The sequence below is a fragment of the Bordetella sputigena genome, from assembly GCF_965137885.1.
Classification (GTDB): Bacteria; Pseudomonadota; Gammaproteobacteria; order Burkholderiales; family Burkholderiaceae_B; genus Bordetella_C; species Bordetella_C sputigena.
Map to the genome: position 1 here is coordinate 57,672 of NZ_CBCSCA010000011.1, position 57,671 is coordinate 115,342.

The 57,671-nt window shown below is 66.3% G+C and carries 41 protein-coding genes and 1 pseudogene (2 of these 42 cut by a window edge); 18 read left to right on the forward strand and 24 right to left on the reverse strand.

Annotated features, from left to right (window positions below; all coding sequences use genetic code 11):
• From ACNA0R_RS20115 to ACNA0R_RS20150, 8 genes are all read right to left on the reverse strand, one after another.
• Positions 1–943, reverse strand: partial view of an NEL-type E3 ubiquitin ligase domain-containing protein gene (locus ACNA0R_RS20115; RefSeq protein WP_415827829.1) — the 5' portion only. 6,437 nt of this gene lie to the left of the window's left edge; only the first 943 of its 7,380 coding nucleotides appear in the window; its start codon is at positions 941–943; its stop codon lies beyond the left edge, outside the window.
• 205 nt (positions 944–1,148) lie between these two features.
• Positions 1,149–2,333: an MFS transporter gene (locus ACNA0R_RS20120; RefSeq protein ID WP_415827830.1), complete on the reverse strand. Its 1,185-nt coding sequence runs from the start codon at positions 2,331–2,333 to the stop codon at positions 1,149–1,151.
• 120 nt (positions 2,334–2,453) lie between these two features.
• Positions 2,454–3,791 carry an NAD(P)H-dependent oxidoreductase gene (locus tag ACNA0R_RS20125; RefSeq protein WP_415827831.1) on the reverse strand — a complete coding sequence of 446 codons (1,338 nt, stop codon included), beginning with the start codon at positions 3,789–3,791 and terminating at the stop codon, positions 2,454–2,456.
• Between the two features lie 111 nt (positions 3,792–3,902).
• Positions 3,903–4,463 carry a 5'-3'-deoxyribonucleotidase gene (locus ACNA0R_RS20130; protein WP_415827832.1) on the reverse strand — a complete coding sequence of 187 codons (561 nt, stop codon included), beginning with the start codon at positions 4,461–4,463 and terminating at the stop codon, positions 3,903–3,905.
• 68 nt (positions 4,464–4,531) lie between these two features.
• The gene (gene thpR / locus ACNA0R_RS20135; protein ID WP_415827833.1) at positions 4,532–5,203 is read right to left on the reverse strand and encodes an RNA 2',3'-cyclic phosphodiesterase; all 672 of its coding nucleotides are present in this window, start codon (positions 5,201–5,203) and stop codon (positions 4,532–4,534) included.
• A 42-nt stretch (positions 5,204–5,245) separates the two neighbouring features.
• On the reverse strand, positions 5,246–6,805 hold the full coding sequence (locus tag ACNA0R_RS20140) for an efflux transporter outer membrane subunit (RefSeq protein ID WP_415827834.1): 1,560 nt from the start codon (positions 6,803–6,805) through the stop codon (positions 5,246–5,248).
• A gap of 19 nt (positions 6,806–6,824) precedes the next feature.
• Positions 6,825–10,046 (reverse strand): efflux RND transporter permease subunit, encoded by a 3,222-nt coding sequence (locus ACNA0R_RS20145; RefSeq protein ID WP_415827835.1) that lies wholly within the window; start codon positions 10,044–10,046, stop codon positions 6,825–6,827.
• 23 nt (positions 10,047–10,069) lie between these two features.
• A complete protein-coding gene (locus ACNA0R_RS20150; protein WP_415827836.1) occupies positions 10,070–11,275 on the reverse strand; it encodes an efflux RND transporter periplasmic adaptor subunit in 1,206 nt (401 codons plus the stop codon).
• 402 nt (positions 11,276–11,677) lie between these two features.
• Between ACNA0R_RS20150 and ACNA0R_RS20155 the strand changes: the two genes are divergently transcribed.
• The 5 genes from ACNA0R_RS20155 (at position 11,678) to ACNA0R_RS20175 (ending at position 16,562) form a co-directional block, all read left to right on the forward strand.
• The gene (locus ACNA0R_RS20155) at positions 11,678–12,733 is read left to right on the forward strand and encodes a LysR family transcriptional regulator (RefSeq protein WP_415827837.1); all 1,056 of its coding nucleotides are present in this window, start codon (positions 11,678–11,680) and stop codon (positions 12,731–12,733) included.
• A gap of 16 nt (positions 12,734–12,749) precedes the next feature.
• Positions 12,750–13,664 (forward strand): LysR substrate-binding domain-containing protein, encoded by a 915-nt coding sequence (locus ACNA0R_RS20160; RefSeq protein WP_415827838.1) that lies wholly within the window; start codon positions 12,750–12,752, stop codon positions 13,662–13,664.
• A 134-nt stretch (positions 13,665–13,798) separates the two neighbouring features.
• A complete protein-coding gene (locus ACNA0R_RS20165) occupies positions 13,799–14,770 on the forward strand; it encodes a Bug family tripartite tricarboxylate transporter substrate binding protein (RefSeq protein WP_415827839.1) in 972 nt (323 codons plus the stop codon).
• Positions 14,771–14,782: 12 nt separating this feature from the next.
• A complete protein-coding gene (locus ACNA0R_RS20170) occupies positions 14,783–16,060 on the forward strand; it encodes a M28 family peptidase (RefSeq protein ID WP_415827840.1) in 1,278 nt (425 codons plus the stop codon).
• Positions 16,061–16,319: 259 nt separating this feature from the next.
• On the forward strand, positions 16,320–16,562 hold the full coding sequence (locus ACNA0R_RS20175; protein ID WP_415827841.1) for a hypothetical protein: 243 nt from the start codon (positions 16,320–16,322) through the stop codon (positions 16,560–16,562).
• A 75-nt stretch (positions 16,563–16,637) separates the two neighbouring features.
• Here the strand turns inward: ACNA0R_RS20175 and ACNA0R_RS20180 are convergent, their stop codons facing one another.
• Both ACNA0R_RS20180 and ACNA0R_RS20185 read right to left on the reverse strand, forming a co-directional pair.
• The gene (locus ACNA0R_RS20180) at positions 16,638–17,213 is read right to left on the reverse strand and encodes a BPSL1445 family SYLF domain-containing lipoprotein (RefSeq protein WP_415827842.1); all 576 of its coding nucleotides are present in this window, start codon (positions 17,211–17,213) and stop codon (positions 16,638–16,640) included.
• A 144-nt stretch (positions 17,214–17,357) separates the two neighbouring features.
• Positions 17,358–19,868 (reverse strand): glycogen/starch/alpha-glucan phosphorylase, encoded by a 2,511-nt coding sequence (locus ACNA0R_RS20185; protein WP_415827967.1) that lies wholly within the window; start codon positions 19,866–19,868, stop codon positions 17,358–17,360.
• A gap of 256 nt (positions 19,869–20,124) precedes the next feature.
• Between ACNA0R_RS20185 and ACNA0R_RS20190 the strand changes: the two genes are divergently transcribed.
• The 7 genes from ACNA0R_RS20190 (at position 20,125) to ACNA0R_RS20220 (ending at position 32,281) form a co-directional block, all read left to right on the forward strand.
• Entirely contained in the window at positions 20,125–23,043 is a 2,919-nt protein-coding gene (locus ACNA0R_RS20190) for a hypothetical protein (protein ID WP_415827843.1), read from the forward strand.
• Between the two features lie 38 nt (positions 23,044–23,081).
• Complete coding sequence (locus tag ACNA0R_RS20195; protein WP_415827844.1) at positions 23,082–24,356, forward strand: hypothetical protein; 1,275 nt, start codon at positions 23,082–23,084, stop codon at positions 24,354–24,356.
• A gap of 75 nt (positions 24,357–24,431) precedes the next feature.
• Positions 24,432–25,670, forward strand: a complete 1,239-nt coding sequence (locus tag ACNA0R_RS20200; protein ID WP_415827845.1) for a metallophosphoesterase family protein — start codon at positions 24,432–24,434, stop codon at positions 25,668–25,670.
• Positions 25,667–28,315 carry an AAA family ATPase gene (locus tag ACNA0R_RS20205; RefSeq protein WP_415827846.1) on the forward strand — a complete coding sequence of 883 codons (2,649 nt, stop codon included), beginning with the start codon at positions 25,667–25,669 and terminating at the stop codon, positions 28,313–28,315. Before ACNA0R_RS20200 ends, ACNA0R_RS20205 begins: the two co-directional genes overlap by 4 nt.
• Positions 28,316–28,640: 325 nt before the next feature.
• Positions 28,641–29,618 (forward strand): glycosyltransferase family 9 protein, encoded by a 978-nt coding sequence (locus tag ACNA0R_RS20210; protein WP_415827847.1) that lies wholly within the window; start codon positions 28,641–28,643, stop codon positions 29,616–29,618.
• A 124-nt stretch (positions 29,619–29,742) separates the two neighbouring features.
• Positions 29,743–31,032, forward strand: a complete 1,290-nt coding sequence (locus ACNA0R_RS20215; protein ID WP_415827848.1) for an O-antigen ligase family protein — start codon at positions 29,743–29,745, stop codon at positions 31,030–31,032.
• A 202-nt stretch (positions 31,033–31,234) separates the two neighbouring features.
• Positions 31,235–32,281: a hypothetical protein gene (locus ACNA0R_RS20220; protein WP_415827849.1), complete on the forward strand. Its 1,047-nt coding sequence runs from the start codon at positions 31,235–31,237 to the stop codon at positions 32,279–32,281.
• A 21-nt stretch (positions 32,282–32,302) separates the two neighbouring features.
• Here ACNA0R_RS20220 and ACNA0R_RS20225 read toward each other — a convergent pair whose 3' ends face one another.
• Positions 32,303–33,235, reverse strand: a complete 933-nt coding sequence (locus ACNA0R_RS20225) for a LysR family transcriptional regulator (protein ID WP_415827850.1) — start codon at positions 33,233–33,235, stop codon at positions 32,303–32,305.
• Between the two features lie 239 nt (positions 33,236–33,474).
• Here ACNA0R_RS20225 and ACNA0R_RS20230 point away from each other — a divergent pair, with 239 nt between their 5' ends.
• The 3 genes from ACNA0R_RS20230 (at position 33,475) to ACNA0R_RS20240 (ending at position 36,454) form a co-directional block, all read left to right on the forward strand.
• On the forward strand, positions 33,475–34,614 hold the full coding sequence (locus ACNA0R_RS20230; RefSeq protein WP_415827851.1) for an alpha-hydroxy acid oxidase: 1,140 nt from the start codon (positions 33,475–33,477) through the stop codon (positions 34,612–34,614).
• Between the two features lie 88 nt (positions 34,615–34,702).
• Positions 34,703–35,266, forward strand: coding sequence for a TetR/AcrR family transcriptional regulator (locus tag ACNA0R_RS20235; protein ID WP_415827853.1), 564 nt, complete (start codon positions 34,703–34,705; stop codon positions 35,264–35,266).
• Positions 35,267–35,422: 156 nt separating this feature from the next.
• The gene (locus ACNA0R_RS20240; protein ID WP_415827854.1) at positions 35,423–36,454 is read left to right on the forward strand and encodes an alpha/beta hydrolase; all 1,032 of its coding nucleotides are present in this window, start codon (positions 35,423–35,425) and stop codon (positions 36,452–36,454) included.
• Positions 36,455–36,484: 30 nt separating this feature from the next.
• Here the strand turns inward: ACNA0R_RS20240 and ACNA0R_RS20245 are convergent, their stop codons facing one another.
• Complete coding sequence (locus ACNA0R_RS20245; protein WP_415827855.1) at positions 36,485–37,441, reverse strand: AraC family transcriptional regulator; 957 nt, start codon at positions 37,439–37,441, stop codon at positions 36,485–36,487.
• Between the two features lie 243 nt (positions 37,442–37,684).
• Between ACNA0R_RS20245 and ACNA0R_RS20250 the strand changes: the two genes are divergently transcribed.
• Positions 37,685–39,064 carry an NAD-dependent succinate-semialdehyde dehydrogenase gene (locus tag ACNA0R_RS20250; RefSeq protein ID WP_415827856.1) on the forward strand — a complete coding sequence of 460 codons (1,380 nt, stop codon included), beginning with the start codon at positions 37,685–37,687 and terminating at the stop codon, positions 39,062–39,064.
• A gap of 53 nt (positions 39,065–39,117) precedes the next feature.
• On the opposite strand, the gene ACNA0R_RS20255 is transcribed toward ACNA0R_RS20250, so the two are convergent.
• The 10 genes from ACNA0R_RS20255 to ACNA0R_RS20300 are packed head-to-tail and all read right to left on the reverse strand — an operon-like array spanning position 39,118 to position 48,397.
• Positions 39,118–39,876, reverse strand: a complete 759-nt coding sequence (locus ACNA0R_RS20255) for an ABC transporter permease (RefSeq protein WP_415827857.1) — start codon at positions 39,874–39,876, stop codon at positions 39,118–39,120.
• Positions 39,873–40,649 carry an ABC transporter permease gene (locus ACNA0R_RS20260; RefSeq protein ID WP_415827858.1) on the reverse strand — a complete coding sequence of 259 codons (777 nt, stop codon included), beginning with the start codon at positions 40,647–40,649 and terminating at the stop codon, positions 39,873–39,875. The genes ACNA0R_RS20255 and ACNA0R_RS20260 overlap by 4 nt, the downstream gene beginning before the upstream one ends.
• Entirely contained in the window at positions 40,646–41,662 is a 1,017-nt protein-coding gene (locus tag ACNA0R_RS20265) for an ABC transporter substrate-binding protein (protein ID WP_415827859.1), read from the reverse strand. The genes ACNA0R_RS20260 and ACNA0R_RS20265 overlap by 4 nt, the downstream gene beginning before the upstream one ends.
• A gap of 18 nt (positions 41,663–41,680) precedes the next feature.
• Positions 41,681–42,523: a TauD/TfdA dioxygenase family protein gene (locus ACNA0R_RS20270; RefSeq protein ID WP_415827860.1), complete on the reverse strand. Its 843-nt coding sequence runs from the start codon at positions 42,521–42,523 to the stop codon at positions 41,681–41,683.
• A 50-nt stretch (positions 42,524–42,573) separates the two neighbouring features.
• Positions 42,574–43,398 carry a class II aldolase/adducin family protein gene (locus ACNA0R_RS20275; RefSeq protein ID WP_415827861.1) on the reverse strand — a complete coding sequence of 275 codons (825 nt, stop codon included), beginning with the start codon at positions 43,396–43,398 and terminating at the stop codon, positions 42,574–42,576.
• Positions 43,395–44,315: an ABC transporter ATP-binding protein gene (locus tag ACNA0R_RS20280; RefSeq protein ID WP_415827862.1), complete on the reverse strand. Its 921-nt coding sequence runs from the start codon at positions 44,313–44,315 to the stop codon at positions 43,395–43,397. The genes ACNA0R_RS20275 and ACNA0R_RS20280 overlap by 4 nt, the downstream gene beginning before the upstream one ends.
• Complete coding sequence (locus tag ACNA0R_RS20285) at positions 44,312–45,562, reverse strand: hydantoinase/carbamoylase family amidase (protein ID WP_415827863.1); 1,251 nt, start codon at positions 45,560–45,562, stop codon at positions 44,312–44,314. Before ACNA0R_RS20285 ends, ACNA0R_RS20280 begins: the two co-directional genes overlap by 4 nt.
• 13 nt (positions 45,563–45,575) lie before the next feature.
• Positions 45,576–46,457 (reverse strand): alpha/beta fold hydrolase, encoded by an 882-nt coding sequence (locus ACNA0R_RS20290; protein WP_415827864.1) that lies wholly within the window; start codon positions 46,455–46,457, stop codon positions 45,576–45,578.
• Positions 46,458–46,466: 9 nt separating this feature from the next.
• Positions 46,467–47,600: a pyridoxal phosphate-dependent aminotransferase gene (locus tag ACNA0R_RS20295; protein WP_415827865.1), complete on the reverse strand. Its 1,134-nt coding sequence runs from the start codon at positions 47,598–47,600 to the stop codon at positions 46,467–46,469.
• 11 nt (positions 47,601–47,611) lie between these two features.
• Positions 47,612–48,397: a short-chain dehydrogenase/reductase gene (locus tag ACNA0R_RS20300; protein WP_415827866.1), complete on the reverse strand. Its 786-nt coding sequence runs from the start codon at positions 48,395–48,397 to the stop codon at positions 47,612–47,614.
• A gap of 306 nt (positions 48,398–48,703) precedes the next feature.
• Between ACNA0R_RS20300 and ACNA0R_RS20305 the strand changes: the two genes are divergently transcribed.
• Complete coding sequence (locus ACNA0R_RS20305) at positions 48,704–49,417, forward strand: GntR family transcriptional regulator (protein WP_415827867.1); 714 nt, start codon at positions 48,704–48,706, stop codon at positions 49,415–49,417.
• A gap of 399 nt (positions 49,418–49,816) precedes the next feature.
• Positions 49,817–51,846: pseudogene (locus ACNA0R_RS20310) on the forward strand (hypothetical protein); the annotation flags it as partial.
• 4,369 nt (positions 51,847–56,215) lie between these two features.
• Here the strand turns inward: ACNA0R_RS20310 and ACNA0R_RS20315 are convergent.
• Both ACNA0R_RS20315 and ACNA0R_RS20320 read right to left on the reverse strand, forming a co-directional pair.
• A complete protein-coding gene (locus tag ACNA0R_RS20315) occupies positions 56,216–57,208 on the reverse strand; it encodes a tripartite tricarboxylate transporter substrate binding protein (RefSeq protein WP_415827868.1) in 993 nt (330 codons plus the stop codon).
• Between the two features lie 52 nt (positions 57,209–57,260).
• Positions 57,261–57,671, reverse strand: partial view of an alpha-hydroxy acid oxidase gene (locus tag ACNA0R_RS20320; protein WP_415827869.1) — the final stretch only. It continues 804 nt past the right edge of the window; the window shows 411 of its 1,215 coding nt (coding positions 805–1,215); its start codon lies beyond the right edge, outside the window; it ends in the stop codon at positions 57,261–57,263.

Genomic DNA, 57,671 nt, shown 5'->3' on the forward strand with positions numbered 1-57,671 from the left:
TGGCTTCGGACAGCGCGATTTCCGACTTGAATACTTCCTTGGCAAAGGCCTGGATCTGCTTGGTGGCCTCGGCATCGTGTTCGGGTTTCAGGTGCGCCAGGTCCACCTTGCCGGCGGCGTGCGCCATGAACATCAGCCCGGCGTGGGAGACCGGCAAGAGTGCGTGCGGCGCGTCCTGTGCCTGTCCTTGATCGTCGGCCTGCGCGGCCTGCATACCGACGGCATGGCCCATGGCCATGACTTCTTCGAAGGATAGGGCGTCCGCGTCCATGCCGGCGGCGCCGCAGGCTTCGATGCCGGTCCACAGCTGGATCCATTCGCGGCTGCCATAACGCATGGACGGCGGCACGGAATGGAAGGACAGCGTCGGGTCGCTGATCAGCGCGGTCCTGAGTTGCGATACCAGCGGCGCGTAGTCTTCCGGGATGTGGACGGCCTCCAGGACGTGGCGTATGCGGTCGTCCAGCGCGGAAACGGCGGCGCCGATGGACAGGGTGGTGGCGTTGCGCAGGGTGATGCCGTCGTGGAAGACGCCGCCGTCGGATCGGGGGACTTTCAGCTCGGCGCGCCAGTCTATGGATCGGGTCAGCGCAAGCACCAGTGCGTTGGCCAGCAGCCGGCGATGGCCGGGTTGCAGCGTGGCGGCCGTCAGTTCGCCGGAGAACAGGCCGGAAGCCGGCGCCAGGCGCAGCATCAGCGCGGTGTCATTTTCCAGCCACCGCACGCCCGGAAGGGCGCTTCTGTGCGCGGCAAGATAGTTGCCGAGCGCGTTTGCGCGATCCGTGCGATCTCCCTGGACCATCCGGTCCCGCGCATGGCTGACAAAGCTGGCGATCAGTCGTTGCGCGGTTGCTTCGCGTTCTTCGGGGGTACGGGTATCGGGGTCGGCTTGCGTGCCGGTCGTCGTGTCGCGCGCGGCGTTTCCGGTGCCGCGTGCCAGCATGAACTGCCGGGCCGCGCTTACGGCGTTCCCGTCGTACGGCGGAGGCTGGTTTTCGGTGGAAGGGTGAGAGAGAACAAGGGGCGCGACGGGTACTGCGTTTACTGCCTGCACGAAAAACAACTCCAAGATACCGATCCGCGAGGGACGCTGATGCGGTATCTAGGGCACAGGCGGACGTACGCCGGTTCCTGGCGTACGTCTTAAATCAAGCACATTCCGATGCCGGCTTGCCGTCGGGCACTTGATCGACGCGGCGATCCAGCCGCCAGCTGAACAGCGCCACCAGCAGGCCCGCTGCGGTCATCAGACTGGCGACCCAGGGCAGCGCGGAAAGCCCCGGTCCGTGGTCTATCGTCACGCCGCCCACCCAGGCGCCCGCGGCATTGCCCAGGTTGAACGCTGCGATATTGAAGGCCGACGCCAGGTTGGGGGCGGCGGCGGCTTTCTCCAGTACCCGCATCTGCAAGGGCGGCACCGTCGCGAAGCCCGCGGCGCCCAGCAGTCCCACCGTGATCGCCGCCGCCACCTGCGCATGGGCGGTGAAAGTGAAGATCGCTTGCAGTACTGCGAGGATCAGCAGCGTGCCGATCAGCGTGGGCATGAGCCGCCGGTCGGCGAACTTGCCGCCCAGGGTATTGCCGATGACCAGCCCGACGCCGAACAGCAGCAGGATCGGCGACACTGCCTTGTCGGAAAAGCCCGCGAGCTGCGTCAGGATGGGCGCGATATAGGTGAAGGCCGCGAAGACCCCACCAAAGCCCAGTACCGTCATGAGAAAGCCGAGCAGTACCTGCGGCTGTACCAGCGTGCGCAGTTCCTGCCCGAAATGCGCCTGCTGGTCGTCACGGCTGCGCGGCACCAGCAGGGCAATGGCGGCCATGGCGACGATGCCCACGGCGGTCACCGCCCAGAACGTGCTGCGCCAGCCGAAGTGCTGCCCCAGCCAGGTGCCCAACGGCACGCCCATGACGTTGGCCAGCGTCAGGCCGGTGAACATCAAGGCGATGGCCGACGCTTTTTTATCCGCCGTCACGAGCCCGGTGGCCACCACCGAGCCGATGCCGAAGAAGGCGCCGTGCGCGAACGAGGTCAATACCCGCGCCGCCATCAGCATGCCGTAGTTCGGCGCCAGGGCACAGGCCAGGTTGCCCACGGTGAAGAGCAGCATCAGGCCCAGTAGCACGGTCTTGCGCTGCAACCGGGACATGAGCGGCGTAACGATGGGCGCGCCGATGAAGACACCCAGCGCGTAGCCGGTAACCAGCAGCCCGGCCGTCGACAGGCCGACGTGCAGGTCGGCCGACAGTTCGGGCAGCAATCCCATGATGACGAATTCGGTGGTCCCGATGCCGAAGGCACCGGCGGCCAGGGCCCATAGAGCGATAGGCATGACAATTTCCGCAGATTGGATGGCAAGCGCGTATTGTGCGCGGCCAGCCCGCCGGAATACAGCCCGTCACGGACAAAGGACTTGTACGCGATAAGCAAAAATCCCCAGCCGCGCGAGCGCTCAGAGATAGCCCTGTTCCATTTCCCGCCGGAAGCGCAACGCATCGTGCGCGTCGCCATAATCGACGTCCGACCATTTGAGCGCCTGCGTGGCGCGCACGGCGTGCTTCAGCTTCACATCGTGCGCCAGGCCCAGGGGCAGGTAGCCGCCGTCCACCGAATCGCGCGCCGGCATCAGGCGGCCGTAGACGGTATAGCCGCCTTCCCCGTCCAGCATCTGGCCGGGCTGCATATCCCGTTTGGCCGTGGCGACCACGTCGCCGTGCCAGCCGGTGGGCGCCCCGGTGGGTTCGCGCCGCAGCGCGACGCTGGCCACGCTGATGCCCAGCTCCATGCCCATCAGGTGATAGGGCTTGTACATCGCGGAATAGTTGCCGGTCGGGTCCGTTACCACGCCGTATTCCTTGAAGCAGCGCCGCACGTAATCGCTGTCGGCGGCGATCACCACATAGACGCCCCAGCGCAGGTCCCGGTACACCGGCCGCCCATCGCGTTCCAGCGAAGAAACGACTTCGACCTGCCCCCGGTGGTGCAAGGTGCCGCCGTCATCGCGCGGACGCAGCACACGTGCCAGGTCGTCGACGCCGCAGGGCGGGAAATGCAGGCCGGAGGGCGCCGGCGACAGTCCCGTCGAGTTCGACACCGCGGCCATCTCGATGGCGCTTTTGGTGCCGTCCAGGAAGCTGTTGAACATCTGCGCATTGAAATCGCCGGCCGCCACCATTTCCGGCGTGAAGCCGTAGTAGGGCCACACGGTGTCCGGCGTCGAGGTATGGAAGGCCGGCAGGTACTTGGTGCCCTTGCCGGCGGCGATCACCTCGAAGCCGCTGGCCCGCGCCCAATCGACCATTTCGCAGATCAGCGCCGGCTGGTCGCCATAGGCCAGCGAATAGACGATGCCGGCCTCGCGCGCGCGGCGCGCCAGCAAGGGGCCGGCCAGCGCGTCCGCTTCCACGTTGACCATGATGATGTGCTTGCCGTTCTCGCAGCAGGCCAGGGCATGGCGTATGCCGGCCGCCGCGTTGCCGCAGGCATCGATCACGACATCGATGTCGGGATGCGCGATGATGGCCAGCGCATCCTCGGCGCAATACACGCTGCCGCCGCGGCAGGCCTCGCCGATGGATGCGGCCTGCAAGGCGGCGGCGGGCCAGCCTACCTTGGTCAGCGCCGCGCGGGCGGATGCCGGCTTCAGGTCGGCCACCGCGACCAGCCGCATGCCAGGGGTGCGACGCGCCTGGCTCAGGAACATCGATCCAAACTTGCCCGCGCCGATCAAGGCGATGCGTATGGGCTTGCCGTCGGCTTCCCGTTGCTTGAGCATGCGGTACAGGTTCATCGCGGTCTCCTATCGCCTGTGTTGGCGATCCGCTCAGCTTACCGCAGCCTGCCTGCTTCGTTGCGGCCGGAATCGCCGCCGGCAGTGGGCGCCGCTCGCACCTGCGTCGCGCTATCCGTCGGCCCGATACAGCTCCCCGCCCAGCACGTTGCGCCAGTTGGCCCAGGTCAGGCGGGGCTTGTCGGTGACGTGGCGGTTATGGGGGGCGTCGTACAGGACATGCCGCCAGCGTGGCCGCGCGGCGCCTTCGATGACGGCGCGGTCGTCTATCAGGATGTCGCCTTGCACCAGGGTCTTGTCGCGCGTCAGGATCAGCCGTTCGGTCCATGCGCGGCCCAGGTGGCGTTCGATCCAGTGATACTTTTCGGCGACGCAATTTTCATATTGGCGCAGCGGCGAACTGCATATGCGCACGTCCAGGCCCAGCTCGCTCAATTCGCGGACGGCGTCCAGCGCGCCGGGAACGGGCGGCAGGTCGCGGATGAAGCCCGGCGCGGTGTACAGCGCCTCGGCCAGGGGCCGTAGTTCGGGCGGATAGTCTTCCAGGATATGGAAGGAGCGGCGGTCTTCGACTTCCACCGGCGGGATGTCGGGATGGGCCTGGCGCCAGGCCGCCACGAAGGCCTTCTCGAAATCGGCCAGAACGCCGTCTTGGTCAATCAGGATGAGCATGGATGGGGCGGGCGCGGCGTTGGCCCCCGTAGTGGCTGGAGGCGGATATTGTGCCCTACAGTCGCCGGCTAGACCTGCGTGGAGGCAATGACCTGGTATCTGGCGGCGCCGTCAAGAACGGAGGCCACCAGCACATACCGGTCGTAGCGCCATTCGATGGGCGGCGGCGGTTCGGCCGGCAGCACGCTGGTATCGGCGTTGCGGAGCAGGGTGACGTGCGGACGGAAGCGCGGTTCCGGCCGGGCCGGATGCAAGGGCCGCACCCAATCCCACAGTTGCCGATGTTCATCCGCCAGCCGCCGCGCGCCGTCGTCGTCGGCGGCTCCGTCCTCGCCGTTCCCCGGTCCGGCCCAGACGATGCGTGGCCGTGGAAAGGCCCCGTACCGGTTAAGCACGACCACACCGGGTTCGATGCGGCGCGCGGCGGTTTCCCGCGCCAGCACCTGTAGCGCGTCGGGCGCGGTTTCACCCAGAAAGCCCAGCGTCAGATGCAATGTGTCCGGCCGCATGATGCGCCCACCGCAGATCGCGTGGGCGCGTGCCGCCCAGTCGTTCAACGTCCGGACCGTCGCCGCATCGGGCCACAGCGCGAAAAACAGGCGTGTCGGCCTGGCTTGCGGGCGCGGGTCTGCGGCCGGCCCGTCTTCCGACGCACGGTGCCGCGGGGGCCGGCCCGGTGGCTGGTCGGTCTGGGCCGGTTGCGCCGATATTGCTTGGGATGAAGGTAGCGTGGACGACATGGCAAACGAAGGGCATGGGAATGCCCCAGTTTGCCATTCGGGTCAGCGCTGCGCCACGGGTTGTCCGGCCGGCGTGGCCGGGACCGCGGGCTTCGTGTCCGCCGCGGCGGCGGCCGGGGCCGTGGTTCCCTGCTGTGCCAGCTGGCTGTCCAGCCCCCAGCCACCGCCCAGGGCGCGGATCAGGTTGACGGTGGAACGCGCCCGTTCGCCATCCAATTGCACCGACACGCGCTGCTGCGTCAGCACCGTACGGTCGGAATCGATCACGTCCAGATAGCTGATCGACCCTTCCTTGTACTGGGTGTGCGACAGCTGCGCGGCGCGTGCCGAGGACTGCACCGCCCGATCCTGCGCCTGGGTCTGCTCGCCCAGAATGCGCAGATTGGCCAGGTTGTCTTCCACTTCGCGGAAGGCGCCCAGCACCGTCTGCCGGTAATTGGCCACGTCTTCCTCATAGACCGCACGAGCGCGGTCCAGGCCGGCTTGCCGGCGTCCGGCGTCGAAAATCGGCAGGCTCAGCATCGCGCCCGTCAACGGTCCCAGCAGGAAGGTGCGGCTGGACCATTCGAACAGATTGCCCAGTTCCGACGATTCGTAGCCCGCATAGCCGGTGATGTTCAGCTGCGGGAAGAAGGCCGCGCGCGCGGCGCCGATGCGGTCGTTGGCGGCGGCCATCGCGCGTTCGGCGGCGGCGATGTCGGGACGGCGCTCCAGCAGCGACGACGGCAGGCCCGCCGGCACGTTGATGGCGATGCGCGACAGCGGATTGGCCGGCAGCGAGAATTCCGCCGGCGCCTTGCCCAGCAGCACGGCAAGCGCATGTTCGGACTGCGCGCGGCGGCGGTCGATGCCCAGCGCCTCCGATTGCGCGGACGCCAGTTCCGATCGAGCGCGCGCCACGTCCAGTTCGCTGATGTCGCCTTCCTTGTAGCGCCGTTCCACCAGGTCCAGCGTCTGCTTGCGCAGCTCCAGCGTGCGGTCGTAAATCTGCCGCTCCGCATCCAGCTCGCGGACGATGAAATAGTTTTCCGCGACGTCGGCCTGCAGGGCCAGTTGCACCGAGCGCAGCAGCGCTTCGCTTTGCTGCGCGTCGGCCGTGGCGGCATCGACGGTGGACGATACGCGGCCCCACAGATCGGCTTCATACGACACGCCCAACTGGCCGCGCCACAGCGTGGCGCTGGTGGCGGGGCCGTCGTCCGGGAAGCCCTGCGAAGCGGGCGATGCGCGCTGGCGCGTCGGGCCGAAGTTGGCCGTGACTTCCGGGAACAGGCCGGAGCGCGTCTGCCGTTGCAGCGCGCGGGCCTGGGCCAGCCGCGCGGCGGCGGCCTTCAGGTTCTGGTTGGCGTCGGCGGCCTGGCTTTCCAGGGCGTTCAGCGTGTCGTCGCCGAACACCTTCCACCATTCGCCGCGCAGCACTTCCTCGGACGGCTGCGCGGTCTTCCATTGTCCGGCCTGGTCGGCCGGCAGGGCTTCCTTGAACGCCGCCGTCACGGGCGCCGCGGGACGCTGGTAGTCCGGCGTCAGCGAGCAGCCCGCCAGTATCGTCGCCGTCAATATCGACAGGGCGAAGCGGTTCAGGGTTTTTGTGCGGGACTTCATGTCTGTCATCCAGTTCGATTTATTCGGCGCCGGGCACGGGTTGGTGACCGTGGGCCGGGGCGGATCCATGCGGCGCGGTGGACGGCGCTTCATGCTTGCCCGCCGAGTGCAGCGGGGCCGGGAACAGCTTGCGCAGCGTCACGTAGAAGACCGGCGTCAGGAACAGGCCGAACAGCGTCACGCCCAGCATGCCGAAGAACACCGCGATACCCATGGCGTGGCGCATTTCGGAGCCGGCGCCCGTCGAGAACACCAGCGGCACCACGCCCATGATGAAGGCGATGGATGTCATCAGGATGGGACGCAGACGCAGGCGGCAAGCTTCCACCGCGGCATCGAAGGCGTTGCGGCCTTGCATTTCCAGCTCGCGGGCGAACTCCACGATAAGGATGGCGTTCTTGCATGCCAGCCCCACCAGCACCATCAGGCCGATCTGCGTGAAGATGTTGTTGTCGCCGCGCGTCAGCCACACGCCCGCCAGCGCCGCCAGAATGCTCATGGGCACGATCAGGATGACCGCCAGCGGCAGCGTCAGGCTTTCATACATGGCGGCCAGCACCAGGAACACCAGCAGCACGCTGATCGGGAACACCCAGATGCCCGCATTGCCCGCCAGGATCTGCTGATAGGTCAGGTCGGTCCATTCGAACTTGATGCCGCGCGGCAGCGTTTCCGCCGCGATGCGTTCGGCGGCTTCCTTGGCCTGGTCGGACGAATAGCCCGGCGCGGGTCCGCCGTTGATGTCGGCGGCCGTATAGCCGTTGTAGCGGACGACCATCTCGGGCCCGTAGGTCTGAGACACGCGTACCAGCGACGATAGCGGCACCATATCCCCCGCGGCATTGCGGGTCTTCAGCAAGCCGATGTCCTCGGCGCGGGCCCGGAAGGGCGCATCCGCCTGCGCACGCACCTGGAACACGCGGCCGAACCGGTTGAAGTCGTTCACATACAGCGAGCCCAGATAGATCTGCATGGTGTCGAAGACATCGGTCACCCGTACGCCCAGCTGCTTGGCCTTGACACGGTCCAGGTCGACGTCCAGCTGCGGCACGTTGATCTGGTAGTTCGAGAACGACGGTCCCAGTTCGGGCGCCTTGGCGGCCGCGGCGACGAAGGCCTGCGTGGCGCGGTCCAGCGCCTCGTAGCCCAGGGCGGCACGGTCTTCGATCTGCAGCTTGAAGCCGCCCAGCGTGCCCAGGCCCATCACCGGCGGGGGCGGGAACACCGCGATGAAAGCGTCCTTCACCGAGCCGAACTTCTGGTTCAGCGACGCGGCGATCTTGTCCGCCGGGAGGCCGGCGGCGACGCGTTCCTCGAAGGGCTTCAAGGTGACGAATACGATCCCGGCGCTGGAGCTGTTGGTGAAGCCGTTGATCGACAGGCCGGGGAAGGACACGGCGTGGTCGACGCCCGGTTCCTTCATGGCGATGTCGCCCATGCGGCGGATCACGTCTTCCGTGCGATCCAGCGACGCGCCGTTGGGCAGCTGCGCGAAGCCCACCAGATACTGCTTGTCCTGCGCGGGCACGAAGCCGCCGGGCACGATGTAGGAAATCCCCACCGTTCCGGCCAGCAACACCGCGTACACCGCCAGGCTGACGGACTTGCGCTTCATCACGCCGCCGACATTGCCGGAATAGCTTTCGGACGCGCGGTTGAACACCCGGTTGAACCAGCCGAAGAAGGGGCCCAGCACTTTGTTCATCGCGCGCGTCAGCCAGTCGGGTTGCGCGTCATGTCCCTTCAGCAGCAGGGCGGCCAGCGCCGGCGACAGCGTCAGCGAGTTGAAGGCCGAGATCACGGTGGAAATCGTGATCGTCATGGCGAACTGCTTGTAGAACTGCCCCGTCAGGCCGGTCATGAAGGCCAGCGGCACGAACACGGCGGCCAGCGTCGCCGCGATGGCGATGATGGGCCCGCTGACTTCGCGCATCGCCCGATAAGTGGCGTCGCGTGGAGACAGGCCGGCGGAAATATTCCGCTCGACGTTTTCCACCACCACGATGGCGTCGTCCACCACGATACCGATGGCCAGCACCATGCCGAACAGCGACAGCGCATTGATCGAATAGCCGAAGGCCAGCAGCAGCGAGAACGTACCGATGATCGACACCGGCACCGCCAGCAGCGGGATCAGCGATGCGCGCCAGGTCTGCAGGAACACGATCACCACGATCACGACCAGCGCGATGGCTTCCAGCAGCGTATGCACCACGGCTTCGATACTGGCGCGCACGAACTGCGTGGGGTCGTACACGACGTCGTACTTCACCGACGGCGGGAAGTCCGCCGACAGCTCCTTCATGGCGGCGCGCACCTGGCTGGACACGTCCAGCGCGTTGGCGCCCGGCGCCTGCATGATGCCCAGCGCCACGGCCGGCTTGTTGTCCAGCAGCGAGCGCAAGCCGTATTCGGCGGCGTCCAATTCGACGCGCGCCACGTCCGACAGGCGCACCACGCCGCCATCCGGCGAGGTCTTCAGGATGATGCTCTTGAATTCCTCTTCGCTGGCCAGCCGGCCCTGCGTATTGACGTTCAGCTGCAGCGGCACGTTGGACATCGTCGGCGACTGGCCGATTACGCCGGCGGCCACCTGCACGTTCTGCTCGCGGATCGCGTTGACGACATCGGTGGCCGTCATGCCCAGCTGTGCCACCTTCTGCGGGTCCAGCCAGATACGCATGGAGTAGTCGCCGGAGCCCCACAGCTGTACGTCGCCCACGCCGCTGATGCGCGACAGCCGGTCCTTGACGTTCAGCACCGCGTAGTTGCGCAGGTACGTCATGTCATAGCGGTTGTCCGGCGAGATCAAGTGCACGACCAGCGTCAGCGTGGGCGAGCTCTTGGCGGTGGTCACGCCCAGGCGCTGCACGTCGTCGGGCAGGCGCGGCAGGGCTTGCGACACACGGTTCTGCACCAGTTGCTGCGCCTTGTCCGGGTCCACGCCCAGCTTGAAGTAGACCGTCAGCGTCATATTGCCGTCGCTGTTGGCCTGCGCCTGCATGTACAGCATGTTTTCGACGCCGTTGATCTGTTCTTCCAGCGGCGCGGCCACGGTTTCGGCGATCACCTTGGGGTTGGCGCCGGGGTACTGCGCGTGCACCACCACGGAAGGCGGCACGACCTCGGGATACTCGGATATCGGCAGCTGGAACATGGCCAGTATCCCGGCCAGTAGTATCAGCACCGACAACACGCCCGCGAAGATCGGGCGGTCGATGAAGAATTTGGATATGTTCATGACGCTCTCGGAGGCGAATCAGGTCAGGCGGGGTCGGCGGGCGTCTTGGCCCGGCTGGTGCGCATCGCGGACTCCAGCCCCGCCATCGGCACGACGTTGGGCGCCACGGCGTCGCCGGGGCGCACGCGCTGCAGCCCGTTGACGACGATGCGTTCGCCCGGCTTCAGGCCGGCGGTGATGACGCGCAGGCCGTCCTGGGAGGCGCCCAGCTGCACTTCGCGGTATTGCACGTGGTTCTGGCCGTCCACCACCATCACGAAACGCTTGCTCTGGTCGGTGCCCAGGGCGCGCTCGTCGATCAGGATGGCGTTGTGCGGATTGCCGCCGCCCAGGCGGATGCGGGCGTACAGGCCGGGGACCAGCGTGCCGTCGCCGTTCTCGAACGTGGCGCGCACGCGGATCGTGCCGGAGCCGGTATCCAGCCGGTTGTCGACGTACTGGACGTTGCCGCGGCGGGAATAGCCGTCTTCGTTGGCCAGGCCCATGAACACCGGCACCTGCGCGCCCTTGCCGGTGCGCGCGGGATTGACGTACTTCAGGAAGCTCTGTTCATCGACGTCGAAAGAGGCGTACATAGGATCCACGGATACCAGCGTGGTCAGCGGCGTGGACGCGGCGCCCGCGGCGACCAGGTTGCCTACCGTCACTTCGGCCCGCGAGACGCGGCCCGAGACCGGCGCCACGATGTGCGTGTAGCCCAGGTTCAACCGGGCGATTTCCAGGGCCGCCTGGGCGGCCTTCAGGTTGGCGGCCGCTTCGCGCGCGTCGTTCTGCTTCTGTTCGAAGTCGCGGCGGGCGATGGCGTTGTCGTTGATCAGGCGCTGCGCGCGGGCCAGCTCGGAAGCGGTATATGCCACGCGGGCCTTGGCGCCGGCCAGGTTGGCCTCCGCGCGGTCGACCTCGGCCTGATAGGGCAGGGGATCGATGGTGAACAGTTCATCGCCCTTGCGGACCAGGCTGCCGTCCTTGAAGTGCACCGCCACCAGGGTGCCGGACACGCGCGGGCGGATTTCCACGCGGTCGACGGCTTCCAGGCGCCCGGAATAGCTTTGCCAGTCCGTGATGGAGCGTTCCACCACCTCGGCCACGTCCACGGGCGCGGCGGGCGGGGCGGCGGCGGCCGTGGCGGTGCTGGCCCCTTGGCCCCGTACCAGGACGATACCGCCGGCGATGGCGATGACGACGGCGAAGGTGGCCGCCAATGCGTAGCGACTGCGCAACACAGACATGTGGATCCTCTTTCTTAGGGATACGGCGGTCATGGTGAACAATCCCCGGTGCGCGACGGAGGCGCGGGTCACGGAAACCGGGCGGCGATGCCCGGTTGGCGGCTCGTGCCGCCCTGGCGCTGGTTTTTATCGTTGTCCACGCCTGAGCGTGGCTTGCCGGCCGGCCGGTCCTTGGCGAAAACCGGCCTGGCGCGGCGCGCGTCCGTGACGGAGGGCTGGGGAAGCGGGCCGCCGGGGATCCGACGGCCGGTCTGACCATTTCCACCGAATTAATCGGAATGGCCGCATTCTGGCTGTTTTGTCTGGCCGAATAAATATCTATACTTGAACAACTCTATTCGGCGTGTTCGAACAATTATTTGTTCATAATGCCGTCACACCAGATTCCCTCGAGGCCACCCCATGGATCGATTTCAGGCCATGCAGGTATTCGTCAGGGTCGTCGACGCGAACAGCTTCACCCGCGCCGCGGATCACTTGGCGCTGCCGCGCACCACTGTCACCACCATCATCCAGAATCTCGAAAAGCTGCTGAACGTGCGGTTGTTGAACCGCACCACCCGGCGGCTCAGCCTGACGCCCGACGGCGCCGCCTATTATGAACGCTGCGTCCGCATCCTGGCCGACGTGGAGGAAGCCGAAGCGGCGTTCATGGACGCCTCCCGGCGTCCGCGCGGCAAGCTGCGCATCGACACGCCCGCTGCGATCGGCCGGCTGATCCTGATCCCATCGCTGTGCGAATTCCATGAGCGCTATCCCGACATCGAGCTGGTCATCGGCATGGGCGACCGGCCGGTCGACCTGGTGCAGGAGGCCGTCGATTGCGTCATCCGCGTGGGCGAGCTCAAGGATTCCAGCATGGTCGCGCGTCGCATCGGCATGTTCGAAGGCATTACCTGCGGCGCCCCGGACTACATCGAGTCCCACGGCGAGCCGCAAACGCTGGAAGACCTGGCCGACCACGTCGCCGTGCATTATTTCTCCAGCCGCACCGGTCGTGTGATCGACTGGGATTTCATGGTCGAGGGCGAGGCCGTGGAAGTCAAAATGCGCGGCGTGGTCTCGGTGAACGACGCCGACGCCTACATGGCCTGCGGGCTGCAGGGCTTCGGTCTGATCCAGCCGCCGCGGTATATGGCCTTGCCTTATCTGCAGAGCGGCGCCCTCAAGGAAGTCCTGCCGGCCTGGAAACCCAAGCCCATGCCGATTTCCGTGGTTTATCCGCATAACCGCCATCTGTCGCCCAAGGTACGCGCCTTCACGGATTGGGCGGCTGAAATCTTCGGCCGCTGTCCCCTGCTCAGCGGCCGTGGCGACGCCGTGGATAGCGAATGCACCTGGGCCGGACAGAACCTGTCGCACGCGGCCGCCGCTGCGATGCTGCCCGAGCGTGTCACGCACCCGCCGCAGGTATCGCGCCTCCCGGCCAAGTCGCCGGCCTCCGTCCCGGCGGCATAGCGGGCGGGGCGCGCGGGTGAAAGGATCGCGCCTGTCCCTGGCGTCGCTGCGGATATTCCTGGCCGCGGCGCGCCATCTGAACTTCAGCCGCGCCGCCGAACAATTGCACCTGACGCAAAGCGCGGTCAGCAAGCACATCCAGGCGCTGGAAACCCGCCTGGGCACCAGTCTGTTCAAGCGCACCGCCACGGGGTTGCGACTGACCCACGCCGGCGCCCTGTACCTGGAGCGCGTCAGCGCGGCCGTGCGCCTGCTGGACGAAGCCGATGCCGTGGTGGCCCGCCCGGACGCCAGGGTCGCGCTGAACATCGCGGTGTCGCCGTCCTTCGCGCAGTTCTGCCTGATCCCGGGTCTGCGCGAATTCTTCGACGCCCATCCCGAAGTGCGCATCAATCTGCGGCCGCGCCTGCTGTACGGGCGCGACAAGGCGGAACGCTTCGATGCCGAAATCCAGTTGCATACCGGCCACATGGCCGGCATGACGACGGAATACCTGTGCGGGCGTGAGATGGCGCTGGTCGGCGCGCCCTCGCTGTTCGCGCGCAGTCCGGTGCGCAATCTGGACGACCTGGCCAACGTGCCGCTGCTCAAGCGGGCGCAACGCGGCTACGGCTGGGACGAGTGGAAGGCCGATATGGCGCCGGGCTGGCCCGGCCCGGCGGCGACGGCCCCGGAATACGAAGGCTTTTCGGTCCTGATGCCCGCCGTGCTCAATGGCCTGGGGGTGGCCATCGCACCGCTGTGCATGGTGGCCGATGCGCTGCGCGCCGGCCAATTGCAGCGGCCGTTCGGCGAGTCGGTGGAAGGCCGCTATGCGTATTACCTGATGCGGCCACGGCCTGATGTGGGCGGCCCCTATCTGGATGCCTGGTGCGAGTGGATCGCCCGCCGCGCCGCGGCGCTGAACGAGACGCTGGCCGGGCTGCGATAAGCCGCCGCGCGCCGCTGCCGCCGTGGGGTTATTCCATTTTGGAATGCCTCATGCTCATACTTCCATTGCCCGATGCCGCCCCGTCTCCCAGAATGTTGGAAAAGTAACGTTTCTTTGCCGCGGGGGGCATCAATATGAAATCCTGGAAATCCACCTGTGCCGCCGCCGTCCTAGCCACGGCGTTCATGGCGCCAGCCGGCGCCGCCTATCCCGACCAGCCTATCAAGGTCATCGTCCCTTACACGGCCGGCGGCAGCTCCGACGTCATCGCCCGCGCGATCAGCGACGAACTGAGCGCCGAACTGGGCCAGTCGGTGATCGTCGAAAACCGCGCCGGCGCCGGTTCGATGATAGGCACCGCCTACGTCGCCAACGAAAAGCCCGACGGCTACACGCTGCTGCTGGCGGACGTGCCCTTCACCATCGTGCCCGCCCTGTACGGCGACCGCATCAAGTACAACGCCCAGGCCGACTTCGTACCGGTATCGCTGCTGGGCCTGTCGCCCATGTACCTGTTCGTCAACCCGTCCTTCCCCGTCAAAACGGTAAAGGACTTGGTTGATGCGGCGCGCGCCAAGCCGGGCACGATCTCGATCGGATCGGGCGGCAACGGCTCGCTGACCCATCTGATGGCCGCGCTGTTCATGCTGAATACCGACACCAAGCTGGTGCACATTCCCTACAAGGGCGCGTCGGCGTCGGTGAACGATCTGGCGGGCGGGCAGATCGATGCCAGCTTCACCACCATGCCCACGGCCACCGCGCTATTCCAGGCCGGCAAGATCCGTCCCATCGCGGTCTCGGCGCCGCAACGGCAGAAGGAAACCCCCGACGTACCGACCTTCGACGAAGCGGGCGTCCCCAACATGACCGTGCAGAGCTGGTGGGGCCTGGTCGCGCCGTCGCGCACGCCGGCTCCGGTCCTGGAGAAGCTGGGCGCGGCCATGACCAAGGTCATGCGGTCGCCCAAGGTGCAATCGCGCCTGAACAGCGTGGGCGTCAACCTGCCGCCCGATACCAGCGCCACGGCCTTGAAAGGCTTGCTGACCGCCGATTTCGCGCGCTGGCAGGACGTCGTCAAGCGCGCCAACATCACCTTCGAATAAGGATCGGTCCGTATGAAATCCTGGTTGGACGAAGTCGCGGCCGACGCCGCGCTGATGGACGATTTCCACGCGATTTGCGCCTTCGGGGGACGCCTGTCGGGCACGGGGGAGGATACGGCGGCTATCGGCTGGGCGCTGAGCCGCATGCGCCAGATCGGCGGTACCGCGCAGCGCGTCCAGGTCCCGTACGACGGCTGGCGCGCCGGCCGTGTCGGCCTGGCGCTGGACGGCCATGACGGTCCGCTGGCCTGCCGTGCGCTGCTGCGCTCGGTATCCACGCCGCCGGGCGGTCTGGAAGGCGAGCTGATCGACCTCGGCCAAGGTCGCACGGAAGATTTCGACCGCGCCGGCGATGCGGTGCGCGGCAAGATCGCGCTGGTGCGGCATGAATATCCCTTTACCACGGACCACATGCACCGCCGCCGCAAGTACGACCTGGCGGTGGCGCGCGGCGCACTGGCCTTTCTGATCGCCAACCCCTTGCCGGGCGGCGGCGTGTTGTCGGGCTCCTCCGGGCGTCCCCGCGGCGCGGCCGGTATTCCCGCGGCCTACGTGGACAATGCCACCTGCCAGGTCCTCGCGCGGGCGGCGGCGGACTCCGGGCCCGCGCGGGTACGCCTGCACATCGAAGGCCAGGAAGACGAGGGTGCGATGGCGGATCTCGCCATCCTGGACATCCCGGGCGGCACCGGCAGCTATATCGTCATCAGCGCGCATATGGACGGCCATGACCTGGCGACCAGCGCCCTGGATAACGCGTCCGGCGTGGCAGTGGCGCTGGCCGCCGCGCGCGCGCTGGCGCCCTGCGTTTCGGCGCACAGCCATGGCCTGCGCGTCTGCCTGTTCACCGCGGAGGAATGGGCGCTGGCGGGCTCGAAACAGTATCTGGCGGCCATGGACCCCGCCGAGCGGCAATCGCTCAAGCTCAATATCAATCTGGATACCGTCGGCGGCGATGCGCATCTCACCGCCTTGATCAGCGAGTTTCCCGCCCTGGCCCCGTTCGTCGCCGACGCCGGCGCCGACGCGGGCGTGCCGGTGTCGACCTATCTGCCCTTCATGTCGAACTCGGATCATGCCAACTTCGCTGCCCATGGCATACCAGCCTTGCGTCTGGTGGCCGGATTCGATCGTCCCGACTCCGCGGTCAACAACATCCTGTCGCCAGGTGATACGCCGGCGGTAGTGCAGGAAAGCGAGCTGCGCGCCGCGCTGCGCGCGACCTGCGCGATGGCCAGCCGTGGCTTGACGATGACGCAGGAGGCGCTGGACGCACTGGCGCGCTGCTGAGGCGTTGAGTCGTTGAGCCGCTGAGCGGCTCAACCTGTGCCGTCACGCCGCCGCCGCCGCCATTCGGCCATGCGGCCATGCGGCCATGCGACCGTGGGATCTGCGGCCGGCGGCCTGTCCGGCGGCGACCGCAGCCTACAAGCGTCCCGGCGTACTGCCGGTTAATACGTCTGATAATCGGCGCACCCGACCCGCCCGCCGGGAACCCTACCTAGGCTTTCGCCCTTTCGCCATTCCGATGGCAAAAGGAGAACGTCCAATGACGACCATCGCGGCCGCCCGATTCGTGGATTCCTATACGACGTATTCAATCGGCGATCACGCCGCGCATGCCCAGGCGCCGCCCTGCGCCGCCAGCGAAATGGCGTCGGCTTTCGAGAGCGCCCCCGGTCCACGCCGCAAGCGCGGCGCTTCGGACGAAAGCGCCATCCATTTCGATTGCGTGGATCCCGCCGACACCTGGAACGAACCGGCGACCGTGGTGCAACGCATCCCGGTTTGAACCGGGTCGTGCTGCCCGACGGCCGCCGCTTTCCTGCTTCGCTTTCCTGTCCCGCTTGCTGCTATCGCTCGCGCATTACAGGTCCAGCTTCGTCACCTTCGTGCCCTGGATGGACAGATCCGCCATCAGGCCCGCGTTCGTCAGGAAGAACGCCACCACGGCCTGCTTGGCCGTATTGGTGTCCACCGCGCCGTTCGCGCCGATCTTGGCAACCGCCACGGATGCATCCGCGCCCGCGCTCCAGCCGTTGCTATCGCGGAACTTGTTCAGTTCTTCCTGGGTCATGAACATGATCACGACCGCGCGCGATTGCGCGCCAGCCTGCCAGCCGATCGAACCGGACGTCATGCTGTAGTAGCCATTGGTCGCGTTGCCCACGCGCAGCGCGCCTTCGCCATACTGGGCGCCCACGACGAAGCCGGCTTGCAGCACGCTCGGGAAGACCAGGATGCCCTTGGCGTTGTTGGCCATTTCGCGCGAACCCTTCACGGTGCTGTAAAGCCGGCTCAGGGTGGCATCGACGCCGCTATTGATTTCCTGGCGTTTGCTGGTCGGCGAAGCCGAGGATTTGGGGCCGGTGGCGCTGCAGGCGGCCAGCGCCGAGGCCAGCATCAGGGCGGCCGGCAGAGTGACGAATTTTCGACGGTTCATTGCTTTTTCTCCCAGCGTTGTATGAAGAGCGCGGGCCCGGCCCGCTTTGGATTTGGAGCGGCGCGGCTGCTCTGCCGCCCACAACGAAACCATTATTCGCCACAACAATTCATACAACGGCGACATTCGCCTACCGATTGCAACTCAGCGCGCGTACATCTTTTCCACCGGCACGGCGTGCGCCTTCCAGATGCGCTCGCAGTACTCGCGGATGGCGCGGTCCGAGGAGAACTTGCCGGTGCGGGCGGTATTCAGCACCGACATCCGGGTCCAGCCTTGGGTATCCCGATAGGCGTCGTCCACGCGGGTCTGGCAGGCGGCATAGGAGCTGTAGTCCGCCAGCAGCATATACGGGTCGTGATGGAGGAGGTCGTCCAGCAGGGGCGCGAACAGCTCGCTGTCGCCGCGCGAGAAAAAGCCCGATCGGATCAGGTCCAGCACCGATGCCAGCTCGGGATCCCGCGCCAGGTGCTCCTGCGGCCTATAGCCTTCGCGCCGCAGGGCGTAGACCTCTTCCGCCGTCAGGCCGAACAGAAAGAACTGGTCTTCCCCGACTTCCTCGCGGATTTCGATATTGGCCCCGTCCATGGTGCCGATGGTCAGCGCGCCGTTCATGGCGAACTTCATGTTGCCGGTGCCGGAGGCCTCCTTGCCGGCCAGGGAGATCTGTTCCGACAATTCCGCGGCCGGATACACCCACTGGCCCAGCGTCACGCTGTAGTTCGGCAGGAAGACCACTTTCAGGCGGTCGCGCACGTCGGGGTCGTTGTTGATCACGTCGCCGATCGCCGTGATCAGCTTGATCATCAGTTTGGCGCGCGCGTAGCCGGGCGCCGCCTTGCCGCCGAAAATGAAGGTGCGCGGCACGATGTCCAGATTGCGCTGCGACTTCAGCCGATGGTAAAGCGCCGCGATATGCAGCGCCGAAAGGTGCTGCCTTTTATATTCGTGTATCCGCTTGACCTGCACGTCGAACATCGAGTCCGGATCGACGCGTATGCCGGTCTTGCGCAGGATCACCGCCGCCAGGTCGACCTTGTTGGCGCGCTTGATGGCCCGCCACTCGCCGCCGAAGGACGGATCATCGGCATAGGGTTCGATATTCGAAATCAGCGACCAGTCCTTGATCCATTCGTCGCCGATGCAGCGCGTGACCAGCTTGGTCAGGCGCGGATTGCTCAACGCGACCCAACGCCGCGGCGTGACGCCGTTGGTCATGCTCTGGAATTTCTCCGGCCACATGGCGTAGAAGTCTTTCAGCAGATCCCGTTTCAGCAACTCGGAATGCAGATTGGCCACGCCGTTGATGGCATGGCTGCCTACGCAGGCCAGGTGCGCCATGCGCACGTAGCGCTCGCCGGACTCGTCGATCAATGACAGGCGCGCGATGCGCGTCTCGTCGCCGAAGAAATGGATGCGCGCTTCGTTCAGAAAGCGGGCATTGATCTCATAGATGATTTCGAGATGGCGGGGCAGCACCCGGCGGAACAGCTCCAGCGGCCACCGCTCCAAGGCTTCCGGCAGCAAAGTGTGGTTGGTATAGGCGAAGGTCTGGCGGGTAATGTCCCAGGCGCGCTCCCAGGGCACCAGATGCTCGTCCACCAGCAGGCGCATCAGTTCGGCCACGCCGATGGCGGGGTGCGTGTCGTTCAACTGGATGGCAAACGACTTGTGGAAGGACGTGATTGCCTGGCCGCGCTGTTGCTGCAACCGCAGCATGTCCTGCAGCGAGCACGAGACGAAGAAATACTGCTGCTCCAGCCGCAATTCCTTGCCTTGCCGGCTTTCGTCGTTGGGGTAGAGGACTTTGCTGAGGTTTTCCGACGTGACCTTCTTGCTGACCGCGCCCAGATAATCGCCGCGGTTGAAGACATGGAAGTCGAAGGATTCCGTGGCTTCGGCGCGCCACAGTCGCAAGGTATTCGTCGTGCCGACGCGATAGCCCGGGATGGGTGTATCGAAGGGCACGCCGGCGACGGTCTTCTCGGGGACCCAGCGCACGCGGAAACGTCCGCTGTCGTCCGTGTATTGCTCGGTGTGTCCGCCCAGCTTGACCTGTACCGCCCATTCCGCGTGCTGGATTTCCCACGGATTGCCATAGCGCAGCCAGGCGTCGGTGTTTTCGACCTGCCAGCCGTCCATGATGGTCTGGTAGAAGATGCCGTATTCATAGCGGATGCCATAGCCGATGGCGGGCACCTCCAGCGTGGCCAGCGATTCGATGAAACACGCCGCCAGGCGGCCCAGGCCGCCGTTGCCCAGGCCGGGTTCTTCTTCCTGCCGTAGCAATTCGTCCAGGTCGAGCCCCAGCTCGCTCATCGCCAGCCGGATCTCATGGGAAACGCCCAGGCTGAGCAGATTGTTCCCTAAATAGGGACCCATGAGGAACTCCGCCGACAGATACGCCACTGTACGGGCGTTGCGTTTCTGATAAGTAGCGGCAGTATCGAACCATGACGGCACCAGGCGATCGCGCACGGTATGTGCAAGCGACTGATACAAGTCGTTCTTCGACGCGATATCCAGCGATTTGCCCTGGGTATACAGCAGATGATCCAGGAAAGCCCTTTTCAGGGACTCGCGGGATAACGAAGACCGGTCGTGCTCCGGACGCGGATAAGCGCCGGCGGGGCTTTCGTTTTTGCGGACGGCGATGGTGGCGTTTGCATGATCGTTCAAGATGGCTTCCTTGGGGTCGATCCGGTTCAACAAAAATCCTAATCCAAAAGATTTGCCTTTTGAAGGTTACGGCCTGAACAATCGGCAACAAGTTTCAAGCGGTGTCCTGTGCTTGCCTATGGCCGCCGCATCCCACCCGGACATGCCGGTATACCCCGGCCGCGGCATTGGCCGCTCTCCCCATATTTCCTATCGCCCACTGTGGCGTTGATCACATACAGGTAGACAAGCGATGGCTGCCATCCACGGATCCCTCGTTGCAGTAACGATCCCTAGCGAACTTACCCAGGACCGTCCACGCAGTGCGGACTTCACGGCGCGCCCCAACCAGAAGCGCGCCGGCACCCGCAAGCGCCTCGGCATGGTCATGCAGGCGGCCCTGGACAGCATGATCCTGTCTTACCGCGGCGTGCCGGACCAGAGCGCACCGCGCAAGGCGGGTTCCGACACGCACCATAAAGCCCACAAGATGAGCAGGGTGATCCGCACCCTGCTGGACATGCTGGCGGCGGGGGCCGATAAGAACCTGCCGCTGCCCAAGGACGCCTTGCATCTTCTCATGGGCATCGTGGTGACCCAGAAGCTGGGCGCTTCGCTGGAGCGTATCGCCCAGCCCTTCGTCGACGCGTACGTCAACAGGGCCCCGCGCGAAGACGTGCTGGTGATCTTCAATCGCTTGAACGAGCTGGCGGGGGCCGCTTCGCTGTTCGCCGCGATGAACGAAACCAATCGCCAGGACGGCCAGGGCATCATCGAAGTCCTGAAACGCGCCTGCCTGAAGGCGCTGGCGCGCGACAACGTCGGGGCGTCGCTCGGCATGCTGGCAGGCTCGCTGAGCCAGCCGCAGCCGGACCCGCGCATGATCGCCAAGGCGTGGTTTTCGCTGGACCATGGCGTGCGGGAGGCCGCAAGTAACGAACGCCTGCCGCCCATCGAGCACATGCAGGCCGGCCTGGAATCCTTGTCCCATGCTTCGACGCGCGTGCTGTCCACTGTGCTGGCGCCCAACGTACCGCCGCATGCGCGCATGGCGCGGTACCTGCTGGAAATGGCGATCCATGACACGCTGCGCGATGTGCCGGCCGAGGATCACCTGGACCATCTGGATACCGGCCTGGTACAGGAAGCCGTGCGCACGCACGTCGTGGCCACCATAGAACGCAAGATCGCCGAAACCATCCATCGGCTGGAAAATGCCGCGCGGCCAGGCGTGCGCACGGCCGAGGTCGCGAACCGGGAATGGCACGATATCCGCGACCTGCTGGCCTCGCTGGGCTGGGTCTACCTGGACCCGGACTATCGCGACACGGTGGACGAGCAGGCGCAGCTCGCGATAGCCACGGAACGGCATTTCGCGCGCGCCGTCATGATGATGCCGCCAGGCACCGCCGCGGCCTTTCTGCAGCGCCTGGATACGGACCGGCTGCTGGCCATGCACGCGCATCTCGATCTATGGACCGGTGACGAACACGCGCATCTGGCCAGGCTGCTGCAACAGGCCTGCACGGCCCGGCTGCACGAGTTGCGCGACGCCGTCGAGCTCGCCAGGTCGGCGCTGGAAACGTCCATCCAGCAGGACAGGCGGATTGCCACGTCCCACGCGCTGCTGACGCTGAGCGACGCGCTGGCGGGTTGCGAGCGGTTCGCCCTGCGTACCGCCGCCGCGCCGGATTGGCGGCAGGATGCCGGTGTGGATGCCACCATACTGCGGGCCGCGCGCAGCCTGCGCATGCCCGGCGAGCCCGGCGCCGCGATGGGCCTGTCCACCCTGCGCGCGCTCGACGCCGCCACCTTCGCCAACCTGAAACGCAGCGAAGACCCGCAGGTTGCCGCCGGTCTGTCGCTGGACCCCGATGCGATGGCAATGGAAACCCGGCGTCGCCTGGCGCTGGCCGATGAGGCCATCGGCGTCCGTTTGGGACAGCTGTCGGACTTGCTGCGCGGCCCTATGCTGGCGCCGCGCTCGTTCGCGAGCGCCATCGCATCGGTCGCGCTGGCCGACATGGCGCGCCGTGACATGAAGGCGGCCCTTAACGACGGCCCGGCGGACTTTTCCGCATATGCGTCGTGGTCCTTGAACCCCGAAATCGGGATGATGCTGTACCGCGATGATGGCGCCACCCCGGTGCAATGGATGGAAACCCGTCGCCATGTCGGCGGCTTGCTCGGGGCACTGCAACATGTCCGCCAGGCCGCGCCCCAGCCAGCAGCGGGGCGGCAGGATGCGGGGTCCTTCGCTGCGACGAGCGTCGATACGGCGATATCGGTCCTGCGCAGCCTGGGCCACCATTTCGGCATACGCGCGGACGATCCTGGCGCCGGGTTTTCGGCTGCCGGCGGCGACCCGTACTGGAACCCGCGGTGCCTGGCCGAAATCGCGCCGTTCTTCGGGCTTCGATATGAGCCGGCGTTGGGCATGGCCATGCCATTGTGCGGTTCGATCCATCGCGCGCGTCTGCTGGCGGCGCTGGGGATGCGCATGGCCTTGCCGGCGCGGTCGGGGCTGCACACCGCGACAGCGCGACTCCAAGGAGGCTCCCGCCCGATCGAGGTGGACAAGCATTTTCATGAGGCGGCGTATCGCCGTGGCGAAATCTCCGTCGGAACAGGCGGTGGCGCACTGGCCGCGGTGGCCGACGCGCGCACGGTGGCGGTCGGCAGTGAATTGCACCGGCAACCCGCACCATCCCTGGACGGCGCGTTGGCGACATTGGCCGGTTTCGGCAGCGGGGCGGACGTCGCCTTGACGCGCCTGATGTCGGCGCTGTCGCAAGGCATCGCGGATTTCGTGCAAAGCGCCCAGGACATGCCGGAAACCTGGCGCTGGTCGCGGATACCTGAACCGGAAGGGGTGCGGCATATCCATTTCGATGTGAGCGAAATGGCGCAGGGCGGCTATCGGCTGGATGTCGTCGCCTGCCTGGAAACTGTGCGTCCCGATATGGAAGTCCACCTGACTTTTGCCGCCCGGGTCAACGAAACCGGCGGTCGGGTGACGAGCCTGATAGTGCCGCCCGCGGCCCGTGTGCTGCCGGCGAGCGTTCAGGTGTCGGGCGATTTGTCTACCGCTCCCCTTGCCGCGGCGGCCGCCGCGCGGCGCGACAAGGCAGTGCCCGCCGGTAGCGCGCCGATGGCCGCCGCGGGCGCCTGATAAACCGACCTTCCCTACAGTTACACAGCGGGGCAACCATGACGCACGCAAGCAATATAAGCAGCAACGCCAATCAAGGCCTACTCGGCGTTTATTCCACGATCGCCCAACCTGCCGCGCCCTATTCATCCCAACCAGGGCAGCGAAAAGCGTCGCGGCGGCGCTTCGCGCCGGTCCAGCGCGGCGGCGAAGGCCGCAAGCTGGTGGACGGGAAGCACCAGCATAGTCGCGCCGACGCGCGCCGGACGCCCCCGGCCCAGCCCCTGGCGGCGGCCGGCGCGGCCGTATTGGCGAACCGGGCGCGTAGCGTGGCGTCGCGGCCGCACTCGGCGCCGGCCGACCTGTTCTCCATGGCCGACTACAGGCAAGCCGGGGGCGCGCTGCCGGAACGCGCCGTAGTGCGAGACGCCCCCGCCACGGCGCCGGCGTCCACCGGCGCGGTCCCGATCCGACGCATGCTGGCACGCCTGCTCGATGCGCTGGGTATCGCTTGCGATACGGTATACGCCGGCGTGAACCAGACGGGACGTGGGCTGAAGCGTGGGTATCACGTCGTTCATAACGCCTTTGCCGCGCTGGGTCGTAGCAATGCCGCGGATGCCGGCGGTACGCCGACCGCCGTGGGCAGGAAACCCTACGTGCCGCCGCCCGCTGATGATCGGACGAACGTTGCGGTCATGGCCGGCGTGGAAGCGGAGATCGTCCACCGTGCGCTGAAACGCTCAACCACCGCGGTCGACTTCACGGGTGACAAGCTCACCTATCGCAACCTGTTCTATCTGATCAGATCCAGGGCCTATCGGGAGCAGCAGGATGAGGCCGGCCTGGGCCTGCGCTCGCCGGCCAGCACCGACAGGGATTGCCTTATGCGGCATGTGGCTACCGCAATGAACAACTCGCGCGACCCGTTCGGCATGTTGTCCAACGGCATCGAGGGCGGGGCCAATGCCAGCATCTTCAAGCCGCTTACCGACACGGGCGAATCCAGGTTCGCGGCGGCGCGCGCGCAGTATCTGGCCTATCGCGATGAGCACTACCCGGATTTCGACAATCGATACCGGCGGCTCATCCAGTTTGGCGACCGGGTGACCACCAGCATCGTCGAACGCACCATCGAGGCGCATCGCGTGGCTTGCGAGGCCCAGGGAATACCGTTCGACGAAGACGCTGTCATCGACGGCGAAATGGTGCTGAACCCCGGCGACCTGTATCCCGTGACGGCCAGGCAGTTCAGCGAGGACCTGCTGCGCATGCGCAAATGCGCGGCGGAACTGGCCACGTCGCTGGAGCGGCGGACGTCCTTCCAGGCCTGATTCACGGGCTGCCGGCGGCGCGTACCCGCCGGGGGGCGGCTGCTACACTCCCGGCAGTTTCCCCGCGAGCGCGCCTTGGTTCGATTACTTCACACCTCAGATTGGCAGATCGGCAAGCTGTTCGGCCAGTTCGATGCGGATGATGCCGCCATACTCGCGGACGCCCGCTTCCAGGTGGTCGAACGCCTTGCGGACGCGGCCCATGCGCATGATGTCGATGTGGTGCTGGTGGCCGGCGATGTGTTCGATGCGCAAACCGTCACCGACCGTACGCTGCATCGGCTTTTCAATGCCTTGAGCGGGTTTGACGGCCCGTGGGTGCTTATCCCCGGCAATCACGACGCCGCGCTCAGCGAATCCGTCTGGACGCGCGCTGAACGGTTGAACGCCATTCCGCCCCACGTACATGTCTGCCTGGTGCCGCGGCCGCTGGTGCTCAAGGATCAAGGCGTGGTGATCCTGCCGGCGCCGCTGACCCAGCGCAATACCTACAACGACTTGACCGAATGGTTCGACGGCGCGGACACCGAGCCCGGCCTGGTGCGCGTCGGCATGGCGCATGGCAGCGTGCAGGGCATCCTCGCCGACGAGATCGATTCACCCAACCCGATAGGCGCCGGCCGGGCCGCGCGCGGGCGCCTGGATTATCTGGCGCTGGGCGACTGGCATGGCTGTCGCCAGATCGACGATAGAACCTGGTACAGCGGCACGCCGGAAACCGATCGATTCCGCGCCAATAGTTCGGGACAGGCCCTGGTGGTCGAAGTGGACGGCCCGGGCGCCGTTCCCGCGGTCACCGTCTTGCCCACCGGGACTTTTCGCTGGCGGATGGAAGCCTTGCAAATGCGGGTGGCCAGCGATGTGGAGGCCGCCATCCGCCAATTGCAATCCCTGGGGCCCAAGGACGTGGCGCAGCTATCCTGCGCGGGCCAGGTGGACCTGGACGGCTACCGTCGCCTGCAGGCGGGTATCGCGCAGGCGCGCGGCGCCACGCGGGCGCTGCTGGCCGATCTGTCTGCGCTTACGCTGCTGCCTACCGAGCAGGATATCGAAGGCCTGCGGGCCGATGGCTACCTGGGCGAGGTCATCGCCGACTTGCGCGCCCAGCAGGATGGGCCTGACAGCCAGGTCGCCCGCGACGCCCTGGCGCTGTTGGCGGGGATTCTGGACCGTCGCGCGGGCCGTGCCGATATGGCGCCGTCCTCGGCCAGGGGCCGCACGGACGAGGCGCAGGCCGATACGGCCGCGGGCAATACGGCCGCGGCCGACACCACCGACATCGCCTCGCCGCCGCTGGCCAAGGGTACGCCTTGAAGCTGACCCACATCCGCATCGAGCAGTTCAGGCAGTTTCGCGAGGCGATCGAAATCGACGGCCTGCAGGACGGCATCAATCTGTTCTCCGGTCCGAACGAGGCCGGCAAAAGCACCGTCGTCGCGGCGATCCGGGCCGCATTCTTCGAACGCTTCCGCTCCAGCGCGGCGGAAGATTTCCGCCCCTGGGACGATCCGTCGGCGTCTCCCGCCGTCACCGTCGTCTTCGAGCATGACGGCCAGGAGTACCGGCTGATGAAGCGCTTCCTGGGCCGCAAGCGCTGCGAGCTGCGGATCGGTGCGCGCGTACTCGACGGCGCGGAAGCGGAAGAGGCCCTGGCGGGGCTGATGGGATTCCAGCACGCGGGCAAGGGCGCGAGCAAGGCGGAACACTGGGGCATTCCCGGACTGCTGTGGATACAGCAGGGCAGCGGCCAGGACATACGCGAGTCCGTCGCGCACGCGACGGGCCATCTGCGAACGGCGCTCGATGCGTCCGTCGGCGAAGTCGCCAGCACGCAGGGCGACGAGATCATTGCCGAAGTCCAGAGCGCGCGGGACGCTTTGCTGACGCCTTCCACGGGCAAGCCCAAGGGGGCCTATGCCGCGGCGCTGGAAAGAGCCGACGAGCTCGAAGCCCAATTGGCCGAGTTGCAGCGCGAGGCCGCCGAATATCGCCACAAGGTCGATCGGCTGGCGGCCTTGCGCCGCGAGCACCAGGACGATGCGGCGAGCCAGCCGTGGGCGGCATTTCGGCAACAGGAAAAGGCCGCCGTCGATGCGCTGGCGGAAATCCAGACCCTGCAGGACGCGCTCGCACTGGAACAAACCCAGGCCGGACGGTGGGAAAGCCGGGCCGAATTGGCGGGCAATCGCCTGGACGCCTATGCGGCGCGGCAGCGCGCCTTGGCCGCAAGGCGGGAAGCGCTGGCTCGGGCCACCGACGCTCACGCGCAGGCCGCCGCGTCGGTGGCCCCGTGGCGCGGCGAACTGGAAAAGGCGGAGGCCGCGCTGGCCCAGGCCCGCCAGCAGCTGCAGCGCGCGCGCCTGCTGGACGCGCGGCGGCAGCACGAGCGCGAACGCGCCGCCATGCAGGCCCGATGCGATGCGGCTTCCGGCGCGCTGGCGCAGGCGGAGGCGGAGCAGGCCCGCCTGATCGAACACCAGCGCCAGGCGGCCGCGCTGCGCATCGATGAAACCATCGTCCAGCGTCTGCGCGAGGCGCAGATCGCCTTGCGCGAATTGGAACTGCGCCGCGCCGGCGTGGCGACCAGGCTGCGCTATCGCCTGGAAGGGCAGGCCGGCATCGAGGCCGGTGGTGAAATGCTGCGCGGCGACGGCGAACGGCAATTGATTGCGCCAACGACGCTGCGGGTACCGGGCGTAGGCGAGCTGGAGATCATCCCCGGCGGCGCGGACCTGGCCGTATTGCGCCGCGAGCAGCAGGAAGGGCTGTCGCGGCGCCAGGATCTGCTGGATAGCGCCGGGGTGGCCAGCCTGGAAGAGGCCGAGTCGCGCCTGCGGGCGCGGGCGGCGCACCTGGCCGAAACGCGTAACGCCGAGTCCACGCTGAAGGGGCTGGCGCCGCGCGGCATCGAAGCGCTGCGCGCGGAAGCCGCGGACGCGCGGGCGCGTGTCGCCGAGATCGACGCGGCCCAAGCCCAGGCCCCGTCCCCGGAAAATACCGCCGGCGAAATCCCCGTGGCGGACGCGGAAGCGGCCGCCGCCGCCGCGGAAGCCGCCGTTCGCCAGGCGACGGAGGGCTGGCATGCGGCCCAACTGGCCGAGGGGAACGCCCGCGCTCGTGTCGAGGCCGCACAACGCGAATGCGATGCCGCCAGCGCCGAATTGGACGCCCAGGACCGCGACGACAGGCTGGCCGAGGCGGAACGCGAACTGGCCCTGGCAAGCACCCAGGCGCGAGCGGCGCTGGACCGGGCGCAGGTCCTGGAGCGCCAGATCGCCCAGTCGCGGCCCGACATCCTGCGCCAGGACATCGAACGATTTCGTCGCAGCGCCGAGCAGCACGAAAAGCGCCACGCCGAGCGTCGCGATACGCTATTCCGGCTCGAAGCGGAATTGCAGGTCGCCGGCGCGCAAGGGCTGGACGAACGCATGGCCGAGACCGCCAGAGACCTGGCGCAGGCGCAACGTCAGGCCGCCGAGCTGGGGCAGCAGGCGCGCGCCCTCGATCATCTCCTCATGCTGCTGCGCAGCAAACGCGACATGTTGACCCGCCACCTGCAGGCGCCCCTGCGCCGCGGGCTGCAGCACTACGTCGATCTGCTCTATCCGCAGGCGCACATCGATATCGATGAAGACCTGATGCTGGGGCCGCTGACCCGCGCGGGGCAGCGCGGCCCCGAACGTAGTCTTTTCGACTCGCTGAGCTTCGGGGCGCGGGAACAATTGGGCGTTATCGCCCGGCTGGCTTATGCCGACCTTCTGCGCGCGGCGGGGCGGCCGACCCTGATTATCCTGGACGACGCCCTGGTGCACAGCGACGATGCCCGGCTCAGCCAGATGAAACGCGCGCTGTTCGATGCGGGTACCCGGCACCAGATTCTGCTGTTTACCTGCCATCCTTCGAACTGGCGCGATATCGGCGTGGCGCCTCGTGCCTTGGGCGTATCGGGCCAGGCGTAACCCTGGCGGCCGGCGGGCAGGGACAAGTCCCGGACGCTTGTAGGAAGTTACGTATGTGGGCCCTGGCGTTACCGGAAGCCGGCTGCGTTCGCGGTACACTTCCTCAGCGTACAGATATATTGGGGTCGAAACCGCGGGTCTCCGGACTTCGGGTTTCCACTAGGTGGACCGTAGCGGGATTGTGCGGCCGCGTCGTGTAATGTTCTCTATGTCAAAGTGTGGCAACGAAATTCGATTTAATTTGTCGCAGATAGTTACTGTTTTCCAGGCAAACTCCTAAAATCATTCATGATGGAAGCGCGGCTCCTTTTGGAATAGTAGGACTATGCCCAAACCCTCCGGCGACATGCCCCCGTACGACAAGGCCCGAGCGCTGAGCGGCTTGCGCGGAGCCGGCCGCGTCGCGCTGCTGATGGCCCCACGGCTCGGCGATACGCTCCTGATGATGACCCTGGCACAGAACCTGGCTCTCCACGGTCGCCAGGTCACTGTTTTCGGCGATTACGTCCATGCGCTGAAGGACTGGTTTCCGACCATGGATGTCCGCCCATCGCTGCCGCAAGCGCGCGCGCGGGAAACCCTGGCGGCGTTCGATTGCGTGGGTCAGATGCACATAGGCTGGCCCTATACCCTGCATGACTGCCACGACCGCTATTTCTATTACGACGCTCACGTGGTGGTTACCGGCCGGGGCTTCGTCAAGCTGTTCCAGATCCGCGATTTCTGCCGCGACGAACTCGCGATGCCGGGGGCCACGACGCACAACGCCTTGCAGCCGCTCAACCGGCAGGAACACCGTTCCTGTCCCGCGCGTATCGTGCTGCATCCCACTTCGACCGAGGCGCTGCGCTGCTGGGCGCCGCATCACTTCGAAGCTCTGGGCGTGCGTCTCCTGAAGGACGGATACGAACCCAATTTCGTGGTTGCGCCTCACGAGCGCGCCGATTGGATGTTTTTGAGAGACGCCGGCCTGAAGGTCCCGGAACTTTCTTCGCTTTCGGAAGTCGCTTCCCTGATACACGCGTCCGGCTGGTTCATCGGCAATGAGTCGGGGCTGGGGCATCTGGCATCCAACCTGGGCGTTCCCACGCTGTCGGTCACGGGCCGTCCTACGCGGACGCGGGCGTGGCGCCCGGCCTGGGCCACCTCGCGCATTGTTTACCCGGCCTATATTCCCGGCGGGCGCTGGCGCGACCGTCTGTGGCGGGACTGGCTGTCGCCGCGCAGCGTGATGTGGGCTTTTCGCCGCCTGCAGCAGGACGATCGTCGCAACCCCGTTGCGCCGCCGTGGAACGCGGCGTGATTTCCGGTTTCCGTTCGTTTGACCGTCTTTCCCGCAAGTGGAAGCTTGCGCCGCACTATCGAAGCAGCCCAAACCTTGTATGGGGCGATGGATCGGTATTGCCCCGTACAGTGATTTGAGTTCAATGCCTTCGCTATATTCCCGCCTGGCGGCAATACTTGCCCTTCTCGTGCCCGCGTGCGCGCTGACCAGTTCCACGGCGGGGCCGACGCTGCTCTACGTGACAGGCTTGCTCGCCATCGTCGCGATCGTCCACCACAGGGTGCGGGGTCTGGAAACGCCGGACTGGGGCGCCTTATGGCCGGCCGCGATCGCCCTGTGCGCGCCCCTGGCATCCGTGCTGTTGACCATGGCCCTGGTCGACGGCGCATGGAGCTCCTCGGAGTTCGAGAAATTCTTCCGGTTCGCGCTGGCCTGTCCCATCTGCTGGCTGCTGTTGCGGGCGCCGTCGCGCTGGCTGCAGCAGGTGCAGTGGAGCATGTTGTTCAGCGCCTTTGCCGGTTCGGCCATGCTGATCGTCATCATGCATACCGCCGATCTGGGGCGGGGCGCGGTCAGCGATTTCGGCGGCCGATACAACGCCGTCGCCTTCGCCGACTTGACGCTGTTCTTCGGCTTCGCCGGCCTGCTGATGCTGCCATGGACCTTGAGCCGCTGGCCGCGCCTGGAAAAAGGCCTGAAGATCCTGGCCGCCGTGCTGGCCTTGTACGCGACCTGGCTTTCGCAGACGCGCAGCAGCTGGATGCTGCTGCCGATATTCGGCCTGGTGGTGTTGCTGTCGCGCGCGCACTGGTCCCGCCGGGCCAAGGCCTTGTTCCTGATCGGCCTCGCCGTCGTGCTGACGGCCGCCACGGTCGCGCTGTGGCAGACGCATGACAGCCGCATGCGAGAAGTCGCATCGGACGTCGAATCCTATGTGCACAACGCCGACCGCGACACGTCGGTCGGCATCCGCATGCAGCTATGGCATGCGTCGTGGCTGATGTTCCTGGATCATCCCGTGATCGGCAGCGGCGCGCGCAACTTCCGTGCGAATCTCGCGGAGTTGCGTGACCGCGGCATCGTGACGCCGCTGGTGGCCAGCGACTACGGCGAGCCCCATAACGACTTGATCGCGGCGATGGCCGGCTACGGCACGATAGGCCTGTTGGGCATGCTCCTGCTGTACCTGTTGCCCGCGGTGGTTTTCTATCGACGGCTATTCCATGCCGATCCGGTCGTGCATATCGGCGCGCAGGTCGGCCTGTTGTTCTGCCTGAGTTATACGGCCTTCAGCCTGACGGAAATGATGTTCCGGAATATGCGCAGCGTACCGATTTATGCGGTCACGATGGTCGTGCTGTACGCCCTGACATCGCCGCGGCGTTCGGCCGTGGTCATGCAGGCCAACGGTGGCTCCGCCGATAAGGGGTGAACGGGTCCCATACAGCATCCTGGGCGACGTCTAGCTTGGTCTGATTCTGCCGGGAAACGGGAACAATACCGTAACGTTTCTGCAAACTTGCCGCAGGTTTTCCGCAGGCAAGCTGCAACGTGCGTGAGCCGCACGTACCCTCCAAGCTTGTCCTCGGTACCGATTGGCGCGCGTTCCGCGCGCCTTACCTGTCGGAGACGCTATGGGCAAGTTCACTGAACAACAGCTGCAGCTCGCGAGCTCGCTCGCGCTAGAGCGCAGTTTCGTGCTTGGAAATACGTACCTTACGGATAAGGATGCCGCCTTCGCCGGCGGTGGTTTCGTCGAGGGGCTGGGAAGCGACGCCGCCGACGTCGATATCTATGCCATTCGCGAGTCGCATTTGACGATGGCGCAGGTCGACGCCGGACGCTATGAGCGCATCGTGGGGCGCGGCGGCATCCGCCTGACCGCGCGTGACCGGCAAGCCGAAATCTGCCGGATTCACACCCTGGTCCCGGGCACGTCGATCAAGGTCGGCGTGCATTACCGAACGTGGGACGAACTGAATGGCCTGACGATCGCGATCCATCTGCTGCACGAGGCCGGCCACCGCAACCCGCTGGCCCCGGCCGAGCCGCTGCCCCTGCGCGATCTGATATTCCTGCATCGCCTGTATACCTCGCACGATATCCAGGGCTCCGACCGGCTTACCCGCGTGCGGCAGGAAATCGGGCGGCATCGTTTTTTGTATTTGCTCTATCGGCGCAAGGCCTGCAGTCACTCCTTGCTGGGCAATCTGCTGCATGCATGGGGTCACGGGGCCTGGCATCAATGCGCCACGCTGGCGCACGAGATGGCGTTGGCGCATTTCCAGGCCTACACCCATCTGCTGGGCAATACCCATTACCACCCCGTGTGGATACTGCCCTATGCGCGCTATCGCGGCGTGCCCGAATCCCTCGTGGCCAAGCTGGTGCGCATCATGGTCGACCGGGATCCGTCCAGCGACGAGGAAAGCCGCCGCTTCGTGGGCAGTTGCCTGGATTTCGTCGATGAGATCATGGCCGCCGCCGTCAACCCGCTGAGCCGCGTCAGCGGGCATGCCTGCCGCGAGGCCGCCTGCGCCGCCCTGGAAATCCAGTTGGCGCGCCAGCCGCACGCCTGCCCGGAATGGGAAGCCGTGTACCACCGCAAGATTTACGGGATGAACGACATCATGATGCGGGAATGGCTGGAGCGCTACGGGGACGCCGTTCGCGTGCAGTAGGGCAGTAGGGCAGTGGGGCGTTCAGCCCTTGCCTATGCAGGGGGCATGCGCGAAATCGATTGTGGAAGCCACCATTTCGCGCATGTTGGCCAACAGGCCGCGATTGTCGCCGCGCCGCCACTGAAACGCGTACTGCAGCGGGCGCAGGGGTGATCTGGCGCCAATGCGATGCAGCTTCAGGCGTGCCGCCCAGCCAGCCGGCAGGAATCCCACTCCCACGCCGGCGCCTATCATTCCGGCTACGGCCGCCCAGCTATTGCACACGATGCTTTGCTCAACGCCCGCCTTGTGCGTGAGCAGCCAGTCGTCAAGCAGGCGCGTGGTACCGGCATCCGCCGGCAGCGTCACCAGGGGATGATGGCGCAGCAGCTCGGGCACGGTCGGCTTGGCTTGCGCCGGCCGCGACGCACGGCTGCGTGGCGCGGCGATCAACGCCGGCGCCGCCACCCATTCGAAGCGGGCATCGCCTATCGCCCGCGATACCAGTTCACTGCGTGAAGAGCGGCCGGCGATCACGGCGAAGTCGAGTTCGCCGTCCGCCAGGCGCTGTTCCAATACACCCCCGACATTGACGTAAGGCTCCAGGACCAGCTCCGGATGCGTGCGGCGCGCGAGCGCGACCAAGGCCGGAAGCCAGGTCAGGGCCGACAGGTCGCCCACGCCGAACCTGCAGTGGCCCCGCAGGGTGTCGGCGTCCGCCGTCTGCCGTTCGAAAGCCGCGGCCGCGTCCAGCACCTGCAGCGCCATCGGGAGCAGCCTGCGGCCCGTGTCCGTCAATACCGCCTTCTGCCCGCTGCGATCGAACAGCGGCTGGCCGATAGCGGATTCCAGTTCCGTCAGCCGTTTGGACAACGCGGAGATCGACAGGTGGATGCGTTCGGCCGCGGTGGCGAAGTTGGCGCACTGCGCTGCCCACCAGAAGGCTTCCAGTTGCTTGACGGATGGAAGGGCCATGGCTGTATGTTCGAGAAAAGCGAATTAATTTGTCCAATATATATCGCTTTTCCGACAGCCGGGCCAGCGCCTACAGTAGGGGCACATCCTTTCCTGCAGTGGCAGCACGCCATTGCTCCACGGCCATGCGATCCATGCGTACGTCCAGCACGAATGAAGCGGTCATATCGACTGCTACTCCAACAGCCACCCCTGTCGTCGCGGGTCCGGAGCGCAAGCCGCCCGCCGTCCTCTCCAGAATGCTGTCCCTGCATGATTTCGAGGCGGCGGCCCGCGCGCGGTTGCCGCGGCCGATTTTCGGCTATATCGCCGGCGCGGCGGAGGACAACGCATCGCGCGATGACAACCGGGCGGCCTTCGACGAATACGTCTTCGTGACGCGCGTGCTGCGCGACGTATCGCGGCGTACGCAATCGGTGGAAGTGTTTGGCGAACGGTATGCCTCGCCGTTCGGCATCGCGCCCATGGGCTTGGCCGCGCTATCCACCTACCGTGGCGATCTGGTGCTCGCCCGCGCGGCGCGCGATGCCGGCATTCCCGCGATCATGAGCGCGACGTCCTTGATCCCGATGGAAGAGCTCGTACGGGAGTGTCCGGCTACCTGGTTCCAGGCCTACCTGCCGGGCGACCAGGCGCGCATCGACGCCTTGGTCGACCGCGTGCGGCGCGCGGGTTTCCGGACTCTGGTCGTCACCGTGGACATACCCATTTCCGCCAACCGCGAGAACAATGTGCGCAGCGGATTTTCCACTCCGCTGCGGCCCAGCCTGCGCCTGGCCTGGGACGGCATGGTGCGGCCGCGCTGGGTGGTGAACACCTTCCTGCGGACCCTGGCGCGGCACGGCATGCCGCATTTCGAGAACTCCTTCGCCCACCGCGGCGCGCCGATCATGTCCTCGAGCGTGCTGCGCGATTTTTCGGCGCGCGACAACCTGAGTTGGGAGCATATGGCGGCCATACGCCGACGCTGGCAGGGGCCATTGGTCATCAAGGGCATACTCAGCGTCGATGACGCGCTTATGGCCCGGCGGATCGGCGCCGACGGTGTCATCCTGTCCAACCATGGCGGTCGGCAACTGGACGGCGCGACCTCGCCCATGCGGATGCTGGAGCGCGTGGTGGACGCGCTGGGCTCTGGCTATCCCGTCATGATCGACGGCGGCTTCCGCAGGGGCTCGGATGTGCTCAAGGCGCTGGCGCTGGGTGCGCGCATGGCGTTCGTCGGCAGGCCGTTCAACTATGCGGCGGCGGTGGCCGGCGAGGCCGGCGTGCGGCACGCCATCGCCCTGCTGCGTGCCGAAGTCGACCGCAACATGGTGATGCTTGGGGTCGACGCCTGCGCCGGGCTGAACGCCCAGGCGCTGATACGCAGAGGATGATGGGCAAGCGCGGTAACGCAAAGGCGGAAATGCAACGGCTCAAAAAAACGCTTGCCTTATCTATCTTCTGATAGATAGAATGCAGCTCATGGAAACACCGACCGTCCGCGAACAGCTGTTGAATCATGCCAGGGTGCTGCTGATGACCCGGGGCTATAACGGTTTCAGCTATCGCGATCTGGCATCGCTGGTAGGGGTAAAGACGTCCAGCATCCATTACTACTTTCCCACCAAGGAAGATCTGGTACTGGAAGCCGTGGACGCCTATAGCGCCGATATCCTCGGCGAGATCCGGGGCATCGACGACAAGCAGCCCGCCGTACGGCAGTTGGAGCGGTATGCGGAGGCGTTCGGCACGGTGATGCACGACGGCGGCCGGATCTGCCTGTGCGGGATGCTGGCGGCGGACATTGCCTTGCTGCCGGAGAACGTCCGCCAGGCGGTGCAGCGATTCTTCCAGGCGAACGAGGCCTGGCTGGAGCGCGTCCTGGTCCAGGGCAGGAAAGACGGCACGCTGCGCACCAGCGGCGACGCCGACTCCGCGGCCCGCGCCCTGTACGCGGCCTTCCAGGGCAGCGTGCTGGCGGCCCGGCTTTTCGGCACCAAGGCACGGTTGCAGGACGTGGTCGCCGCGGTCCGGCAGGAGGGCTAGGAAGAAAACTGTATTCGGCGGTACGAAGTCCAGACGATTTATCGAGATGCGCGTTCGCGTATCTGCTTCGCCCAGGGCGGAGCTTTTTTTAGGCCTAGTTATCTATCTAGTGATAGATAGATTTTTTGTAATCACCATTGATTCAGGAGAATCGCCATGAACGTCTTCAAGAAACTGCTCCTCGTCAGCGCCGTTGCCAGCTTGTCCGCCGCCGCCGTCGCGGGTCCCGCCGACAACGCCAAGCCGCATCCGAATACCAAGGTTTCCGGATTCCTGAAGGTACTGAATGCCAGCAAAGGACCGGCCATCGAAACCCTGTCCCCCGAAAAGGCCCGCGCGGTATTGGTCGGCGCGCAGGAGAGCGTGAAGGTCGACCTGTCCGGCATCGAGGTTTCGGGAAAGACCATCACGCAGGACGGCTTGACGGTGCCTCTGACGATCGTGCGGCCCGCCGGCGCGACCGGCACGTTGCCGGTGTTCATGTTCTTCCATGGCGGCGGCTGGATTCTCGGCGACTATCCGACCCACCAGCGGCTCGTGCGCGACCTGGTCGTCCAATCGGGCGCGGTTGCCGTCTTCGTGAATTACACGCCCTCGCCGGAGGCTCATTATCCCGTCGCCATCAACCAGGCTTATGCAGCGACCAAGTGGGTCGCGCAGCACGGCGCGGAGATCAATGTCGACGGTAGCCGCCTTGCCGTGGTCGGCAACAGCGTCGGCGGCAACATGGCGGCGGTGGTGAGCCTGATGGCGAAAGATCGCCAGGGCCCGGCGATCCGCTTCCAGGGCTTGCTGTGGCCCGTCACCGATCACAACTTCAATACCGGGTCGTACAAGGAATACGCCAATGGCTATTTCCTGAGCCGTTCCATGATGCGCTGGTTCTGGGATGCCTATACCCGCGACGAGGCACAGCGCAACGAAAAATACGCCTCGCCCTTGCGCGCTACGCTGAAAGACCTGCAAGGCCTGCCGCCCGCGCTGGTCCAGGTTGCGCAGTTCGACGTGCTGCGCGATGAAGGCGAGGCCTATGGCGCCAAGCTGGACGCCGCCGGCAACGAAGTGACGGTGACGCGCTACAACGGCACCATCCACGACTATGGTCTGCTGAACGCACTGGCGGATGACGGGGTCACGCGCACGGCGCTCAAGCAGATGGCGCAAGAGCTCCGCGCGCGACTGAACTAAGCCGCCCGGTCCGGCCACTTGGCGGCGTCTTCAGTGCGAAGACACATAGGCGGATGCCGCGAACGCCGGCGGCACCGCGAAATCGGCCTTCATCCGGTTGACTTCCTCGACCGGCGTGCGGCCGAAGACGCGCTTGAACTCCCGGCTGAATTGCGAGGGACTTTCGTATCCGACCTCCGCGCTGGCCTTCGCCGCCGTCACCGAGTTGCGCACCATCAGCAGCCGCGCCTGGTGCAGCCGGGTCGACTTCAGGTACTGCATGGGCGAAGTATTGGTCACCGCCTTGAAGTGCACGTGGAAGGCGGCCACGCTCATGCCGGCTTCCCGCGCCAGCTGCTCCACCGTCAGGTCCTGCTGGTATGACGGGTGTATGCGCCGCAGCGCGCGTGCCACTTTGCCGAACTGCCCTTGCATCGCCAGGGCCGCCCGCATGGACGGCCCCTGGGCCCCGGTCAGGATGTGGAAATAGATTTCGCGCACCAGTGCCGGGCCGAGGATCCTGGCCTCCATCGGATGGCTCATCGATTCCAGAAAGCGCAGCACGGCGGTACTCAATCGAGCATCCATGGGACTGGACATCATGCCCTTGGGCTCACCGGGCATGTAGCCGCCCAGTTCGTCGATTTCCAGCATCAGATCGGCGGCCAGCTTGAAATCCAGGTGCATATAGATCGCCAGCAGCGGCTCCCGTGCGGTGGCATCCGTTTCCATGGTGAAGGGCACGGGTACGGAGACCACCAGGCATTGGCGGGCGTCATACACATAGGTCTGGCCGCCGAAGAAGCCCCGCTTGCGGCCCTGGCAGACGATCACGATGCCTGGGTCGTATAGCACCGGCACCGATTTCAGCGGGCGGTTCGACCGCAGAAACCGTACGTCCGGCAGCACCGTCAGGTTGTAGCCCTCGTTGGGCGCGAGCGGTTCCAGCAGGGCGGCCATCTGCTGGCGCAATTGGGTCAGGTGGGAGTGGTCTGCGCGTTTGGACATCGGGTGTGCATCCCCTGTTCACGATATGCGGGCAGCTTGCCAGCGTCCACAGCCAATATCAACGGCAATAGTTTTAGGCAAGACTTAAATGCTGTGTGCTATCGATCGGTATTGCCGGAAAGTCTATCTTGGAACCGTGCCGCGGCAATGACGATCCCGGGGTCGCGCCGCCGCCAGGGCGCGCGCCGGACACGAGAGCGCCAGGCCCGCGGATTTCCACAACTTCATAAGGACGGACTATCCATGATCCAGGTATTCAACCCCGCGGACGGTTCGGTGGTCGGCGAAGCGCCCGAGATGACCGCCGCGGAGGTCAAGGCCGCCATCGACCGCACTTGCCAGGCATTTCCCGCATGGTCACGCAAGCTCGCCAAGGAGCGCGGCGACCTGCTGCGCCGCTGGTTCGAGCTGATGCGGGATGACAAGCGCGCGTTCGCCGAAATCATGGTCAAGGAGAACGGCAAATGCATCTCCGAAGCCATGGGCGAGATCGACTACGGCCTGGGCTTTATCGAGTGGTATGCCGAAGAAGCCAAGCGCGTGTACGGCGACACCATTCCGTCGCACGCGGCCAACGCACAGGTCCTGGTATTCAAGGAACCGGCAGGCCCCGCCGCGGCGATCACGCCCTGGAACTTCCCCTTCATGATGATCGCGCGCAAGATCGCCACCGCGCTGGCGGCGGGATGCACCATGATCATCAAGCCCGCCGAACTGACGCCGCTCACTGCCTACAAAATGCTGGCGTACGCCCGCAAGGCCGGCATCCCCGAAGGCGTCTTCGAGATGGTCACCGGCAACCCCGCGCGGATCGGTGAGCTGTTCACGGGCGATACGCGGATCCGCAAGATCTCCTTCACCGGATCCACCGCCGTAGGCAAGATGCTCGCCGCCGCATCGGGACATGACTTGAAGAAGATGACCCTGGAGCTGGGCGGCAATGCGCCTTTCATCGTCTTCGACGATGCCGGCATCGAAGAGGCGGCAGCCGGACTGGTCGCCGCCAAGCTGCGCAATTCGGGCCAGGTCTGCATATCGCCCAACCGCATCTACGTGCAGGACGCCGTGCATGATCGCCTGGTCGCCGCCGTGGCCGAGAAGGTCGCCCGGATACGCGTCGACCAGGGCCTGCAGGAAGAATTCGTCGTCGGGCCGCTGATCAATCAGGCGGGCCTGGACAAGGTCGCGGGGCTGGTCGAGGACGCCAGGCGGCATGGCGCCAAGGTCGTGCTGGGCGGCAAGCCGCACGCCAAGGGCGGGCTGTTTTACGAGCCCACCATTCTTACCGGGCTCACCGACGACATGCGCATCGCGCGGACGGAAATCTTCGGGCCGGTGTTTTCGTTCTACCGGTTCAAGACCGAAGAAGAGGTCGTCGCGCGCGCCAACGGTTCCGAGTATGGATTGGTCGCCTATGTCTACACCCGCGACCTGCCGCGCTCCTTCCGCCTGTCGCGCGACATCGAGGCCGGCATGGTCATCCTGAATTCCGGCTCGGTCGGCACCGCTTCAGTGCCGTTCGGCGGCGTCAAGCATTCGGGCTATGGCCGCGAAGGCAGCCATTACGGCATCGAGGAGTATGTCGAGGTCAAGTATGTGCTGATGGCCGGCCTGCACCCGTAAGCCGCCCGCGCCGCGGGAAGCGCGTCGGTCGACTGGTCGTCATGCCGTGGCGCCTACTTCCAGAAGATGTAGCGTTTCTCGAGCAGATTGACGATGCCGAAGAACAGCAGGCTGGCCGCCGAGGCGACGAAGATCGCCGACCACACCTGGACGAAGTCGATCTGCAGTACGGCCTGGAATATGGTCCATCCCAGTCCGCCGGTGGCGCCCAGCATCTCCGTGACGATGGCCACGATCATGGCGCGCACCGTGGATACGCGCATGCCGGCGGCGGTCAGCGGTATCGCGGCCGGCAGCCGCAGCCGCCACAGGATCGCGGCGCGATCGGCGCCGAAGCTGCGCATCAGGTCGACGGCGCGCTGGTCCACGCGATCCAGTCCGGCCAGGGCGTGCAGGAACACCGTGAAGCCCACCGCCAGCGCCACCATGACGATCTTCGATTCCGGTCCCATGCCGAACCAGAGCAGGATGAGCGGCGCGTAGGCCACCACCGGCACCGAGTTGAGCGCGGTCGCCATGGGGAGCACGACGCTCCGGGTGCGCGGAAGCATGGTCAGGATGATGGCCAGCAGGATGCCCGCGGCGGCCCCGAGCAGGAAGCCGCAAACCGCTTCCATCACCGTCATGCGCGCCGCCTTCAGCAACAGGGCGTGCTGGTCCATGACGGCGGCGAGAATGCGGCTGAAGCGGGGCAGCACGTATTCCGGCAGGTTCAATGCGCGCGCGCATAGCTCCCAGAGCACGGCCAACCCGATCAGCCCCAGCGCCGCGCGCCGGGCCACGCGCGTGGGCCTGGGTAGTCTGATACTCATAGCTCGGCCCTCCAGAAAACCACTTTGCGCTCGGCCCAGGCGACCAGCCCATAGAAAGACGTGCCCAGCAGGCCGGCCATCAGGATGGCCGCCCATAGGGCGACGAACTGCTCGTTGTACATGGCTTGCAGCAGCAGTACGCCCAGCCCCGTGGTGTCGCCGAACCATTCGCCCGCGATGGCGCCGAGCAGGCTCAGTGTGCAGGCCAGCCGCAGCGCGACGAAAATCTGCGGCAGCGCCGCGGGCAGCTGCAGGCGCAGCAGCAACTGCGACGGCGTGGCGCCGAAGCTGCGCAGCAGATCCAGCTGGCGCTTGTCGACGGCCTCCAGGCCCTGCAGGGTGTTCACCGTGACGGGGAAGAAAGTCAGGTAGAAGGCGATCAAGGCCTTGGCCAGGATGGTATTGCCGAACCACAGCACGACCACCGCGCCGAAAGCGATCACCGGTATGGTCTGCGAAATGATGAAAAGCGGGAACACCAGCTCGCGCAGCAGCCGTACACGATGGAAGATCACCCCATTGACCACTCCGACGACCGCGCCGGCGGCATAGCCCAGCACGGTTTCGCACAAGGTGCGCAGGAAGCTGGCGGCATAGGTCTCGGGCAGGGCGGCGATGGCCTGCAGAATGGACGACAGGCTGGGCAGGTAGTAAGGCTTGATGCCACCGGCGCGCACGGCGGCCTCCCATAGCAGCCCGACGGCAACGATGCCGGCCGCGGCGCGCAGCAGCATGGCCGCCGCCGAGGCGGCACGCGGCTGGCCCGTTTTCATGGTCGCCGCTCCGCGACAGGGATGGCTTGCAGGAAGCGGCTGTCGAAGGCCTTGGAGACGTCCACCGGCTTGCTGATCACCTTGTTGGTGAGCAGGAATTCCTCTGCTTTCTGCATCGCGGGGGGATCGATCCAGAACAGGCCTTCGGTCTTCGCATTGCCCGCCGTCATCAGGCGGTAGGCCTCGGTCAGCATGAATTCCTGGTGTGCCCGGTCCAGCGTGGGCGCGACCTTCATGACGATGTCGACGGCTTCCTTGGGATGGGCCATGGCCTCGCGCCAGCCGCGGATAGAGGCCCGCAGGAAGGCCTTGACGAGTTCAGGCTGCTCCTGCGCCGTTTTGGTGGACACGATCAGCGTGTCGCGAGGAAAGGTGATGCCGTAGTCTTCCGCCTTGAACATGCGCAGGTTCTGCTCGCCCACGCGCTGGCGGATGGTGTAGAGCTCGTTGTACCAGGTGGCGGTGACCACATCGACGTCCCCATTGACGAAGGGCGTCACGCTGACCTGCTGCGGCTGGATATCGACTTTGCTGCGATCGACGCCCTGGTTGGCCAGCATCCCGAACAGCACGTACTGGGCGCCGGTGAACCAGGCGGTGACCTTCTTGCCTTCGAACTCTTTCAGTGTCTTGGGCCCGTCTTTTTTCGTGACGAACACGAACGGCGTGATCTGGTGCGCTACGCCCACCGCGACGATAGGCATGCCCTTGTCGATCGCGGCCATGACGCTGTCGGTGCCGCCGGACAGGCCGAAGGTATCGGCGCCGGTGGCCACCAGGTTTTCCGTCAGCAGGTTCGGACCGCCGGGATTGATGGTCAGGTCGATGCCTTCTTCCTTGTAGTAGCCCTTGGCGACCGCATAGTAGAAGCCGGCGAACTGCGTCTGCGGCAGCCACTTCAGCCGCAGCGTGGCCTTGACCGGCTCCTTGGCGGCCGGTGCGGCCAGGGCGGGCGCGGCCAGGCCGAATGTGGCCGCCCACGCCAGCAGGATAAACAAGCGCTTGGTCTTCATCGTTCTATCCCCTTGTACTTAAAAAGGCCGCGTGCCCGCGACCGTTGTCCGGTGCATGATGCGTCGGTACCGGGTGTCTTCGTAAGGCGTAGCGCAATGCATGGTGCAGCGGTTGTCCCAGATGATCAGGTCGCCCTGCTGCCACTTGTGCCGATACGTGAATTCGTCAGAGATGGCATGCCGGTTGAGCTCCGCGAGCAAGGTCTCGGCTTCGTCGGCGGGCAGGTCATTGATCTGCTTGACGATGTCCTGGCCGACGTACAGGGACAGGCGCCCTGTCACCGGGTGCGTGCGCACCACCGGATGCACGACGTCGGGCGTGCGCGCCTTCTGCTCCTCGCTCAAGGGCTCGCGGTCGGCGAAGGCCTTGCCGTAGTAGCCAGCATAGGAATGGGTGGCCGTCAGGTGGCGGATGCGCGCCTGCGTTTCGGCGGGCAGCGCCTCGTAGGCCAGATGCATGCTGGCGAAGAGCGTGTCCGCGCCCTCGGGCGGAACCTCCACCGCATAGAGCAGCGAACCCATGCTGGGTTCGGCCACATAGGAAAGGTCGGAATGCCAGTTCCAGCCTTCCTTGTGGTTGCCGATGGGCTTGCCCTGTTCGGTCACATTGGACAGGACATAGATCTCGGGCAGTCCGGTGGTCAGGAACTGCTTCAGTACGTGGGTCATCAGGTCGCCGAAGCGGCGGCTGATGTCGACGTGGCGCTGGTTGCTCAGCGCCTGCCCGCGCACCAGGATCAGGGAATGGCGGTCCACCAGCCCCACCAGCTCGTCCACGGCGGCGTCGCTGTCCGGCGCGGACAGGTCCAGTCCCAGCACTTCGATTCCAAATCCCGCATGCAGTGGGCGCGTCTGTAGCATGGTGGTCCTCCATCGGTGGCCGGAATGCCGGCCGGATCAGAAAAGAACGGCTATTGCTTGTATGAGGGATCGGTGCGCTCGAGTTGCCGGATCAGTGCGGGCCACTCGCGTTCGCCGGCGACCAGGATGTCGCCTTCGTTGTGCCAGAACTGGCGCGCGGCCTTTTCGCACACCTCGGGGTCCGGCATGACGATGGGCCCGGCGCCGCCCGCCACCGCGGCCTGCATGGCGAGCTGGATGCGCGCGGCGCGTTCGAAGTAGTACAGCAGCATGAAGGCCTCGCCGGGCGTGCGTCCCAGCGTCAGCAGGCCATGATTGCGCATCAGCATGACCGGATGCGCGCCCAGGTGGGCCACCAGCCGCTGCCGCTCGTCCAGGTCGATGGCCACGCCTTCATAGTCATGGAAGGCCTGGCGCCCGTAGAAGCGCATGGCGAACTGCGATAAGGGCAGCAGACCGTCGCGCTGGGCCGATACCGCCACGCTGGCATCCGAATGCGTGTGCAGCACGCACATCGCGTCGTGGCGGGCCTGGTGGATGGCGCCATGGATCACGAAGGCGGCCACATTGACCTCATGCGGCGTATCGCGAAGCTTGCGGCCCTGCGTATCGATCAGCACCAGGCTGGATGCCGTGATCTCTTCGAACAGCATGCCGTAGGGGTTGATCAGGAAGCGGTCGTCCGGACCCGGCAGCCGCAGGCTGATGTGGTTGTAGATCAGGTCATCGATCTTCAATGCGGCGACCAGCCTGTAGCAGGCGGCCAGCGCCACGCGGGCTTCCCATTCGGTGGCGGGCATGCCGGCGGGGCAGGACGGCGCTGATGGCGTCGATGGCACCGATGCGCCGACGGAGGTAGCGTGACTGCCGCTCATGATTGTCCCTGGGCCGTTCCGGCCGCGGTGAATGACTTCAGGCTTTCTTCCTCGATGGCCGCCAGCAGGGTGCGCTTGAGTTCAATGAACTCGGGCGAGGTGACGATGTCGGGCAGGCGCGGGCGCGGCAGGGAGACTTTCTGCTCCAGCTTCACGCGGCCGGGCCGTGCCGTCATCACCAGCACGCGATCACCCAGGAACAGCGCCTCGTCGACGTCGTGCGTGATGAACAGGATGGTGCGCCGGTGCTTCTGCCAGACGTCCAGCAGCCAGCGCTGCATCATGCTGCGCGTCAGCGCGTCCAGCGCTCCGAAGGGCTCGTCCAGCAGCATCAGGTCGCGCTTGAACATGAAGGTGCGCATCAGCGCGACGCGCTGGCGCATGCCGCCGGACAGTTCGTGCGGATACTGCTTTTCGAAGCCGGCCAGGCCGAATTCCGGCAGCATGTCCAGCGCGGCGCGGCGGGCGTCGCCGCGGCGCACGCCTTCCAGCTCCACCGCCAGGATGGCGTTATCGATGACGCTGCGCCAGGGCAGCAGCAGGTCGCGCTGCGGCATGAAGGACACTTTGCCGAGCAGATCGCGCGCGCGGCCGGGCTTGCCCAGGAACTCGATCCGGCCGCCGGCATTCGGCTCCTCCAGTCCCGCGACGATGTTGAAGAGTGTGCTTTTGCCGCAGCCGCTGGGGCCCACGACGGTTACGAACTCGCCTGGAGCGATGTCGACCTCCAGGCCGTGCAGGGCCTGGACAGCGCCGAAGGTCTTGGATATCCCCGCCAAAGCCAGCAAGGGCCGCGCGGCCGCCGTACGGGTCGGGGCGACGGCCCGATGCGCCGGATCGGTCTGCGCGTGCGCCCCGGCGGCTCCTTCCGGCGCGAGCGAAGACGCCTGCAGGGCAGATCGGATGGCGATGTTCATGGTGCTTCCTCTGTCGCAAGGTCCGCGAGTACGTCGGCCAGCACCCGGGCGCCGGCGTGCAGGTGCCCGGGCTCGGCGTACTCGGCTTCGTTATGGGTGATGCCGTCGCGGCACGGCACGAAAATCATGGCCGACGGGCAGATGGCGTGCAGGTAGCGCGCGTCATGGCCCGCGGCCGAAATCAGGTCCCGGTGCGGCAGCGCCAGCGCGTCGGCCGACGCGCGGATGCGCGCGCGCATGGCTTCCGGGAATACCAATGAGTCCGCGGCCGAGAGGCGCCGCACCTGCACGGCGCAGGGGCCGGCGTGCGCTTCGCAGGTCGGCGCGACCAGGGCCGACAGGCGCGCCAGTTCGTCGCTGTCGGGATGGCGCAGGTCGATGGAGAACACGACCTTGCTGGCCACCACCGACGGCGCGCTGGGCTGGACGTCGAAGCGGCCCACCGTGAACTTCACGATGTCCTGGCGGTCGTGCAGCGCTGCCGCCAGCGCCTGCACCATCGCGGCGGCGGCCAGCAGCGCATCCTTGCGTTCCGCGCGGGTCGATGTGCCGGCATGGGCGGCTTCGCCCCGCACGCAGACGCGGAAAGTATGCTTGCCCTGGATGCCGCTGACCACGCCGATGGGCAGGCCTTCGCGCTCGAGGACGGGTCCTTGCTCGATATGTGCTTCGATGTACGCATGCACCGCGCCGCCCAAGGGGCGTTGCGGCAGATGGCGCAGTGTTTCCGACGCGGCGTCCAGGGCCGCGCCGACCGAAGTCCCGTTGGCGTCTTGCACCGCGCGGGTTTCTTCCAGCGTGCGCTGTCCCGCGAAGACGGCCGAGCCCATCATGCCGGGCGCGAAGCGCGAGCCCTCTTCGTTCATCCATGCCACGACGTCGATGGCGCGGCGCGGCCGCAGGCCAGAGGCCTGGAGCGCCTGCACCGCTTCCAGCGCCGCCACGACGCCATAGACGCCGTCGTAGCGGCCGCCGGTGGGCTGGCTGTCCAGATGGGATCCGGCCAGCACCGGCGCCAGTCCCGCCGCGCTGCCCGGCCAGCGCAGGAAGAAGTTGCCCACCGCGTCGCGGCTGGGCAGCAGGCCCAGCGCCGCGCCCCACTCCGCCATCAGGGACTGCGCCCGCGCGTCCTCGGTCGACAGGGCCTGGCGATTGACGCCGCCCGCGGCGGTAGCGCCGATGCGCGCCAGCGCGTCCAGGCGGCTCATCAGGCGCTCCGGATCGACCCAGGCGGACGGCGGTCGCATGCGGATCGTCATGTCAGGACGTCTTCATGATCTGCGCGGGCGCCGAACGCGGGTCGCGCGGCAGCCACTTGCCTTGCTCGGCGGTGGCGAGGAAGTCGGCGACGAACTGATTGAACAGGGCCGGTTCTTCGAGATTCAGCGTGTGGCCGGCCTTGGGCAGGACCAGCAGGCCGCTGGCCGGGATGGTTTTCTTCATGAAGATGCCCGGCTGCAGGCAGTGGTCGTCTTCATCGCCCACGACCACCAGGGTGGGCAGCGTCATCCGCTTGAGCTCGGCCTCCAGGTCGTAGATCGAAGGCCGGCGCGCCTGCACGCCGCGCATCGTGTTGGCGGATCCCTTGGCGTCGTGCTCGGCCAGCTGGCGTGCAAATTCCTGCCACCCGCGCGGATCCTTCAACTGGAAAATGATGCGCGAGGCGGCCTCGGCATAGGTCCCGGCGAATACGGCGGAGCCCAGTTGCTCGAATTTCTCGGCGACATCGCAGGACACCTGGCGAAAGTAGTCTTCGTATTGCTTTTCCGCGCCGTAACCGGCGCCGGCCACCACCAGCGACAGGGCGCGTTCGGGATGGCGCAGGCCGAAATGCAGCACCGCGAAGCCGCCCATGGACAGCCCGACGGCATGGACTTTTTCCAGGCCCAGGCCGTCCATCACGTCCACCATGTCGTTGACGGCGATTTCCTGCGAATAGCTGTCCACGGAGGCCGGCACGTCCGACGGCGCGTAGCCGCGGGCGCTGTAGGTGATGCATCGATAGCGGCGCGAGAAATAGCGCATCTGCGCTTCCCAGCTGCGCCAGTCGCCGCCGAACTCGTGGACGAACAGGATGGGTGTGCCGCTGCCTGCTTCTTCGTAGTGCAGCTTGTAGCCGTCGCGCGTGGTGATAGTGGGCATGCCTGGGTCCTAGAAAAGATCGGTGGCGTGGGGCTGGCGGCGGGCTTGTTCGACCATCTCGGGCAAGAGCTCGCAGAAGCGGTCGGCCCAGGCTTCCGGCACGGTCAGGCTGATCTTGACGAAGCGATCGCCGAAGCGCTTGGTGTGATAAGTGCCCTGGCGGATCATGACGCCCCGCGTCTGGAAGGCGGCCACCAGCGCTTCGGGCCGGATGCCGGCGTCCACCGTCTCCATCACCACCAGGTTGGCCTGCGAGGGATAGACGGGCAGGTGCAAGCCGGGGACGGCGGCGGCGGCTTGCGCCACGGCGGCCTGGTTGCGCCGTTGCCGGCGCTGCACGTCGGGAAACCATTCGGCCTTGGTTTCCAGGCCGGCGATCGCGGCGCGCTGCGACAGCACGTTGCTGCCCAGGTTGTTGGGTGGCGCGCCGGCAAGCTGCTCGATGATGTCGGGGTTGGAAATCATCGCTCCCAGCCGCATGCCCGCCAGCCCCAGCCACTTCGAGAAGCTGTACGTCATGATGGTCTTGTCGGGGTAGAAGCGATACGCCGGCGTATGCGCGTCGGCGAAATGGAAATACGTGGCGTCGTGGATCAGGTAGGCGTCGACCGAGCGCGCGATTTCGGCGATCTCGCGGATCTCGTCCTCGGTATGGCAGGTGCCCAGCGGGTTGTTGGGATCGACCAGGTAGATGGCGGCGGTGTCCGGGCCTACCGCCGCGCGCAACTGCGCGGGCGTCAGCTTGTAGTGCTGGCTGGCGTCGTAGATGGGCAGCTCCACGACCCGCGAGCCGGCCTGCCGCGCGAAGTGCATGGGCCAGGCCCAGCTGGGATCGGTGGTGACGAAGTCCTTGCCCGGCTGGCATACGTAGCGGCATACGCTGTACAGGGCCTGTACGGCTCCGTCGGTGACGAAGGCGCAGGCATCCGGCACGCCCGCGTCCTGAACGATCAGCCGGCGCAGCGTTTCGAAGCCCGCCGGCGGCGCGTAGGCGTGGTAATCGCCGTGCGTCAGGGCGTCCATCACCGCCCGCAGCACGGCCGGGTGGGGCTCGAAATGGTTGGTGTTCTGCCCCAGCCACATCAGGCCCGGCGTGTTGCACAGGCGATCGAAGTAGGCGTTTCTCAGCTCGAAGCCGCGCATGGCTTTGCTCCTTAGATGATGGAGCGGCGCGATGCGATGCCACCGTCTATGGTCACGATGGTGCCGGTGATGTAGCCGGCGCGTTCCGACGCCAGCCAGACGATCAGGTCGCCGACCTCTTCGGCCGACGCCGGGCGCTTGCCCGGATACTTGTCGAAGAGTTCTTCCCATCGGCTTTCGTCGTCGTACCAGTCCAGGGCACGCCGCTTCATGAGCTTGACCATGCGGTCGGTGGCGACGGGGCCGGGGTTTACCCCCACGACGCGTATGCCGTCGTCCAGGCTGCGGCCGCCCAGCGCGCGGGTGAAGGCCATCATCGCGGCGTTGCCGGTGGTGCCGACGATGTAGTCGGCATCCGGGTTCTCGCCGGAGTTGCCGATATCGTTGACGATGACGCCGCCGCCGCGACGCTTCATATGCGCATAGAGCTCGCGCGACAGGGTGACGTAGGAAAAGATCTTCATGTCCAGGCTGTCGCGCCAGATCTGGTCCGACAGCTTGTGCAGCGGGCCCGCTGCCGAATCAGCGGCGTTGTTCACCAGGATGTCGACGTCGGCGCAGCGCCGGGCCAGCGCCAGGGCGTTTTCATTCACCGCCAAGTCCATGGGATGGATATGGACGATTACGTCATAGGTTGCCGTGAGCGCGGCGCGCGCCGCGGCCAGTCCCTCTTCGGAGCGGGCGGCCAGATGCAGGGTGGCGACGCCCTCGCGGGCGAAGCTATGCGCCGTAGCCAGGCCTATCCCCTTGGAGCCGCCGGTGATCAGCGCCGATTTGCCTTTCAAGCCCAGTTCCATCTGTCCTTCCTGTCCGCTTGGTATGTGTAGATGCTGGCTTGCATACATTGATTGGGGCCAGCGCTGTCCATTTCAGCGGCGGCGGCGCACGGGTCGCGCGGCCACCGTAACCATGGCAATGCAACATCCATGCCAATTTTTCCTATCGGCAGAGGGAAAGAGGAGGGTTTTGGTGCTTCAGGTCGGTGCATAACATGGCCCATGAACGCCATGAAACCGTGCATACATTGACGTGGTTGTTGTATGCAAGAAGGGCTACAATGGCGTTTCGGTGCCGGCCACCCCTATGAAAGCCAAGGAACGTCAGTGAACGCAGCACTCCCCGATCAGGAAGCGGCCCAGGTGGCCGATAACGGCGCGGACGCGCCGGCCAGCCGCTCGGTGCGCATTCAACGAATACTGGAAAGCGAGATCTTCTCCGGCCATCTCGCCCCGGGCGCGCGGCTCGACGAGGTCGAGCTCGCGGCCCGCTTCCGCGTGTCACGCACGCCGGTGCGCGAGGCGCTGCGGCATCTGGCCTCCGCGGGCTTGATACAGATACGCCCGCGCCAGCCCGCCGTGGTCGTCGAGCTACCCGCGTCGCGCCTGATCGAGATGTTCCAGGTCATGGCCGAGCTGGAAGCCTTATGCGCGCGCATGGCCGCGCGCCGGATTTCCGCGTCGCAACTCGCCACGCTCAGCGCGCTGCATGATGAATTGATCGAATTGGCCAAGACCGACCGGGTCGCGGACTTCTACGAAGTAAACCGCCGGTTCCACGAGACCATTTACGAGGCCTCGCAAAACGAATTCCTCGCCGAACAGACGCGCGCCCTGCGCAATCGCATCGGCGCCTATCGCCGTCTCGTCACCCAAAAGCCCAGCCGCCGCGCGGCCACCCTGACCGAGCACGACGACGTGCTGCGCGCCATCGCCACCGGCAACGAAGACGCCGCCGCCAATGCCATGCGCGGCCACGTGAATCTGCTGGGTGAGAAGCTGCTGGACTTTATCGCGCTCTTTCCCAAGAGCGGGCGATAACGCCGCCCAGGTAAGGCAGCCGCGGCTCTGCACATTTTCACCACAATGTTGTGGCGTCCGCGCCACGAATCCGTCACGTCCGCGACACCCGCGCCGCCAGCCGTGTGACGGCCCATGGGGCGTTCTACGCCGCTATTCACGCCCATCCCCTGCGAAGCGGGCGCTTCTCCTCAAAACCTCTAGTTAGGCCCGGTATTTCCGCTTGATCATCGGTATTAAGGTTTGTTTAAGAATTAATATAAACTTGCCTTAGTTGTTACCAAATTAAACGGAAGAGCATTGAAAAACGCTAATTCGGGTCAAGCAGGACGGCAGGAGATAGCCAATCGTCCGGTCGCCACCAAAAGCCGGCGTGCGCCGCGACAGCGCGGCGCCGCCGCAGTATTGGCATCGCTCGGCATGCTGGCGGGCGTCTCCGCGGGCGCGGACCCGGCGGTCAACATGGTCCGCCGTGGTGACGACGGCCGCGATGGGGAAACGGCCTTCGGCTGGACCAATGCCACGCCCGGGCAGAACGCGGCTTCCGTATCCTGGACTCAACCTGGACCCATCCAGGGGGTGAGCGGACCAGCGCTGGAGATCGGCTCGGTCGGCGGGGCCGGCGGGTCGGTGTACAGCAAGGGCGTCTTCCACAATCTGCCCGGCAAGACCGGCGGCTACGGCGGTTCGGTCTGGCTGTCCGTGCCGCAGGGCGGCGACATCTCAGGCACGCTGGGCGCCTCCGCGCAAGCCAAGCCGCTGATCAACGTCTACTCGATCGGCGGCACGGGCGGGATCGGATACACGTCATGGACGGAAAGCGAAGGCGGTATTGCCCGCGGCGGCGACGGCGGACCCGTATCGGTAAAGATAGGATCCCGCGTCACCGCTTCCGGCGACGCCACGGCCCGCACCAGCGCGCTGCCGGCCATCAGGGTACTCTCGCAAGGCGGCGCGGCCGGCGTCAGCAAAGGGGGCACCCCTTCTTCCGATGGCACGTATGACTATCGGGTCGATACCGACCGCGGCGGCTCCGGCGGGGCGGTTTCGGCTTTCTTCGACGGCAGCGCGGATGTCCGGGTGACCGGCTCGCTGGCGCCCGCGGTATCCGCCAGTTCGCTGGGCGGAAATGGCGGCAGGGCGATCAATAGCGGCGGCTATCCCTCCAATGCCGGACCCGGCGGCAATGTGGAGCTCACCAACTGGGGGTCGATCTCCGCCAGCGGCAGCAATTCCGCCGCCGTCATCCTGCAAAGCGTGGGCGGCGCGGGCGGTAACGGCGCCAATGGCGCCTTCACCTCGGGGACGCCGGGCAGCAAAGGGGGCTCGGGTGGCGTCGTTACCGCCGTGAACTACGGTTCCATCACCGCGCGCGGCGACTATGGTTTCGGCATCATGGCGCAGTCCGTGGGCGGCGTGGGCGGTAGCGGCGGCGGCGCCGCCTTCGTCTCCGGCGGCGACGGCGGCGGCGCGGGCCTGGGCCGCCTGGTTTCCATCACCAATTACGGGACCATCAGGACCTCGGGCACCGGTGCGACCGGCATCATGGCCCAGAGCATAGGCGGCGGCAGCGCGCTGGACGCGTTCTATGCGACGCGGCCGGCCATCAGCACAGGCGGCGGCTCGGGCGGCAACAGCGGCATCCTGCCTTTCACCAGCGGCGGGACCGGCGGCCAGGGTGGCGTCGGCGGCAATGTGAAAGCCGAGCATCGCGGCGTGTTGGTCACGTCCGGCGACTACGCTTATGGCGCGCTATTGCAAAGCGTGGGCGGCGGCGGCGGTACGGGCGGCGCGGCATCGAGTTCCACGGCCTTCCTGGCGGTGGCGCTGGGCGGCGCGGGTGGCGGCGGCGGCAACGGCGGCGAGGTCTCCTTCGAAAGCTTCATGGGCAGCATCGAGACCTCGGGCGATCACGCCACGGCGGTGCTGGCGCAATCTATAGGCGGTGGCGGTGGCACCGGCGGCTACGCGACTTCGCGCTCGGTCAGCCCCGGCCTGTCGGCCTCGTCCGCGACCGGCGGGTCGGGCGGAAAGGGCGGCTCCGGCGGCCAGGCCACCATACGCAATAACTCCGCGATCCGTACCGGCGGCGAAGGCGCCTTCGCGCTGCAGGCGTCCAGCATAGGCGGTGGCGGCGGGACGGGCGGCGGCGCCAGCGCGTTCGCGGTCGCCTTGCCCGCGGTCACGCCGTCAGGCGAGCCCTTGCCTTCCATTACCCTGACCAACGCCATCGGCGGTTCCGGCGGTGACGGCGGGCAGGGGGCGTTCGCCCGCGCCGAAAACATCAATGCCGGTATCGAAACCCTGGGCGTGGGCGCCACGGGCGTGCTGGCGCAAAGCATAGGCGGTGGCGGCGGCAATGCCGGCAACGCATACGCCTACGGCCTGGCCATCGCCGCGCCGGGCGCCACGGCGTTCAATGTGACGAACACCATAGGCGGCAGCGGCGGNNNCGGCGGCNCGGGCGGCGAAGCGCGCGCATACAACGACGGCACCGTCTCCACGCACGGCGACAGCGCCATCGGCATACATGTCCAGAGCATCGGCGGCGGCGGCGGCAACGCCGGAGCCGCTTCCGCGGCGGCCGACGCGCTTAGTCTCTATAGAACGATCACCTTCGGCCAGACCATAGGCGGCACCAACAGCAAGGGTGGCGGCAAAGGCGGCACGGTGACGGCCGAGAACCGCGGCACGATCGAGACGCGCGGCACGAGCGCCACCGGCATCCTGCTGCAAAGCGTGGGTGGTGGCGGCGGCAATGGCGGCGCGGTCAATGCATCGGCGTCGTCGGGATTGTCGTTCGACAAGACGCTGGACAGCCTCGTGCAGAAGCTGCCGCTGGCCGACTCGGTGGCCATTGTCGACGCCATCGGCGGCAAGGGCGGGAATGGCGGCGACGGCGGTCTGGTCAAGGCCGATCTGGCGTCCACCAGCCTGATACGCACACGCGGCGTGCAGGCCGACGGCGTGCTTGCGCAAAGCATAGGCGGCGGTGGCGGTACGGGCGGCGGCGGTTCGGCCGCGGCCAGCGGCACGTTCTCGGTAAATCTGTCGTTCGGCGGCAAGGGCGGCGCCGGCGGCTCGGGCGGCCAGGTCGACGTCGGCAACGGCGGCGCGATCGAGACCTACGGCAACGCATCGCACGGCGTTTTCGCGCAGTCGATTGGCGGTGGCGGCGGCAACGGCGGCAATCTCGCCGCGCCCGACGACGCGCCGGACACGGTAGGCGAAATCTACGCCACGCTGAAAAAAGCAATCGGCGTGGAGGCCTACCAGAAATGGGCGGGCGACAAGAAGAACGCCGAAACCAAGGAAAACCTCGATGCCCTCATCAAGGACATCCAGGATACCGACACCTACAAGTCGCTCAACGATGCCTTCAAGAACTCCGAGTTCTACAAGGAGATGCAGGCGTCCGGCAAGAAGATCAACGAGTACCTGGACCAGCAAGCCAAGGGATCGGTGAAACGGCCGAACGTCTCGCTGACCCTATCCATGGGCGGTGACGGCGGTAGCGGCAATCGCGGCGGCCTGGTCAACCTGACCAACGAAGGCAAGATCCTGACCACCGGCGACATCTCGTACGGCGTACTCGGACAGTCCATCGGCGGCGGCGGGGGGCAGGGCGGCGTCGCGTACTCGTCCGGCACCAACAAGACGAATCTTGGCGGTACCCTGGGCGGCAAGGGCGGCTCCGGTAACGTCGGCGGAGACGTCGTCGTCAAGAACCTGGGCACCATCCAGACCTTCGGCGGGGCCTCCTACGGCATCTTCGCCGAGTCCGTGGGCGGGGGCGGCGGCATCGGCGTCGGCGCCCTCAGCAGCGACAACAAGAACCTGGTGATCAACTTCACGGCCGGCGGCGCCGGCGGCAGCGGCGCCAACGGCGGCGCCGTCACGGTGCAGAATACCGGCACCATCCAGACCCGCGGCGCCGAGGCGCATGCGATCGTCGCGCAAAGCATAGGCGGCGGCGGTGGCGCGTTCATGATGACTCCGCCGCCGAGCGACGCCAACGCCGACACGCCCAAGGCCACGGATGAAAAGGCCGCTTCGGCCGGCTCGCTGAAGGAGTTGCTCAAGGCCGTCGGCATCGAGAAGGTTCCAGCGGCGTCGACAGACGCCGGCAAGAAGCCTTCGTCGAAATCAGGCAGCTTCACGCTCGGCGGTTCGGGCGGCATGTCGGGCGGGGGCGGCGCGGTAACCGTTACCCACAGCGGCTCGGCCACGACGTCCGGCCTGGCCGCATTCGGCATCTTCGCGCAGTCCGTCGGCGGCGGTGGCGGCATCTCGAACGCCGCGGGCAGCCCCGGCGGCGTCAAGTATGCGGCCTCCTACGGCGGCAAGGGAGGCTCCTCTGGCAACGGCGGCGTCGTCAAGGTGCAGTTGGGCAACAATGCTTCGATCCGCACCGCCGGCGACTATTCCACCGCCGTGTATGCGCAGTCCATCGGCGGCGGTGGCGGCTATGGCGGCGCGTCGGTGCTGCAGGGCTATACGCTGCCGGTGTTCGGCAACAGCGGCGGCACCAGCGGCGATGGCGGCTACATCGAAGTGCGCACCATCGAAGGCAGCACCACCATACAGACGGAAGGCGCCAAGGCACATGGCGTCGTCGCGCAATCGCTGGGCGGCGGTGGCGGCACGGTCAGCGATCTGCTGAAGACCGACACCACCGCGCGCGCCGCGCTGGAGAAAACCGCCTCGGCGCTGACCGCCATCATCAAGGCGACGGGCGGCTCCGGCACGCTGCTGGACAACATCGACAAGGTGCCGGAAGACCTGCAGGGCGTCGCGCGGCTGTTCGGCAACGACAAGGACACGGTCAACAATGTCTTGAACGCGCTGACGACCAGCCTGAACCAGCGCAGCGCCTCCAAGGGAACCGGCGGCGAAATCTGGGTGAAGCTCAACGGCGACATCAAGACCAACGGCGCCGATTCGTATGGCATCTTCGCCCAGAGCGGTTTCCAGCAGAGCACCGGCGCGCTCGATCCCACCCGCGCCGGCGGCAAGATCAGCATCGACTACACGGGCGTGCTGCAGGGCGGTTCCGGCGACGGCGCGGCTATTGCCGTCGACGGCGGCAAGTCCAACGTCATCACCATAGGCGCCGGCTCTAACGTCAGCGCGCTTTCGGGCCATGCCATCGTGTCGACTTTCGGCGAGGAGTCCGTGCGCAACTACGGCACCGTGGTGGGCGACATCAACCTGGCGCGCGGCAATACCACGGAGTGGAACGAATTCCGCAACGAGATCGGCGGCACCTACGTGTCCGGCGGCAGCGGCATGGTCAACGTCAGCAATGGCGCGGGCTGGTTCTACAACGCGGGGAATTTCGACGTGGGCGGGGTGGACACCATCACCACGGCGACGGTCAACAAGGTGGACCTGCACCTGGGCGGCTCCCTGCTGGTCGACGTCAACAGCCTGGCCGCGCCGGGTACGCCCAACGCCGATCTGTTGAAGGGCTCCAAGGTTATCGTGGATGGCGTGAGGATCCAGCCGCATGCCGTGCAGGGCTTGCTGCCCGGCAGCTTCCAGGTGTTGTCCGCGGATACGCTGGTGACCAAGCAGGCGGCCACGGCCGGGGCCAGCGCCGCCAGCCCGATTTCGTGGTCTGCGACGCAAAGCGGCAACAACGTCTCGATTTCGCCCTCGGCGGATTTCGCCGGCAAGGCGCCCGACGACCTCACCGATACGGAGCGTTCGCTGGTCGGCAGCCTGCAAGGCGCCTGGGACGCCAGCAATCCCGGCATGGCCGGCTTCTTCGCCGCCATGGCGAATGTCGACTCGCCCGAGAAGTACAGCAACACGCTCAACAGCCTGGCGGCCACCGAGGATCTGGCCCAGGTCGCCACGCGTCAGACCCTGGCCGGCCGCAAGTCCTTGAACGCCGCGTTGAGCTGCCCGGTATTCGACGGCGACGGTGTCACCCTGCGTGAAACGCAATGCGTATGGTCGCGGATCACCGGCTCGCGCACCACCCAGAGCAGCAGTTCGGCGGGCGACGGCTTCTGGCAGAACGGCATCAGCTACCGCCTTGGCGGGCAGTGGGAGATCCGCCCCGACTGGTTCTTCGGGATCACGGGCGCCTACAACACCAACTCCATGCACACCAACGACCGTATGACCTCGGTGCGTGGCCAAGGCGGCGATGTCTCTGTCTCGCTGAAACACCAGACCGGCCCGTGGCTGCTGGCGGGCGCATTGCACGCCGGCTATGGCAGCTATGACTCCGATTCGCTCTTCATCATCGGCGACGATATGTGGAAAGCCGAAGCCCGCAACGATGTCTGGACCGCCGGCATGCGGCTGCGCGCCGCCTACGAGGTGGTGGCCGACAACTGGTACGTGCGGCCGTATGCGGATCTGGACGTGCTGCATAGCTACATGCCCGGCTACACGCTGAGCGGCGATGGCGCGACGCTGAAGACCAGTTCGCTCAAACAATGGACGTTCGCGATCTCGCCGATGATCGAAGTGGGCACCCGGGTCGACGCGGGTCGTTATGGATGGGTGCGTCCGTTCGTGACGGTAGGCGGCACCTTCCTGAATAACAGCGGCTCGCGCAGCAAAGTGTCGTTCTCGGAAGGCGAGGGAGATGGGATCACGTTCACCTCGAAGTCCTCGCTGCCGGATCGCATGTTGAACCTGGGAGCGGGGGTGCAGCTTTACGCCAAGGATAAGTATGAGATCCGCATGGAGTACCAGGCGCAGCTGGCCTCGCATTTCACGAATCAGGAGCTGAGCTTGCGCGGAGCGTATCGGTTCTGACGCCTGTTTCGCGGTTGACCGTACGCTCCGCTGCGAGTACGGTCAATCCGCCGTCAACAGTCCCGATGCGATAAGCGCGCGGTACGTTTCGACCTGGCGATCCAGGAACGTGTCGAATTCCGCGCCGCTCATCTTGACCGGTACGCCGCCGATATCTTCGACGCGCTTGCGAACCGCCGGATCGTCCAGCGCGGTATTGCTGGCGGCGACCAGGCGCGCGATTACCTCGGGCGGCACATCCTTCGGCGCCATGGTCGCCGTGAAGGGCGCAATATCCACTTCGGGCTGCTTCAGTTCCGCCATGGTGGCGACGTCGGGCAGGGACGGCACCCGCTGTGGGAAAACCACAGCCAAGGCGTGCAACTGGCCCGCCTTGATCAGCTGCAAGGCCGACGGCAGGTCGGTCGCCACGGCGTCCAGCTGGCCTCCCAACAAATCCTGCACCGCCGGTCCCGCGCCCCGGTAGGCCGCGATGACGAACTGCTGGGACAGCGCCTTCTGCATCTGCAGGATGTTGACGTGACCGGCCGTGCCATTGCCCGGATGGCCGAACTTCAGTGCGCCGGGATGGGTCTTCGCATAGGCCACCAGGTCCGCGTAGGACTTCAGCGGCGAATCCGCCTTCGTCACGATCACGCCGGGCACCTGCGTCAGCAAGGCCACCGGCTTCATGTCCTTCAGGCTGTAGCTGGCCGCCTTGCCGGCCAGTTGCCAGCTGGCCACGATAGGGCCGGTGGTGCCGATCATGATGGTGTAGCCGTCGGGCGCGGCGCGGACCATCGTGGTCGCGCCTATCATCCCGCCCGCGCCGCCCTTGTTCTCCACGATGAAGGACTGGCCCAGCTGCTTGCCGTACGCCTCGGCGAAAATGCGCGCGCTGCTGTCGGCGTTGCCGCCCGGCACGAAGGGCACGATCACTCTGACCGCGTGGTTGGGATAATCGGCTTTCTGGGCCCATCCGATCAGCGGATGCGCGAGCAGATGGGCGGCGATGGCTGCAGCGAACAAGCTGCGGCGATGAGGATGAAAGTTCATCACTTGTCTCCGGTTTAGTGAGTTTTGAAAACGATGGCCTGGAAGCAGCGAGCTAGGTTGCAAGCAGGTGATCCGCACAGAGCTGGTCGAGATTGCGAACGCCCAGCAAAGCCATGTCGCGATGGATTTCGTCGCGCAAAAGGGTGATGGCATGGGCCACGCCTGCCTGGCCGCCCACCGCGGCGGCATAGGCCATCGGCCGTCCCACGAAGACGTAGTCCGCGCCCTGCGCCAGCGCCTTCAGGACATCCGTGCCGCGCCTGATGCCGCTATCCAGCATCAGGGCCATGCGGCCCTTGGCCTTGACCGCTTCGGGAAGCACCAGCAGCGGCGGCGCGGTGCCGTCGAGCTGGCGGCCACCGTGGTTGGACAGGATCACGCCATCCGCGCCCGCCTGCTCCGCCCGCATGACGTCGGTGGCGGAGATCAGCCCCTTTACCACCAGCTTGCCGCGCCATTGCCG

Excerpts from the sequence above, each read along its gene's own strand:
- ACNA0R_RS20315 (WP_415827868.1), bottom strand. The coding sequence starts at position 57,208 with ATGAACTTTCATCCTCATCGCCGCAGCTTGTTCGCTGCAGCCATCGCC.
- ACNA0R_RS20190 (WP_415827843.1), top strand. The coding sequence starts at position 20,125 with ATGGCTGCCATCCACGGATCCCTCGTTGCAGTAACGATCCCTAGCGAA.
- ACNA0R_RS20210 (WP_415827847.1), top strand. The coding sequence starts at position 28,641 with ATGCCCAAACCCTCCGGCGACATGCCCCCGTACGACAAGGCCCGAGCG.
- ACNA0R_RS20280 (WP_415827862.1), bottom strand. The coding sequence starts at position 44,315 with ATGAACATCGCCATCCGATCTGCCCTGCAGGCGTCTTCGCTCGCGCCG.
- ACNA0R_RS20125 (WP_415827831.1), bottom strand. The coding sequence starts at position 3,791 with ATGAACCTGTACCGCATGCTCAAGCAACGGGAAGCCGACGGCAAGCCC.
- ACNA0R_RS20130 (WP_415827832.1), bottom strand. The coding sequence starts at position 4,463 with ATGCTCATCCTGATTGACCAAGACGGCGTTCTGGCCGATTTCGAGAAG.
- ACNA0R_RS20285 (WP_415827863.1), bottom strand. The coding sequence starts at position 45,562 with ATGCGACCGCCGTCCGCCTGGGTCGATCCGGAGCGCCTGATGAGCCGC.
- ACNA0R_RS20120 (WP_415827830.1), bottom strand. The coding sequence starts at position 2,333 with ATGCCTATCGCTCTATGGGCCCTGGCCGCCGGTGCCTTCGGCATCGGG.
- thpR (WP_415827833.1), bottom strand. The coding sequence starts at position 5,203 with ATGTCGTCCACGCTACCTTCATCCCAAGCAATATCGGCGCAACCGGCC.
- ACNA0R_RS20245 (WP_415827855.1), bottom strand. The coding sequence starts at position 37,441 with ATGTCCAAACGCGCAGACCACTCCCACCTGACCCAATTGCGCCAGCAG.
- ACNA0R_RS20275 (WP_415827861.1), bottom strand. The coding sequence starts at position 43,398 with ATGAGCGGCAGTCACGCTACCTCCGTCGGCGCATCGGTGCCATCGACG.
- ACNA0R_RS20255 (WP_415827857.1), bottom strand. The coding sequence starts at position 39,876 with ATGAGTATCAGACTACCCAGGCCCACGCGCGTGGCCCGGCGCGCGGCG.
- ACNA0R_RS20180 (WP_415827842.1), bottom strand. The coding sequence starts at position 17,213 with ATGAACCGTCGAAAATTCGTCACTCTGCCGGCCGCCCTGATGCTGGCC.
- ACNA0R_RS20295 (WP_415827865.1), bottom strand. The coding sequence starts at position 47,600 with ATGCGCGGCTTCGAGCTGAGAAACGCCTACTTCGATCGCCTGTGCAAC.
- ACNA0R_RS20290 (WP_415827864.1), bottom strand. The coding sequence starts at position 46,457 with ATGCCCACTATCACCACGCGCGACGGCTACAAGCTGCACTACGAAGAA.
- ACNA0R_RS20155 (WP_415827837.1), top strand. The coding sequence starts at position 11,678 with ATGGATCGATTTCAGGCCATGCAGGTATTCGTCAGGGTCGTCGACGCG.
- ACNA0R_RS20170 (WP_415827840.1), top strand. The coding sequence starts at position 14,783 with ATGAAATCCTGGTTGGACGAAGTCGCGGCCGACGCCGCGCTGATGGAC.
- ACNA0R_RS20230 (WP_415827851.1), top strand. The coding sequence starts at position 33,475 with ATGCTGTCCCTGCATGATTTCGAGGCGGCGGCCCGCGCGCGGTTGCCG.
- ACNA0R_RS20250 (WP_415827856.1), top strand. The coding sequence starts at position 37,685 with ATGATCCAGGTATTCAACCCCGCGGACGGTTCGGTGGTCGGCGAAGCG.
- ACNA0R_RS20175 (WP_415827841.1), top strand. The coding sequence starts at position 16,320 with ATGACGACCATCGCGGCCGCCCGATTCGTGGATTCCTATACGACGTAT.
- ACNA0R_RS20240 (WP_415827854.1), top strand. The coding sequence starts at position 35,423 with ATGAACGTCTTCAAGAAACTGCTCCTCGTCAGCGCCGTTGCCAGCTTG.
- ACNA0R_RS20220 (WP_415827849.1), top strand. The coding sequence starts at position 31,235 with ATGGGCAAGTTCACTGAACAACAGCTGCAGCTCGCGAGCTCGCTCGCG.
- ACNA0R_RS20265 (WP_415827859.1), bottom strand. The coding sequence starts at position 41,662 with ATGAAGACCAAGCGCTTGTTTATCCTGCTGGCGTGGGCGGCCACATTC.
- ACNA0R_RS20140 (WP_415827834.1), bottom strand. The coding sequence starts at position 6,805 with ATGAAGTCCCGCACAAAAACCCTGAACCGCTTCGCCCTGTCGATATTG.
- ACNA0R_RS20270 (WP_415827860.1), bottom strand. The coding sequence starts at position 42,523 with ATGCTACAGACGCGCCCACTGCATGCGGGATTTGGAATCGAAGTGCTG.
- ACNA0R_RS20165 (WP_415827839.1), top strand. The coding sequence starts at position 13,799 with ATGAAATCCTGGAAATCCACCTGTGCCGCCGCCGTCCTAGCCACGGCG.
- ACNA0R_RS20150 (WP_415827836.1), bottom strand. The coding sequence starts at position 11,275 with ATGTCTGTGTTGCGCAGTCGCTACGCATTGGCGGCCACCTTCGCCGTC.
- ACNA0R_RS20195 (WP_415827844.1), top strand. The coding sequence starts at position 23,082 with ATGACGCACGCAAGCAATATAAGCAGCAACGCCAATCAAGGCCTACTC.
- ACNA0R_RS20235 (WP_415827853.1), top strand. The coding sequence starts at position 34,703 with ATGGAAACACCGACCGTCCGCGAACAGCTGTTGAATCATGCCAGGGTG.
- ACNA0R_RS20225 (WP_415827850.1), bottom strand. The coding sequence starts at position 33,235 with ATGGCCCTTCCATCCGTCAAGCAACTGGAAGCCTTCTGGTGGGCAGCG.
- ACNA0R_RS20260 (WP_415827858.1), bottom strand. The coding sequence starts at position 40,649 with ATGAAAACGGGCCAGCCGCGTGCCGCCTCGGCGGCGGCCATGCTGCTG.
- ACNA0R_RS20215 (WP_415827848.1), top strand. The coding sequence starts at position 29,743 with ATGCCTTCGCTATATTCCCGCCTGGCGGCAATACTTGCCCTTCTCGTG.
- ACNA0R_RS20145 (WP_415827835.1), bottom strand. The coding sequence starts at position 10,046 with ATGAACATATCCAAATTCTTCATCGACCGCCCGATCTTCGCGGGCGTG.
- ACNA0R_RS20300 (WP_415827866.1), bottom strand. The coding sequence starts at position 48,397 with ATGGAACTGGGCTTGAAAGGCAAATCGGCGCTGATCACCGGCGGCTCC.